The organism is Pseudomonas sp. NPDC078416 (assembly GCF_050268485.1).
In the GTDB taxonomy this organism is placed as follows: domain Bacteria; phylum Pseudomonadota; class Gammaproteobacteria; order Pseudomonadales; family Pseudomonadaceae; genus Aquipseudomonas.
Window position 1 is genome coordinate 57,672 of the sequence record NZ_JBNNGV010000014.1, and the last position, 55,663, is coordinate 113,334.

Annotated in this window: 57 protein-coding genes (2 of these 57 only partly in view); 30 read left to right on the forward strand and 27 right to left on the reverse strand. The window is 59.0% G+C overall.

Annotated elements, in window-relative coordinates; all coding sequences use genetic code 11:
* Positions 1 to 353, reverse strand: partial view of a catalase HPII gene (gene katE / locus ACQKEN_RS14420; protein ID WP_427686414.1) — the 5' portion only. 1,807 nt of this gene lie to the left of the window's left edge; the window shows 353 of its 2,160 coding nt (coding positions 1–353); the start codon lies at positions 351 to 353; its stop codon lies beyond the left edge, outside the window.
* A 381-nt stretch (positions 354 to 734) separates the two neighbouring features.
* Here katE and ACQKEN_RS14425 point away from each other — a divergent pair, with 381 nt between their 5' ends.
* From ACQKEN_RS14425 to ACQKEN_RS14435, 3 genes are all read left to right on the forward strand, one after another.
* Complete coding sequence (locus ACQKEN_RS14425; protein ID WP_427686416.1) at positions 735 to 1,742, forward strand: methionine ABC transporter ATP-binding protein; 1,008 nt, start codon at positions 735 to 737, stop codon at positions 1,740 to 1,742.
* A complete protein-coding gene (locus ACQKEN_RS14430) occupies positions 1,742 to 2,416 on the forward strand; it encodes a methionine ABC transporter permease (protein ID WP_427686418.1) in 675 nt (224 codons plus the stop codon). The genes ACQKEN_RS14425 and ACQKEN_RS14430 overlap by 1 nt, the downstream gene beginning before the upstream one ends.
* Positions 2,417 to 2,481: 65 nt before the next feature.
* Complete coding sequence (locus ACQKEN_RS14435) at positions 2,482 to 3,255, forward strand: MetQ/NlpA family ABC transporter substrate-binding protein (RefSeq protein ID WP_265387794.1); 774 nt, start codon at positions 2,482 to 2,484, stop codon at positions 3,253 to 3,255.
* A 46-nt stretch (positions 3,256 to 3,301) separates the two neighbouring features.
* Here ACQKEN_RS14435 and ACQKEN_RS14440 read toward each other — a convergent pair whose 3' ends face one another.
* Positions 3,302 to 3,934, reverse strand: coding sequence for an SCO family protein (locus ACQKEN_RS14440; protein WP_427686419.1), 633 nt, complete (start codon positions 3,932 to 3,934; stop codon positions 3,302 to 3,304).
* A gap of 151 nt (positions 3,935 to 4,085) precedes the next feature.
* On the opposite strand from ACQKEN_RS14440, the gene ACQKEN_RS14445 reads away from it, so the two are divergent.
* Entirely contained in the window at positions 4,086 to 4,736 is a 651-nt protein-coding gene (locus ACQKEN_RS14445; RefSeq protein WP_427686421.1) for a hypothetical protein, read from the forward strand.
* Positions 4,737 to 4,761: 25 nt separating this feature from the next.
* Here ACQKEN_RS14445 and ACQKEN_RS14450 read toward each other — a convergent pair whose 3' ends face one another.
* The 3 genes from ACQKEN_RS14450 to ACQKEN_RS14460 form a co-directional block, all read right to left on the reverse strand.
* Positions 4,762 to 6,291, reverse strand: a complete 1,530-nt coding sequence (locus ACQKEN_RS14450; protein WP_427686423.1) for a SulP family inorganic anion transporter — start codon at positions 6,289 to 6,291, stop codon at positions 4,762 to 4,764.
* Positions 6,292 to 6,422: 131 nt separating this feature from the next.
* Positions 6,423 to 7,088 (reverse strand): carbonic anhydrase, encoded by a 666-nt coding sequence (locus ACQKEN_RS14455; RefSeq protein ID WP_427686506.1) that lies wholly within the window; start codon positions 7,086 to 7,088, stop codon positions 6,423 to 6,425.
* 290 nt (positions 7,089 to 7,378) lie between these two features.
* Complete coding sequence (locus tag ACQKEN_RS14460) at positions 7,379 to 8,437, reverse strand: PA0069 family radical SAM protein (RefSeq protein ID WP_427686425.1); 1,059 nt, start codon at positions 8,435 to 8,437, stop codon at positions 7,379 to 7,381.
* Between the two features lie 193 nt (positions 8,438 to 8,630).
* On the opposite strand from ACQKEN_RS14460, the gene ACQKEN_RS14465 reads away from it, so the two are divergent.
* Positions 8,631 to 9,308 carry a dual specificity protein phosphatase family protein gene (locus tag ACQKEN_RS14465; protein ID WP_427686427.1) on the forward strand — a complete coding sequence of 226 codons (678 nt, stop codon included), beginning with the start codon at positions 8,631 to 8,633 and terminating at the stop codon, positions 9,306 to 9,308.
* 127 nt (positions 9,309 to 9,435) lie between these two features.
* On the opposite strand, the gene ACQKEN_RS14470 is transcribed toward ACQKEN_RS14465, so the two are convergent.
* Together ACQKEN_RS14470 and prlC are read right to left on the reverse strand one after the other, a co-directional pair.
* Entirely contained in the window at positions 9,436 to 9,723 is a 288-nt protein-coding gene (locus tag ACQKEN_RS14470) for a YheV family putative zinc ribbon protein (protein ID WP_427686429.1), read from the reverse strand.
* Positions 9,720 to 11,771, reverse strand: coding sequence for an oligopeptidase A (gene prlC, locus ACQKEN_RS14475; RefSeq protein ID WP_427686430.1), 2,052 nt, complete (start codon positions 11,769 to 11,771; stop codon positions 9,720 to 9,722). Before prlC ends, ACQKEN_RS14470 begins: the two co-directional genes overlap by 4 nt.
* 90 nt (positions 11,772 to 11,861) lie before the next feature.
* Between prlC and ACQKEN_RS14480 the strand changes: the two genes are divergently transcribed.
* The gene (locus ACQKEN_RS14480; protein WP_427686432.1) at positions 11,862 to 12,410 is read left to right on the forward strand and encodes a gamma carbonic anhydrase family protein; all 549 of its coding nucleotides are present in this window, start codon (positions 11,862 to 11,864) and stop codon (positions 12,408 to 12,410) included.
* An 8-nt stretch (positions 12,411 to 12,418) separates the two neighbouring features.
* Positions 12,419 to 13,069, forward strand: a complete 651-nt coding sequence (locus tag ACQKEN_RS14485; RefSeq protein WP_427686434.1) for an HAD family hydrolase — start codon at positions 12,419 to 12,421, stop codon at positions 13,067 to 13,069.
* Positions 13,070 to 13,203: 134 nt separating this feature from the next.
* On the opposite strand, the gene ACQKEN_RS14490 is transcribed toward ACQKEN_RS14485, so the two are convergent.
* Positions 13,204 to 14,277 (reverse strand): aminopeptidase, encoded by a 1,074-nt coding sequence (locus ACQKEN_RS14490; RefSeq protein WP_427686435.1) that lies wholly within the window; start codon positions 14,275 to 14,277, stop codon positions 13,204 to 13,206.
* 108 nt (positions 14,278 to 14,385) lie between these two features.
* Between ACQKEN_RS14490 and ACQKEN_RS14495 the strand changes: the two genes are divergently transcribed.
* Positions 14,386 to 14,802: a hypothetical protein gene (locus tag ACQKEN_RS14495; protein ID WP_427686437.1), complete on the forward strand. Its 417-nt coding sequence runs from the start codon at positions 14,386 to 14,388 to the stop codon at positions 14,800 to 14,802.
* Between the two features lie 75 nt (positions 14,803 to 14,877).
* Here ACQKEN_RS14495 and ACQKEN_RS14500 read toward each other — a convergent pair whose 3' ends face one another.
* Complete coding sequence (locus ACQKEN_RS14500; protein WP_427686439.1) at positions 14,878 to 15,111, reverse strand: DUF1161 domain-containing protein; 234 nt, start codon at positions 15,109 to 15,111, stop codon at positions 14,878 to 14,880.
* A gap of 131 nt (positions 15,112 to 15,242) precedes the next feature.
* Positions 15,243 to 15,674: an OsmC family protein gene (locus ACQKEN_RS14505; protein WP_037017022.1), complete on the reverse strand. Its 432-nt coding sequence runs from the start codon at positions 15,672 to 15,674 to the stop codon at positions 15,243 to 15,245.
* Between the two features lie 283 nt (positions 15,675 to 15,957).
* Here ACQKEN_RS14505 and ACQKEN_RS14510 point away from each other — a divergent pair, with 283 nt between their 5' ends.
* Positions 15,958 to 16,959: an LLM class flavin-dependent oxidoreductase gene (locus ACQKEN_RS14510; protein ID WP_427686441.1), complete on the forward strand. Its 1,002-nt coding sequence runs from the start codon at positions 15,958 to 15,960 to the stop codon at positions 16,957 to 16,959.
* 86 nt (positions 16,960 to 17,045) lie between these two features.
* Here ACQKEN_RS14510 and ACQKEN_RS14515 read toward each other — a convergent pair whose 3' ends face one another.
* Together ACQKEN_RS14515 and ACQKEN_RS14520 are read right to left on the reverse strand one after the other, a co-directional pair.
* Entirely contained in the window at positions 17,046 to 17,270 is a 225-nt protein-coding gene (locus ACQKEN_RS14515; protein WP_122623653.1) for a DUF1161 domain-containing protein, read from the reverse strand.
* 161 nt (positions 17,271 to 17,431) lie between these two features.
* Entirely contained in the window at positions 17,432 to 17,647 is a 216-nt protein-coding gene (locus ACQKEN_RS14520) for a dodecin (protein WP_074886200.1), read from the reverse strand.
* A 182-nt stretch (positions 17,648 to 17,829) separates the two neighbouring features.
* Between ACQKEN_RS14520 and ACQKEN_RS14525 the strand changes: the two genes are divergently transcribed.
* On the forward strand, positions 17,830 to 18,153 hold the full coding sequence (locus ACQKEN_RS14525; protein ID WP_037017008.1) for a DUF883 family protein: 324 nt from the start codon (positions 17,830 to 17,832) through the stop codon (positions 18,151 to 18,153).
* Here ACQKEN_RS14525 and ACQKEN_RS14530 read toward each other — a convergent pair whose 3' ends face one another.
* Positions 18,154 to 19,053, reverse strand: coding sequence for a LysR family transcriptional regulator (locus ACQKEN_RS14530; protein ID WP_427686444.1), 900 nt, complete (start codon positions 19,051 to 19,053; stop codon positions 18,154 to 18,156).
* Between the two features lie 120 nt (positions 19,054 to 19,173).
* Here ACQKEN_RS14530 and trpB point away from each other — a divergent pair, with 120 nt between their 5' ends.
* The 3 genes from trpB to ACQKEN_RS14545 all read left to right on the forward strand — a co-directional run bounded on the left by trpB (position 19,174) and on the right by ACQKEN_RS14545 (position 21,852).
* Positions 19,174 to 20,406 (forward strand): tryptophan synthase subunit beta, encoded by a 1,233-nt coding sequence (gene trpB / locus ACQKEN_RS14535; RefSeq protein ID WP_122534289.1) that lies wholly within the window; start codon positions 19,174 to 19,176, stop codon positions 20,404 to 20,406.
* Complete coding sequence (trpA, locus tag ACQKEN_RS14540; protein WP_427686446.1) at positions 20,406 to 21,266, forward strand: tryptophan synthase subunit alpha; 861 nt, start codon at positions 20,406 to 20,408, stop codon at positions 21,264 to 21,266. The genes trpB and trpA overlap by 1 nt, the downstream gene beginning before the upstream one ends.
* Before the next feature lie 76 nt (positions 21,267 to 21,342).
* Positions 21,343 to 21,852 carry an anti-virulence regulator CigR family protein gene (locus ACQKEN_RS14545; RefSeq protein WP_427686448.1) on the forward strand — a complete coding sequence of 170 codons (510 nt, stop codon included), beginning with the start codon at positions 21,343 to 21,345 and terminating at the stop codon, positions 21,850 to 21,852.
* 157 nt (positions 21,853 to 22,009) lie between these two features.
* Here ACQKEN_RS14545 and ACQKEN_RS14550 read toward each other — a convergent pair whose 3' ends face one another.
* Both ACQKEN_RS14550 and ACQKEN_RS14555 read right to left on the reverse strand, forming a co-directional pair.
* The gene (locus tag ACQKEN_RS14550; RefSeq protein WP_427686450.1) at positions 22,010 to 22,933 is read right to left on the reverse strand and encodes a hypothetical protein; all 924 of its coding nucleotides are present in this window, start codon (positions 22,931 to 22,933) and stop codon (positions 22,010 to 22,012) included.
* Between the two features lie 437 nt (positions 22,934 to 23,370).
* Positions 23,371 to 24,321 carry a choline sulfate utilization transcriptional regulator gene (locus ACQKEN_RS14555; RefSeq protein WP_427686452.1) on the reverse strand — a complete coding sequence of 317 codons (951 nt, stop codon included), beginning with the start codon at positions 24,319 to 24,321 and terminating at the stop codon, positions 23,371 to 23,373.
* A gap of 114 nt (positions 24,322 to 24,435) precedes the next feature.
* On the opposite strand from ACQKEN_RS14555, the gene betC reads away from it, so the two are divergent.
* Both betC and choX read left to right on the forward strand, forming a co-directional pair.
* Entirely contained in the window at positions 24,436 to 25,941 is a 1,506-nt protein-coding gene (gene betC / locus ACQKEN_RS14560; RefSeq protein WP_427686454.1) for a choline-sulfatase, read from the forward strand.
* 40 nt (positions 25,942 to 25,981) lie between these two features.
* Positions 25,982 to 26,908 (forward strand): choline ABC transporter substrate-binding protein, encoded by a 927-nt coding sequence (choX, locus tag ACQKEN_RS14565; protein WP_427686456.1) that lies wholly within the window; start codon positions 25,982 to 25,984, stop codon positions 26,906 to 26,908.
* 124 nt (positions 26,909 to 27,032) lie between these two features.
* On the opposite strand, the gene aroE is transcribed toward choX, so the two are convergent.
* A complete protein-coding gene (gene aroE, locus ACQKEN_RS14570) occupies positions 27,033 to 27,860 on the reverse strand; it encodes a shikimate dehydrogenase (protein ID WP_427686457.1) in 828 nt (275 codons plus the stop codon).
* Positions 27,860 to 28,780, reverse strand: coding sequence for an oxygen-dependent coproporphyrinogen oxidase (gene hemF, locus ACQKEN_RS14575; protein WP_427686459.1), 921 nt, complete (start codon positions 28,778 to 28,780; stop codon positions 27,860 to 27,862). The genes aroE and hemF overlap by 1 nt, the downstream gene beginning before the upstream one ends.
* A 225-nt stretch (positions 28,781 to 29,005) precedes the next feature.
* Between hemF and ACQKEN_RS14580 the strand changes: the two genes are divergently transcribed.
* The gene (locus tag ACQKEN_RS14580) at positions 29,006 to 29,983 is read left to right on the forward strand and encodes an NADPH:quinone reductase (RefSeq protein WP_427686461.1); all 978 of its coding nucleotides are present in this window, start codon (positions 29,006 to 29,008) and stop codon (positions 29,981 to 29,983) included.
* Between the two features lie 138 nt (positions 29,984 to 30,121).
* Here the strand turns inward: ACQKEN_RS14580 and ACQKEN_RS14585 are convergent, their stop codons facing one another.
* The 3 genes from ACQKEN_RS14585 to ACQKEN_RS14595 form a co-directional block, all read right to left on the reverse strand.
* A complete protein-coding gene (locus ACQKEN_RS14585) occupies positions 30,122 to 30,679 on the reverse strand; it encodes an L-threonylcarbamoyladenylate synthase (RefSeq protein ID WP_133774050.1) in 558 nt (185 codons plus the stop codon).
* A gap of 39 nt (positions 30,680 to 30,718) precedes the next feature.
* Complete coding sequence (dprA, locus tag ACQKEN_RS14590) at positions 30,719 to 31,831, reverse strand: DNA-processing protein DprA (RefSeq protein WP_427686463.1); 1,113 nt, start codon at positions 31,829 to 31,831, stop codon at positions 30,719 to 30,721.
* A gap of 125 nt (positions 31,832 to 31,956) precedes the next feature.
* Entirely contained in the window at positions 31,957 to 32,982 is a 1,026-nt protein-coding gene (locus ACQKEN_RS14595) for a LysM peptidoglycan-binding domain-containing protein (RefSeq protein WP_427686465.1), read from the reverse strand.
* Between the two features lie 141 nt (positions 32,983 to 33,123).
* Here ACQKEN_RS14595 and def point away from each other — a divergent pair, with 141 nt between their 5' ends.
* From def to trkA, 4 genes are all read left to right on the forward strand, one after another.
* Positions 33,124 to 33,630, forward strand: coding sequence for a peptide deformylase (gene def / locus ACQKEN_RS14600; protein ID WP_074886160.1), 507 nt, complete (start codon positions 33,124 to 33,126; stop codon positions 33,628 to 33,630).
* A gap of 132 nt (positions 33,631 to 33,762) precedes the next feature.
* Positions 33,763 to 34,722: a methionyl-tRNA formyltransferase gene (fmt, locus tag ACQKEN_RS14605; protein WP_427686468.1), complete on the forward strand. Its 960-nt coding sequence runs from the start codon at positions 33,763 to 33,765 to the stop codon at positions 34,720 to 34,722.
* Entirely contained in the window at positions 34,719 to 36,041 is a 1,323-nt protein-coding gene (gene rsmB / locus ACQKEN_RS14610; RefSeq protein ID WP_427686470.1) for a 16S rRNA (cytosine(967)-C(5))-methyltransferase RsmB, read from the forward strand. Before fmt ends, rsmB begins: the two co-directional genes overlap by 4 nt.
* Before the next feature lie 166 nt (positions 36,042 to 36,207).
* Positions 36,208 to 37,581, forward strand: coding sequence for a Trk system potassium transporter TrkA (trkA, locus tag ACQKEN_RS14615; RefSeq protein WP_427686472.1), 1,374 nt, complete (start codon positions 36,208 to 36,210; stop codon positions 37,579 to 37,581).
* 146 nt (positions 37,582 to 37,727) lie between these two features.
* Here the strand turns inward: trkA and ACQKEN_RS14620 are convergent, their stop codons facing one another.
* Positions 37,728 to 38,615: a lysophospholipid acyltransferase gene (locus ACQKEN_RS14620; protein ID WP_427686474.1), complete on the reverse strand. Its 888-nt coding sequence runs from the start codon at positions 38,613 to 38,615 to the stop codon at positions 37,728 to 37,730.
* 39 nt (positions 38,616 to 38,654) lie between these two features.
* Complete coding sequence (locus tag ACQKEN_RS14625) at positions 38,655 to 39,227, reverse strand: DNA-3-methyladenine glycosylase I (protein WP_427686475.1); 573 nt, start codon at positions 39,225 to 39,227, stop codon at positions 38,655 to 38,657.
* Positions 39,228 to 39,309: 82 nt separating this feature from the next.
* Between ACQKEN_RS14625 and glyQ the strand changes: the two genes are divergently transcribed.
* The 4 genes from glyQ to ACQKEN_RS14645 are packed head-to-tail and all read left to right on the forward strand — an operon-like array spanning position 39,310 to position 43,706.
* Complete coding sequence (glyQ, locus tag ACQKEN_RS14630) at positions 39,310 to 40,257, forward strand: glycine--tRNA ligase subunit alpha (RefSeq protein ID WP_065988033.1); 948 nt, start codon at positions 39,310 to 39,312, stop codon at positions 40,255 to 40,257.
* The gene (gene glyS, locus ACQKEN_RS14635) at positions 40,254 to 42,308 is read left to right on the forward strand and encodes a glycine--tRNA ligase subunit beta (protein WP_427686477.1); all 2,055 of its coding nucleotides are present in this window, start codon (positions 40,254 to 40,256) and stop codon (positions 42,306 to 42,308) included. The genes glyQ and glyS overlap by 4 nt, the downstream gene beginning before the upstream one ends.
* Positions 42,309 to 42,319: 11 nt before the next feature.
* Positions 42,320 to 42,877, forward strand: coding sequence for a D-glycero-beta-D-manno-heptose 1,7-bisphosphate 7-phosphatase (gene gmhB / locus ACQKEN_RS14640; protein WP_427686479.1), 558 nt, complete (start codon positions 42,320 to 42,322; stop codon positions 42,875 to 42,877).
* Between the two features lie 58 nt (positions 42,878 to 42,935).
* Complete coding sequence (locus ACQKEN_RS14645) at positions 42,936 to 43,706, forward strand: lysophospholipid acyltransferase family protein (protein ID WP_427686481.1); 771 nt, start codon at positions 42,936 to 42,938, stop codon at positions 43,704 to 43,706.
* Between the two features lie 183 nt (positions 43,707 to 43,889).
* Here the strand turns inward: ACQKEN_RS14645 and ACQKEN_RS14650 are convergent, their stop codons facing one another.
* Positions 43,890 to 45,077: an MFS transporter gene (locus ACQKEN_RS14650; protein WP_427686483.1), complete on the reverse strand. Its 1,188-nt coding sequence runs from the start codon at positions 45,075 to 45,077 to the stop codon at positions 43,890 to 43,892.
* Between the two features lie 311 nt (positions 45,078 to 45,388).
* Between ACQKEN_RS14650 and ACQKEN_RS14655 the strand changes: the two genes are divergently transcribed.
* On the forward strand, positions 45,389 to 46,531 hold the full coding sequence (locus ACQKEN_RS14655; RefSeq protein WP_427686485.1) for an acyltransferase family protein: 1,143 nt from the start codon (positions 45,389 to 45,391) through the stop codon (positions 46,529 to 46,531).
* 61 nt (positions 46,532 to 46,592) lie between these two features.
* Positions 46,593 to 47,741: an acyltransferase family protein gene (locus tag ACQKEN_RS14660; RefSeq protein ID WP_427686487.1), complete on the forward strand. Its 1,149-nt coding sequence runs from the start codon at positions 46,593 to 46,595 to the stop codon at positions 47,739 to 47,741.
* A 66-nt stretch (positions 47,742 to 47,807) separates the two neighbouring features.
* Here ACQKEN_RS14660 and gyrB read toward each other — a convergent pair whose 3' ends face one another.
* From gyrB to dnaA, 4 genes are read right to left on the reverse strand one after another with little or no spacing between them, the layout of a single operon-like run.
* Positions 47,808 to 50,225, reverse strand: coding sequence for a DNA topoisomerase (ATP-hydrolyzing) subunit B (gene gyrB, locus ACQKEN_RS14665; RefSeq protein ID WP_282365446.1), 2,418 nt, complete (start codon positions 50,223 to 50,225; stop codon positions 47,808 to 47,810).
* A 4-nt stretch (positions 50,226 to 50,229) separates the two neighbouring features.
* Complete coding sequence (gene recF, locus ACQKEN_RS14670; RefSeq protein ID WP_427686489.1) at positions 50,230 to 51,333, reverse strand: DNA replication/repair protein RecF; 1,104 nt, start codon at positions 51,331 to 51,333, stop codon at positions 50,230 to 50,232.
* 13 nt (positions 51,334 to 51,346) lie between these two features.
* Positions 51,347 to 52,450: a DNA polymerase III subunit beta gene (gene dnaN, locus ACQKEN_RS14675; RefSeq protein WP_065988045.1), complete on the reverse strand. Its 1,104-nt coding sequence runs from the start codon at positions 52,448 to 52,450 to the stop codon at positions 51,347 to 51,349.
* Positions 52,451 to 52,485: 35 nt separating this feature from the next.
* A complete protein-coding gene (dnaA, locus tag ACQKEN_RS14680; RefSeq protein ID WP_427686492.1) occupies positions 52,486 to 54,021 on the reverse strand; it encodes a chromosomal replication initiator protein DnaA in 1,536 nt (511 codons plus the stop codon).
* Between the two features lie 584 nt (positions 54,022 to 54,605).
* Here dnaA and rpmH point away from each other — a divergent pair.
* The 4 genes in view from rpmH to yidC are tightly spaced (at most 16 nt apart) and all read left to right on the forward strand, a layout consistent with a single transcriptional unit that may run on beyond the window.
* On the forward strand, positions 54,606 to 54,740 hold the full coding sequence (gene rpmH / locus ACQKEN_RS14685) for a 50S ribosomal protein L34 (RefSeq protein ID WP_002551315.1): 135 nt from the start codon (positions 54,606 to 54,608) through the stop codon (positions 54,738 to 54,740).
* Positions 54,741 to 54,756: 16 nt separating this feature from the next.
* Positions 54,757 to 55,158, forward strand: coding sequence for a ribonuclease P protein component (rnpA, locus tag ACQKEN_RS14690; protein ID WP_122534378.1), 402 nt, complete (start codon positions 54,757 to 54,759; stop codon positions 55,156 to 55,158).
* Positions 55,151 to 55,396 carry a membrane protein insertion efficiency factor YidD gene (gene yidD, locus ACQKEN_RS14695; protein WP_074886126.1) on the forward strand — a complete coding sequence of 82 codons (246 nt, stop codon included), beginning with the start codon at positions 55,151 to 55,153 and terminating at the stop codon, positions 55,394 to 55,396. The genes rnpA and yidD overlap by 8 nt, the downstream gene beginning before the upstream one ends.
* 2 nt (positions 55,397 to 55,398) lie before the next feature.
* Positions 55,399 to 55,663: the 5' end (the start) of a membrane protein insertase YidC gene (gene yidC / locus ACQKEN_RS14700; protein WP_427686495.1), read on the forward strand. It continues 1,415 nt past the right edge of the window; 265 of the gene's 1,680 nt are visible here — the first part of the coding sequence; the start codon lies at positions 55,399 to 55,401; its stop codon lies off the right edge, out of view.

A 55,663-nucleotide genomic window follows, 5' to 3' on the forward strand; every position in this document is an offset into this window, starting at 1 on the left:
TCGGCTTTTGACAGCGCCGAATGGTTCTCGTAGGTCTGGAAGTAACCATGAGCCGCGGTACCGCGCGCATGGACGATGCGCTCCGGGATGCGTTCATGGTCAAAGTGGGTGATCTTCTCGCGCATGATGAAGTCTTCGAGCAGCGACGGGCCGCGCGATCCGACTTTCAGCGTGTTCTGGTTGTCGGAGATCTTTACGCCCTGATTGGTGCGCAAAGCCTCGCCGGTGGCGTCGGAGCGGAACGTTTCAAGGCTTTCAACCTTGGCGTTTGTGTTGCCACGGTCCAGCGTGTCAGTGCCCGCCAGTTCGCTCTTGGCGTTGGCGCTCACAGGCGGGTTTGTGTTCTTACTCATCAGGCAAAACTCCTCAGTTCGGACGGCTCCTTTTTTCGCCTCCAACAACATGAAGGCAGTAGAAGCTCGTAGGCGGAAATGCCTGACATGAAGCCAGGCAATATTCAGGCGCTAAGTAAATGACTGACGAGGAAAACAGCCGTTCCGTTTGTTTTTCCGATTCTTCGATTTCCATCGCCGGACTGACAGCCGGCCATTCATATGACCGTTCGGCAGGTTCAGTGCGAAATAAATGCTAAGAAGGCTGGGCCCAACCTGGATTCGACAGGCTAAAATGCGCGCCCGGTTTACCCAGCCGAAGCCGAAATGGCATCGCTCAGCAGCGTGATGAAGGCATGAGCCCCACGCTGATTTTTCAACGCGCCCCACAAGGTTCGCTCCGTGATCGAGTTCCAAAACGTCCACAAAACCTATCGGGTTGCCGACCGGGAAATTCCCGCGCTGCACCCCACCAGCCTGCGCATCGAAAACGGCCAGGTGTTTGGTCTGATCGGCCATTCCGGCGCCGGCAAGAGCACCATGCTGCGCCTGATCAACCGCCTCGAAGCGCCAAGCGGCGGCAAGATCCTGGTCGATGACGTCGATGTCACTGCACTGGACGCCGATGGTCTGCGCGGCTTCCGCCGTCAGGTCGGCATGATTTTCCAGCACTTCAATCTGCTGTCGTCAAAGACGGTGGCCGACAACGTCGCCATGCCGCTGACGCTCGCCGGGGACATGTCCCGCGCGCAGATTGATCAGCGCGTGGCAGAGCTGCTCGCCCGCGTGGGTCTTTCGGACCACGCCAGGAAATACCCGGCGCAATTGTCAGGCGGTCAGAAGCAACGCGTCGGCATCGCCCGCGCGCTGGCGACCAAGCCGAAGATTCTGCTGTGCGACGAGGCCACCAGCGCCCTCGACCCGCAAACCACGGCATCGGTGTTGCAGCTGCTGGCCGAGATCAATCGCGAACTGAAGCTGACCATCGTGCTGATCACCCACGAGATGGACGTGATCCGTCGCGTGTGCGATCAAGTGGCGGTCATGGATGCGGGCGTGATCGTCGAACAGGGCGCTGTGGCGGATGTGTTTCTGCACCCCAAACACCCGACGACTCGCCGCTTTGTGCAGGAAGACGAAGAGGTCGACGAAAACCAGGTGAACAGCGATTTCGCCCATGTTCAAGGTCGCATCGTGCGCCTGACATTCCAGGGAGAAGCGACCTACGCGCCATTGCTGGGTACAGTCGCACGGGAAACCGGCGTGGACTACAGCATTCTGGCCGGCCGTATCGACCGCATAAAAGACACGCCCTACGGGCAACTGACGCTGGCCATCACCGGTGGTGACATGGACGCCGCGTTTGCCCGCTTCACCGCAGCCGACGTTCACATGGAGGTCCTGCGCTGATGGACGCCTTTCTCAACCTGTTTTCAAACGTCGACTGGTACGAAATCTGGCTGGCAACCGGCGACACTCTGATCATGCTCGGTGTGTCGCTAGCGTTCACGGTCCTGCTGGGCTTGCCGCTCGGCGTGTTGATGTTCCTGACCTCGCCGCGTCAGTTGCTTGAGAACAAGCCGGTTTACACCACCGTGGGCTTGATCGTGAACATGCTCCGGGCGCTGCCGTTCATCATCTTGCTGATCGTGATGATGCCGCTGACGGAAATCATCACCGGCACCTCGCTGGGCATCCTTGGCACGCTGCCACCGTTGATTGCAGGCGCTACGCCGTTCTTCGCGCGTCTGGTGGAAACCGCGCTGCGGGAAGTGGATCGCGGGATCATCGAGGCCACTCAGGCGATGGGCGCCACGACCCGGCAGATCGTGCTCAAAGCACTGTTGCCTGAAGCACGCCCGGGCATCCTCGCAGCAATCACCGTGACCGCGATCGCGCTGGTGTCGTTCACGGCCATGGCTGGTGCGGTCGGCGCCGGGGGCCTGGGCGATCTGGCGATTCGCTACGGTTACCAACGCTTCCAGAACGATGTGATGTTTGTAACGGTCGTATTGCTGCTGGTGCTGGTGCAGATCCTGCAAACCGTTGGCGACAGACTGGTCGCGCACTTTTCACACCGTTAACCGAATTCGCCGGTCACTGACCGGCAGATGCATGCGACTGCGCGTGCGTCCCAGGAGTAGTAGAAATGAAAAAGTTGTTGGCTGTATTCGCTGCTGTGGCAGCCCTGTCTGCCCATGCCGATGAGACCCTGACCGTCGCGGCCTCCGCTGTGCCCCACGCCGAGATTCTCGAATTCGTGAAGCCGATGCTGGCGAAGGAAGGCGTGACGCTGAACGTGAAGGTGTTCAACGATTACATTCAGCCGAACGTGCAGGTGGACCAGAACCGCATGGACGCCAATTTCTTCCAGCACCAGCCGTATCTGGATGAGTTCAACAAGGGCAAGGGCACCCATCTGGTGAGTGTGGCCAAGGTTCACATCGAACCGTTTGGCGCCTACTCGGACAAGCTCAAAAGCCTGGCCGAGCTGCCGGACGGCGCCAACGTGGCCATCCCGAATGACGCCACCAACGAGGGCCGCGCGCTGTTGCTGCTGGTCAAGGCCGGTCTGATTACCCTGAAGGATCCGACCAGCATCACCGCCAAGCCAAGCGACGTGCAGCAGAACCCGAAGAACCTGAAATTCCGCGAGCTGGAAGCGGCGACTCTGCCACGGGTACTGACGCAGGTGGACCTGGCGCTGATCAACACCAACTACGCCCTGACCGCCAAGCTTGATCCGACCAAGGATGCGCTGATCATCGAAGGGTCGGAGTCGCCTTACGCGAACATCCTGGTGACCCGCGAAGACAACAAGGATGCCCCGGCCATCCAGAAACTGGTCGCCGCGCTGCACAGCCCGGAAACCAAGGCGTTCATCGTCGAGAAGTACAAAGGCGCCGTGGTTCCGGCGTTCTGATCGCAACACTCCAATGATCTCGGCGCAACGCCGAGATCATCAGTCCTTACTTCCTCTCAACCAGCCCCGGCAACTGCGCCACCAGCTTCTGGCTGTTCAGCGGCGCGCGGATGAAGCCGCGCTGGGTGCCGTCGGGGCCGAGGAGGGCGAGGTTGCCGCTGTGGTCGACCTTATAGCCCGGCTTGCTGGTGTCCGCAGGGATGTAAGGGATGCTCACGGCATTCGCCAGCTTCTGCAGCGTATCCACCGGCGCCCTCAAGCCGAGGAACTGCTTGTCGAAGTAACCCAGGTATTGCTTGAGCTGTTCCGGGGTGTCGCGATCGGGATCAACGCTGACCAGCACGATGCGCAGTTTGCCGACGGCTTCACTGGGCAGCTCGCTTTTGATCTGACGCAGCTGGGCGAGGGTGGTCGGGCAGATGTCCGGGCAGAAGGTGTAGCCGAAGAACAGCACCGTCCATTTGCCCTTCAATTGGCTCAATGAAAGGGGTTGGCCGTCCTGATCGGTGAGCGAGAGATCAGGCACAGTGCGGCTCTGCGGGAGAAGGATAATGCCTGCGTCGACGAGCGCGGTCTGGTCGCCCTGGTCCGTTCCGGACAACGTACGGTAGACGGTCAGGCCAAGCACCAACGCCACGATGGCCACAAGGATGAAGACGGTTTTCTGGGTTCGGTTCATGAGTTCAGCACAGTGAGTGATCCACGATCGCGCGATTATGCACATAACCATGAAACTGTTATGACAATTACGTCTTAGCGTCATTTGTGGGCAGGCTAAGGTATGGACTTCCCTATAATGACTGCCTGGTTTCACTGCCTATGGAGCATTCATGAACACCGCCGCATTGCGCGAGCAGATCACCCGAGCTCAGGAACACGAAAACCAATCCGGTCAGCTATCGCGCCAGTTGGAGTCGCAACTTCCTCATCTGCACCCCTCCATTCACTTGCCTGACGTAGACCCGCGAGGCGTACTGACGCGTTTCGTCATTGCATACATCGGTCAGGTCCCGGACTTGCTGGACGCCGCCCATGACGTCGCGTTGCAGGCGGGCATTGAAAGCCAGATCAAGCCGGTCCTGAAAATCGCCGAGCAATTCTTCACCGCGCCGCCCGCCATCATGGCAGGCCACGAAGGGCTGGATGGGTTGCTGGATGAGGCGTATCTGGCCCACCGTCTGGTGGAAGAGGTGAATGATCTGTACATCAAGCATTTCGGCCAGCCGCTGATACCAATGAACACCACCGTGGCCAGCGTCATCGCCCATCAGCTGATCGGCGAATCGTTCGCCAATCAGCTCGACGAAGTGGTGCATCACGCCATTGATGAAATGCTGAACGACGAGAGCTTCTCGCTGGAGTCGGTGGAGGCCTATCGCGAGCGCCTCGCCAGCCCGGACACCGACGCGGCCTGGAAGCGCTGGCCCAGCCTGTCACGTCAGCTGGGCGTGGGGCTGGAGCTGGAGTGCGGGAAAGACTGATCCCGCACGTCCCTTGACACTGGCTTCAATGAAGCGCCGCCCCTCCGATCGACGTACGGATACGTCCCTCTACGCGACGCTTGAGCAGTCGTTGCTCCAGCAGCAAACGCGAGCCCTGCGCTGCATTGGCCCGACCCCATTCTTCCAGCAGCTCCAGGCAGGAGTGGTCGATGTAGGTCAGGTTGCCCAACGGCACATGCAGCGTGGTGCCAGGCGGCACGGTTTCCAGCGTCTGCGTCAGGGCCGGCACTTTGAGGAAGGTCGCCGAACCGTTGAGGCGCAGCTCCATTTCGCCTTCGGCCGGCAGGTCCACCAGATTGATCTTCAAGCGCGATGCATTCAGCGCCAGCTTCACCAGAGTCAGGCCAAAGCCGACCAACACGCCCGTCAGCAGATCGGTCAGGACAATCGCGCTGGCCGTCGCGCCATAGATGAACATCGGCATGCGGCCATAGCGTCCCAGCCCTTTGAGCGCCTGAACATTCACCAGCTTCACGCCGGTGTAGACCAGTACGCCGGCCAGGCTCGCCACAGGAATGCTCTGCAGCACACTGGACAGCAACAACACGAACGCCAGCAGCCACAGACCATGGAACATCGCCGACAGCCGAGTCTTCGCACCCGCCTGAACGTTGGCCGAACTGCGCACGATCACGCCGGTCATGGGCAGAGCGCCGACCAGACCGCACAGCATGTTACCCACGCCCTGGGCGCTGAGCTCTTTGTCGAAGTCCGAACGCTGTCCGTCGTGCATCCGGTCCACCGCCGCCGCCGACAGCAACGTTTCGGCACTGGCAATGAAGGCCACGGCGATCGCCGCGATCAGGATGGCAGGATCGGCCAGGTTCAGCAGGTCTGCGGGGCGCAGCCAGTCGATGGCCTCAGCAAGGTTGGCCGGAACCTCGACGCGCTTGACCTGCAAGCTCATCACCAGACTCACCACCGTGGCGATGCCGACGCCGAGCAGCGCGCCCGGCACGAATCGCAGCGCATGGGGGCGACGCTTTTCCCACAGCCACATGACCGCGATGGTGCCCAGCCCGAGGAGACCGGCCTGCATGGCGCTGCCCATCCCCATCGCACCCATAACGGTCTGCGGGAATGCCACAAGATTATCGAGCCCGGAAGGCTTGGGCCCGCTGTCGAACATGACGTGGACTTGGGAAAGCACGATCAGCACGCCGATGCCCGCCAGCATGCCGTACACCACCGCCGGCGCCGTCACGCGAAACCAGCAGCCGAGCTTCAAGCGTCCAGCCAGCAATTGCAGCGCGCCGGCGAGCAGCAGAATCGGACCGAGCATGGCCATGCCATGTTCACGGACCAGCTCGAACACCAGCACCGCCAGACCTGCCGCCGGGCCGCTGACCTGCAGCGGCGAACCGGCCAGCCAGCCCACCACCAGACCGCCGATGATGCCGGTGATCAAACCTTTTGAGGGCGGCATGCCGGAAGCGATGGCGATCCCCATGCACAGCGGCAGGGCCACCAGAAAAACCACCACGGAAGCCAGCAGCTCCCGTGGTAACAACGCTTTCAGATCAGTAGTAGCCATGACGACTCTCCGTAATTCAGACGTGACAACGCCCGGCGGCACGCGCTGAACGCGGCCGCTACGAGCTTGTATGAGGGTGGAAGCGTCAGGGCCGACGCCGCTGCGCTCAGGCGCAGCGGGTCAGCCGGCGATCAATATCGACCGCGGGGGATCGACGCCATCGGCACCGGATGGTCGCCATCCAGCGGCAGGAAGCAGTCCTGCTCAGCATCGTAGGCGCGGATCTCGCTGGTTTCGATGTCGTAGACCCAGCCATGGATGAACAGTTGACCGCTGGCCAGCTTGGACGCCACGGAGGGGTGCGTGCGCAGGTGTTGCAGCTGCGCAATGACGTTTTCTTCGGTGAGCACGTGCATGGTTTCGTGCTCGCCGGTGCAATTGCAGTTGTCCTGCACAACGGTCTTGGCAACCTCGGCGTGGCGCAGCCAGGCTTTGACCGTCGGCATTTTTTCCAGGGTGTCTGGGTTGAGAACGGCGCGCATGGCCCCGCAATCGGAGTGGCCACACACGATGATGTGCTGCACGCCCAAGGCCAGGACGGCGTATTCAATCGCGGTTGAAACGCCGCCATTCATTGGGCCATAAGGCGGAACGACGTTGCCCACGTTACGGGTAACGAACAGGTCGCCTGGCGAGCTTTGGGTGATGAGTTCCGGGACGATGCGCGAGTCGGCGCAGGTGATGAACATGGCCCGGGGATGTTGGGCGGTGGCGAGTTTCTTGAACAATTCTTCCTGCTGAGGGAAGACGTCATGGCGGAAATGCTTGAAGCCATCAACGATGTGCTTGAGCGCCATTTCGGCGGTTTCCACCTGGGGCGTTACGCCTGTCGTTGCAGCCTGAGGCTGCTTATCCTGGTCACTCATGTTTCATCCTCTCTGACGGATTAAAGTGAATTTTCCGGCGAATCCCGTGGATGACCCACTTTGTTTGGTCTTCGTGCGACTCTTTCCTACAAGACCAATCGGTCACTTCCGACTCACCTTAGCGACGCAAACTTAATTGAAACTGAATGCGTGGCTCTAGATCGCGGGTCTTGCGTTAGAAAATCTAAATCGCAAGCTCGCGCTGTAAGACGCCACCCGAGTCACAACAGCGACATCTGACCGCCGGGCGGGCAAAAGGCGCTGCAGTCCAGCTGAAAACTTTCCCGCCGGTTCAAGCCGTGCTTCTTGATGGCGAGGCTGTAACGCTGCGCCAGCAGTTCAGCGAACACCCCCTCACCGCGCATCCGCGAGCCAAAGCGGCTGTCGTACACCTCACCGCCGCGGCTCTGTCGTACCAGGCTCATCACGTGCTCGGCCCTTTGCGGATAATGCGCCTGGAGCCACTCTTCGAACAACGGGGCAACCTCCAGCGGCAGGCGCAGCATCACGTAGCTGGCACTCAAGGCGCCGGCGGCCTTGGCCTCGGCCATCAGCTTCTCCAGCTCCATGTCATTGATCATCGGAATCATCGGCGCCAGCAAAACGCCCACCGGCACGCCGGCATCGCGCAACACCCGTATCGCCCGCAGCCTGGCCTTGGGTGCCGCAGCCCGGGGTTCAAGGATGCGCTTGAGCTCGTCGTCCAGCGTCGTGAGGCTGATGAACACCGACACCAGCCGCAGCTTTGCCAGCTCGGCCAGCAGATCCAGATCCCGGAGAATCAGCGAGCCCTTGGTGATGATCGTCACCGGATGGCGATAGCGCAGCAGCACTTCCAGCGTCGCCCGGCTCAATGCGTATTCGCGCTCGATGGGCTGATACGGATCAGTGTTCGCGCCCAGGGTGATTGGCGCAACGCTGTAGCCTGGCTTGGATAGCTGCTGCTCGAGCAGAGCGGCAGCATTGGTTTTGGCGATCAATTTGGTCTCGAAGTCCAGCCCCGGCGACATGTCCCAATAGGCGTGGCTCGGTCTGGCGTAGCAATAAATACAACCGTGCTCGCATCCCCGGTAGGGATTGATCGAGCGGTCGAAAGGGATATCGGGCGACGAGTTGCGCGCAATGATGCTCTTGGCGGTTTCCAGCGTGACGGTGGTGCCTTGGGTCAGCGGTACTTCCTGATACCAGCCGTCGTCTTCGGCCACGGATCGGTTGGGCGCAAAGCGGTTATGCGGGTTGGTCGCGGTGCCGCGCCCGCGTGGAGGCAAGTGGATGGACATGACGGCTTCTCGCTAACTGGTTATGCATACAGTATCGCGAAACGCTCAAGCCCTTCACGCGCAGACCCGCAAAAACATCCCGGCACCGATCAACGGCTTTCACCAACTTTTGACATGCGCCTCACAGCGCCTTGACCCTGGGCAGCGAAAACTTGGCCCGTCGAAAATAGCTGGTCTCCACGGTACGTCTTCCATGCGCCTTCGCCCGCTCGCTGCTCAACTCATCCTGCTGCTGGCCGTGTCATCTGCTCCTCTCGCTCACGCCGAGGATGTGTCACCGGCACAATCGTCACGCCCGGCGCAATGGGCGCAACTTGTCGACCCGCACTACAACCTTTACCAGATCACGCCGACGCTTTACCGCAGTCATCAGCCGGACGCTGCAGCGCAACCGCTTCTGCAGCAGCTTGGCGTGCACACAGTGATCAACTTCCTTAAGGAAAGTGACAGCAAATGGCTGTCCGACGCCTCCGTTGTGCAAGTGCAGATTCCCCTGCAGGTGGTGCACATCGACGACGCCGATGTGATCGAAAGCCTACGCGCCATCCAGGCCGCTCAGCAAAACGGGCCGGTGCTGATTCATTGCAAGCACGGCCTGGACCGGACCGGTCTGGTGGCAGCGATGTACCGCATAGTCGCCCAGGGCTGGAGCAAACAGGCAGCACTGGATGAGATGGAGCACGGCGGTTATGGCGACGAAGACAGTCTCAAGCGCGGGATTGCCTACATCAATAATGTCGATGTGGCGGCGCTGAAGTCGGCGATGGACAGCGGTGCGTGCAGCACCAGCGTATTTGCCCGGTGCTCGGTCAAGGGTTGGTTTGAGAAAACCGATGTGATGGGGGTGCAGACAATCTTGTGGCGGTTGTGAAGTCGGACAGTGCGCACATTGTGGGACCGGCTTTAGCCGGGAAGACGTCAGCCCTGACACCACAAAAATGAGGTGCTCGCACTGGCCTCTTCCCGGCTAAAGCCGGTCCCACTGGGATGCAGCGATATCAGCTTGGATCAACCGGCTTCTTAAGCTTCGGATTCGGGAAAAACTGCACGCCCTGCACCTTGGGATCGGCCGGCTTCACCACAGGCTTGTTCACCCGCGTGCCGAGTTCTTTCGGGATCGATTGCCCCTGCGCATTGAGGGTGTCGGAATATCCGCAGTGCACGCAATGACGGTGCGGCACGTCGTCTTCGCTCCACATCATCAACTTGTCAGGCTCGCTGCACGCCGGGCAGACCGCCCCGGCGATGAAGCGCTTCTTGGTAATCACCTGCGGTGTTTCGGTCATGCTGCCGCTTCCTCACTCAAGCCTGAATGGCGCAAGAGTGCGTCAATCGACGGTTCGCGTCCGCGGAAGTCGACGAACAGCACCATCGGCGCCTGGGACCCGCCCCGCGCCAGAATGGCCTCACGGAACGCACGGCCGGTCTGCTCGTTGAATACGCCCTCTTCCTCGAACTTCGAGAACGCATCGGCAGACAGGACTTCGGCCCACTTGTAACTGTAGTAGCCAGCCGCATAACCGCCGGCAAAGATGTGCGCGAAGCTGTTCGGGAACCGGTTGTACGCAGGTGGACGCATCACCGACACCTCGTCACGCACGCCCTCGAGCACTTGCAGCGTGGTGCGGCCGTCGCCATGGGTGGCGTGCAATTCGAAGTCGAACAGAGAGAATTCCAGTTGGCGGACCATCATCAGCCCCGACTGGAAATTCTTGGCGGCCAGCATTTTCTCAAGCAGGTCCTGAGGCAGCGGCTCGCCGGTTTCGTAATGACCTGAGATCAGCGCCAGGCCTTCCGGCTCCCAGCACCAGTTTTCCATGAACTGGCTTGGCAGCTCGACCGCATCCCACGCCACACCATTGATGCCCGACGCGCCCGCGTGTTCGACGCGGGTCAGCAGGTGGTGCAGGCCATGGCCAAACTCGTGGAACAGGGTGGTGACTTCATCGTGGGTAAGCAGCGCAGGCTTGCCGCTGACCGCCGGGGTAAAGTTACAGACCAGATTGGCCACCGGGCTTTGCAGCGTGCCTTCAGCGGTGCGACGACGATCGCGGGCGCCGTCCATCCACGCACCGCCACGCTTGTTGGCGCGGGCGTAGAGATCAAAGAAGAAGCGGCCGACGTGCTGGCCGTTTTCCTTGATTTCGAACAGGCGAACGTCCGGGTGCCAGGTATCGAAGCCTTTCTGTTCGGCGATTTCGATGCCGTACAGTTTTTGTACGATCGCGAACAGGCCGGTCAGCACTTTGTCGACGGGGAAGTAGGCGCGCAGGGCTTCCTGGGAAACGCTGTAGCGCTGTTCGCGCAGCTTCTCGCCATAGAAACCGCTGTCCCAGCTTTGCAGGTCCGGGCAGCCCTGTTCGGCGGCATAGGCTTTCAATTGCTGCAGGTCCTGAACAGCAAACGGCTTGCTGCGCTTGGCCAGATCACGGAGGAAGCTGAGAACGTGATCGCTGGACTCGGCCATTTTGGTGGCCAGGCTCAACTCGGAGAAGCTAGCGAAACCCAGCAGTTTGGCCAGTTCCTGACGCAGATCGAGAATCTGTTCCATGATCGGGCCGTTATCGTTTTTGCCAGCGTTCGGACCCTGGTCAGACGCGCGGGTGCAATACGCCGCGTAGACTTCCTCACGCAGCGCACGGTCTTCGGCGTAGGTCATGACAGCGTAATAGCTCGGGAACTCGAGCGTGATCAGGTAGCCTTCCAGGTCTTTCGCCTGGGCAGCGGCCGCCATTTGCGCCTTGGCCGAATCGGTCAGGCCGGCGAGGGCCGCTTCGTCCGTGACGTGCTTGCTCCAGGCCTGAGTCGCATCGAGCAACTGGTTAGAGAACTGGCTGCCCAGCTCGGACAGCTTGCTCTGCACTTCGGCGTAGCGTTTTTGCTGTTCCGGCGGCAGGTCGATGCCCGACAAACGGAAGTCGCGCAGCGATTGTTCGAGAATAGTCTTCTGTGCGACGTCGAAATTCGCGGCTTCCGGGCTGTTGGCCAAGGCTTCGAAGGCCTGGAACAGCGCGCGGTTCTGGCCCATTTCGGTCGAGTAAGCGCTCAGGGCTGGCAGGCAAGACTCGTAGGCTTCGCGCAGTTCCGGGCTGTTGCACACGGCGTTCAGGTGACTGACCGGGCTCCAGGCGGCGCCCAGGCGATCATTGAGTTCGTCCATCGCCAGCACCAGGCCAGCCCACGTAGGCTGCGAACCTTGCTTGGCGAGGATGTCGGCAATCGCGGCGCGGTTGTCGGCGAGAATCTGTTCGATGGCAGGTTTTACATGCTCGGCGCGAATCGCCGAGAAAGGTGGCAGGTCGTAGGATTGCAACAGAGGGTTGTTCGCGCTCACGGTTTGGCACCTTGGCTAAAAGAAACACCCACGCATCTTAATTAGAATCGGCGCCGACCGCAGCTATCGGCGCCAGAGAAGGAGCCTATCGTGGCCATTCGCACGTTCCAGAACCACACCCCGGCCCTTGGCGAGCGGGCGTTTGTCGATCATTCGGCAGTAGTGATCGGCGATGTCGAAATCGGCGCCGACAGTTCGGTCTGGCCGCTGACGGTCATTCGAGGCGACATGCATCGCATCCGCATCGGCGCGCGCACCAGCGTGCAGGACGGCAGTGTGCTGCACATCACCCACGCCGGCCCTTTCAACCCGGACGGTTTCCCGCTGTTGATCGGCGATGAGGTGACCATCGGCCACATGGTCATGCTGCACGGCTGTACCGTCGGCAATCGCATTCTGATCGGCATGGGCACCACGATCATGGATGGCGCGGTGGTGGAGGACGAGGTGATCATCGGCGCGGGCAGTCTGGTGCCGCCCGGCAAGCGCCTGGAGAGCGGGTTTCTCTACGTAGGGCGTCCGGTGAAGCAGATGCGCCCGCTGACCGAAAAAGAGATCGCGTTCTTCCCCTACAGCGCGACCAATTACGTGAAGTTGAAAGACCAGCACCTGGCCGAAGGCTTCGACAAACCCTGCTGAGAGCACACATGCATTACCAGAATATTCTGTTCGACCTGGACGGCACCCTGACCGATCCGCGCGAAGGCATCACCCGGTCCATCCAGTTTGCCTTGAGCAAACTGGGCATCGACGAACCCGACATCACCCGGCTCGAGCACTTCATCGGGCCACCGCTGTTGCAGCAATTCATGGGCGCCTACGACTTCGACGAAGCGAAGGCCTGGGAAGCGGTGGGCTTTTACCGCGAGCGCTTCAAGGTCACGGGCCTTTACGAAAATCTGGTGTTCGACGGCATTTTCGAACTGCTGGACACGCTCTCGGATCAGGGCCGCACGCTGTTCATCGCGACATCCAAGCCCTGGGTGTTCGCCCATGAAATCGCCAGGCATTTCGATTTCGCGCGCCATTTCAAGCTGATCTACGGCAGCGAGCTGGACGGCACCCGCACTGACAAGGTCGAGCTGATTCGGCACTTGCTGGACGAGGAGCAGCTCGACCCGAAACAGACGCTGATGATCGGGGACCGTAAACACGATCTGATTGGCGGCAAGCGCAACGGGTTGGACGTGGCGGCGGTGGGGTACGGGTTCGGCAGTCGCGAGGAACTGGAGGCCGAGGCGCCGACGTATCATTTTGATTCGGTGAGCGCGCTGCACCGGGCGTTTCTCAAAAGCTGAGAGCACTCAATCTGTAGGAGCGCGCTGATCGTTCCCACGCTCTGCGTGGTAATGAAACCCGGGACGCTCCGCGTCACCTCAGGGCTGGACGCGGAGCGTCTAGGGCGGCATTCCCACGCGGAGCGGGGGAACGATCATTCCGCTGAAGTTTTCTGGCCGAGCCGCTCCAACGCCGTTTTGCGATCATCCTTAGGCAACTTGCCCAGCTTTTCCACCGCCGAATAGAATGCAGACCAATCGCCGTTGGCCTGCCTGAACAACGCTTCAAACGCCGGTACCCACTGATCGTAGAGACCAATGGGCAGCAGGCGTGCGTTGTTCATCGGTGCATACACCCAGCCGTCGAAGCGCTTGTCGCCACCCCACTGGCTGTCACGCAACTGTCGATACTCGCTGCGCAGACGCTCGAACTCAGCGGCCTTGCGCTCACGCATCACCTGCGGACTCAGCGGCTCCGCATACAGCGCTTTCAGCCGAGTTCGGGTGTCGAGGGCCAGTTGGGTGAGCTGGTCGCGTCGCTGCGCTTCCGATGACCCACCTTCGGCAGGCAAACCACGCGCCGCGCGCCACTGACGTGTGCCTTCCTGCTCCACAAAGCTGGCATAGGACTCGTTGAATTCGCTGTCGTCCTTCACGTAAAACCGCTGGTGCGCCAGCTCATGGAAGATCAGCGTGGCAAGTCGCTCATCGCCCCAGTTCATCATCGAGCTGATGATCGGGTCATCGAACCAGCCAAGTGTCGAGTACGCCTCCACGCCGCTCACATATACGTCTTTGCCCTCGAGCTTCTGCACAGCCGCATCCCCGCGCGCCGCGCCCTGGGCGTAATAGCCGCGATAGGCCACGCACCCGGCGACGGGGAAGCAATGAGTGACAGGATCGAGGGAGAATTCGCCCGTCGCGAACACGTTCCAGACGACAAACGAGCGATGGATGTCGGCGTAAAGGCGGTAGCTGCGGTTGTCCGGCAGATGCAGATGCTCGGTCGCAAACGCACGGGCCTGCTGTGATTTGCGCAGATGATCGCGCAGCTTAGGGTCGCGATTCGGGTCTGCGATGACGTCGGTAACCGGCTCCCGCGCGCGCAACAGGGCCATTTGGCCGCTGGCCAACTGTGAGTAATAGGAAAGACTGGAACAGCCGCCGAGGAGTAAAGTCGCCAGCATCGGCAAGCCACGTTGCAGCCAGACTTTTTTCGATCGAATCATGCAGCAGCCTTAACGTCGATATTCATGAAGTGCAAACATCAGCGTTATGCCGGACAGCCCGCCTCTGACGCAACCATCATAGCCATTTGCCCTACTGCGGAGTTCATCATGCGCTTGCCTCTGTCCCTCGTTGCCCTGAGTCTTCTGGCCGGATGCGCGGGACCGCTGCCTGCGGTTGATCCCCAGCAGGCGTGGGTCGACCTGCATACGTTCACCGGCAAAACCCTGATGGCCGACAAGCTCGACGGCGTGCGCACCTACGACGGTCGCTTCTTTCAGGTGACGCCGGGCAAACACAAGCTCGAAGTGCGGTATGACTACGATTACGCGCCCGGCGCGATGGGCTTGTCGATGGACATTTACAACGAGCGGACCTGCTACGTCACGATCAACTACGACCGCTTCGAGGCCGGCCGCCGCTATCGTCTGGATGTGCGCAATATCACCAACAGCATCGACGCGCAGTTGCGGGACGAGCAACGCAACGTGCTCGCGGAGGAGGGTGACATCTTCTGTATCCCGTGACGCATTATCTCGGCCTCGCCGCGCACACGAGATGGCTTACACACAGCCTACGAAATACTTCAGCTCACGCCCGGATTAACGACCGTTATTCTGGTAGATGATTTTTTTCGTGTCGTTTTCGCAAGTACCGACGACCATGCTCTGGTCGGTGACGTCTTTATTGGCCACGATCTCCAACGTATATGAGCTGACGCTCTGAGCCTGAATCTTCGTTTCGATTTCAGCTTTCAGCTCTTCACATGGCTTGGGTGCAGCGAAAGCGCTGGTGCTCAGCGCTCCGAGAATCAGGATTGCGGCGATACGTTTCATGATCGACTCCTTCGACACCGTGCGATACGCATCGGCCTTGCATGTGACCGTGGGGGCGCACGCCGGTTCTGGCGCGTCCATAACGAAGATGGCCCGCAATTGCGGGCCATCGAGTGCAACAGTAACGCGAATCAGCTCACGAGCGTGGCATCGAGCGTGATCTTGGCGTTCAGCACTTTCGAAACCGGGCAGCCTTCCTTCGCATCGTTGGTCAGCTTCTCGAACTGTTCCTGGGTTGCGCCAGGGATCTTGGCTTTCAGTGTCAGGTGCACTGCGGTGATCGCGAAACCGCCATCGACTTGATCCAGGGTGACGTCAGCGGTGGTGTCGATGCTGTCGGCTTTCAGGTTTGCATTGCCGAGGATCATCGACAGTGCCATCGAGAAGCAGCCAGCGTGGGCTGCGCCGATCAGTTCTTCCGGGTTAGTCCCCTTGCCGCCTTCGAAACGGGCCTTGAAGCCGTACGGCGCCTCACGGAGGACGCCGGTTTCAGTAGAGATGCTGCCGATACCCGACTTCAGGTCACCTTCCCAGTGGGCGGATGCTTTCTTGACGATGCTCATGGTGTCTCCTCATGAAAAAGTGCGATTTCGCTCGCACGCGGACCAAAGTTCTGAGGAGTGTAGGCGGGAGTTAGTTCAACGCTTATGCCGCGTGTGCTTTTTTGCAGACGGCGCAACGTTAAATCCGACCAAATTAGTAGGAAATTTCGCATTGCCCATTGCAACTCTCAAATCCGCCCTTATCCTATGGCTTAACGCAAATATTTAGTCTTAATGCCGGTTTGCTCGCGTGATGTCCCCGACGGATGCGCCGATTCAAGCCCAAGAGGATCAACAACGGCCTATGAAACGATTAGCTGATGTGAAGATTTCCACGCTCGATCTGGTGCCCGTCCGCGAAGACAAAGGCCCGGCGGAATCACTGCGTAATGCGCTGGATCTGGCGCAACACGTCGAGAAATGGGGCTACAACCGTTTCTGGGTGGCCGAGCACCACAATATGGACGGCATCGCCAGTTCAGCAACGTCTGTTCTGCTTGCCTATCTGGCCGGTGGCACCTCGACCATTCGCGTCGGATCGGGCGGGATCATGCTGCCCAACCACGCGCCACTGGTGATTGCCGAGCAGTTCGGCACGCTGGAAAGCTTGTTCCCCGGGCGTATCGACCTGGGCCTCGGCCGCGCGCCGGGTTCTGATCAGATGACCGCCCGCGCCCTGCGCCGCGAGCGCTCCGGCAGTTCCGATGATTTCCCCGATGATGTGACTGAGCTGGCCAACTACCTGGGGCCGCGTCAGCCCCATCAGCGCGTTCTCGCTGTGCCCGGCACCAATACCAACGTGCCAATCTGGCTGCTGGGTTCGAGCCTGTTCAGTGCACAGCTGGCCGGTGAGCGGGGCCTGCCGTATGCATTCGCGTCGCACTTTGCGCCGCGTTTCATGCACGAAGCGATTCGCGTCTACCGCAGCCACTTCAAGCCTTCCGAGGTGCTCGACAAGCCCTACGTGATGCTCGGCGTCCCGCTGGCCGCCGCAGAGACCGACGAGCAAGCCGAGTACCTGGTGACGTCGGTGTACCAACGCATCCTGAGTCTGATGCGTGGGCAGAGTCTGATGCAGAAGCCGCCCGTCGAGAGCATGAATGGCCTGTGGCTGCCCCATGAGCGCGACGCGGTGATGGATTTCCTGGGGCTGGCAGTCGTCGGTGGCCCGGAGAAAATTCGCGCGAAGCTGGACGTGCTCCTTGAACAGACCGACGCAGACGAGCTGATCTTCACCTGCGACATGTACGAACACGCTGACCGCCTGCGCTCCTACGAGATCCTGGCGCAGGCAGCAAGGGGCTGATTCAGGGCCACGCGCTGAAACCGGTCCGCCATAAACAAAAAAACCGACGCCAGATGCGTCGGTTTTTTTGTATCAGCGCGCCGGTATCAGCCGCGCTTGTAAACGATTTCCATGCTGCCGCCTTCGCAGGTGCCGACGACTTTGCCGTCCGCCGAGCTGCCTTTTTCAACAGCTTCCAGCGTGTAGGAAGAAACGCCTTTGGCTTTGATCTTCGCGTCGATATCGGCCTTCACGTCATCGCACGATTTGCCAGCAGCCATCGTAGTGCCCGCAATGCTCAACAAGCCTATGGCCAACAGAACTTTTTTCATCGGTACATCCCCTCGTCAGGCGCAATTTTAGGATCAACAAGGCCGCTCCAATCGGGCGGCCTGACTACATGAACCTGCGTCATGAACCTTGGTGGGAGTCACGACTGCGCGGTATGTATAGCGAAGGTTGTGGCACTCGGCCACTTCAAAAGTTCAGCGACTCAGCTGTTGTCGATACGGAAACCGACCTTGATGGTCACCTGGAAGTGGCCGACTTTGCCGTCTTCGATGTGGCCGCGGGTTTCCAGCACTTCGAACCATTCCATGAGTTTCACGGACTTGGCAGCTTGTGCAATAGCGTTCTGGATCGCGTCGTCGGTGCCCACGGTCGATGACCCGACCAGCTCCAGCATTTTGTAGGTGTGATGATCAGACATGGCAGTTCTCCTGAAAGGTGTTGCGCGGTGGCAGCGCCGCAGTGATTGTGTTCACTATCTCTGTGCCGAAATGCGGCCTAAAAGTTCAGAAGAAACGGTACTTCGCATCACGCACTGCACTTTCTCGAAACCCTGTAGTCGGAAACAACACACGCCACTCATCACAGCAGGAGAGTTAAATCATGGCATTCACGTCATCCCGTAAAGCGTCGTTGCAAAGCATGGAAGCCGAGATCGAAAGTCTGCTCAAGTCGCTGGAAGGCTTGAAGTCAGATGCTTCCGACGAGTCGCGCAAGACCCTGAAAAACCTGAAAGCCAACGCTGAGAGCGCGCTGAGCCATTCGCGCAGCCTGTTGAGCGATGTCTATGAAGACGTCAAAGTCAAAACCCGCGAAACCAGCGTTGCGACCCGTGACTACGCCCAAGAGCACCCTTGGACCACCGCAGGCGTCGCTGTTGGCGCAATCGGCCTGCTGGCCGCTTACCTGCTGTGCAAGCGCGGCTGATCAAGCCCGCCCCGATCGCTCGAGTTCCTGCTTGAGCCATCGAGCCAGGTGCTGAGCGCGTCCATCTGCGGCGCGCTTTGGTACCCATACCGCCAGCTGCGCAGGGGTTTCGCTGAAACCCCATGGCGCAGCCAGGCGTCCGGCTTTCAAGTCGTCAGCGACCAACGGCTCCGGTGCGATCGCCACTCCCAAGCCAGCGACGGCCGCTTCCAGTAAATAATACAAATGCTCGAAACCCTGTCCGTAGCTCAGTGCGTCGGGCTCGATGCCGTTTTGCATCGCCCATGCCGGCCAGGCTTGCAGCCGCGATGTGGTCTGCAGCAACGGCTCGCCTACAAGGGCCTGTGCGGGTGCGTGCCGCAGTTCTTCAAACCTCGCGAATCGTGGACTCAGCACCGGCCCGATGCGCTCGCTGGCAAGCTCGAAGACCTGCATGTCCGAAGGCCACGGCGGTTCAGCGAAAATCAGCAGCGCGTCCAGGCCCGGGCGTCGTGGGTCAAGATCGCCTTCTCCTGCCGAGAGGTGGAGGCGCAGGTCGGGAAGATCCGCGTTAAGGCGCCCCAGCCTTGGAATGAACCAGCGTGCCAAAAGGCTTCCAGAACAGCCCAATACGAACGGCGCATCTGCGCTGCCCTGGCTAAGCTCGGCACAGACACCGCGCAGACGATCAAATGCTTCGGCACTCGCATCCCGCAACCGAATGCCTGCATCTGTGAGTTTCAAGCCACGTCCATCTTTGCTGAACAGGCTCACACCCAAGTGTTCCTCCAGCACTTTCAGCTGGCGGCTCACGGCACCGTGAGTCACGTGCAATTGCTCAGCCGCCTGGCTGACACTGTTCAGCCGGGCGGTGGCTTCAAAGGCACGCAATGCGTTGAGAGGCGGGAGGTCTCGGCTCATGAGATATGTGAGTTTTCCTGACAGGTTGTGCCGATCTTATCGGTTTTCATCGTCGCTGGCGCTGGTTAGAGTGTGATCACTGCCTGACGGCTCATCTTATTCGCATCCCCGGAGGTCCACATGACCCAGACTCAGACGCAGAATGCCTACAGCAGCGGCCCGGACGACCGCGGCATGTTCGGCGGGTTCGGCGGCCGTTACGTCGCTGAAACGCTGATGCCGCTGATTCTTGATCTGAACCGCGAGTACGAGATCGCGAAGACAGATCCATCATTCCTGAACGATATCGCCTACTTTCAACGCGATTATGTGGGCCGTCCAAACCCGCTTTATTTTGCCGAGCGCCTGACCGAGTACTGTGGCGGCGCGAAGATTTACCTGAAGCGCGAAGAGCTCAACCACACCGGCGCGCACAAGATCAACAACTGCATCGGCCAGATCCTGCTGGCGCGGCGCATGGGCAAAAAACGCATCATCGCCGAGACCGGCGCCGGCATGCACGGCGTTGCCACCGCTACCGTGGCGGCACGCTTTGGCTTGGAGTGCGTCATCTACATGGGCACCACTGACATCGAACGTCAGCAAGCCAACGTGTTTCGCATGAAGCTGCTGGGCGCCACGATCATTCCGGTGGTCTCCGGTACCGGCACGCTGAAAGACGCCATGAATGAGGCGCTGCGTGACTGGGTCACCAATGTCGACAGCACCTTCTATCTGATCGGCACCGTCGCCGGCCCGCATCCTTACCCGGCGATGGTCCGCGATTTCCAGGCCGTCATCGGCAAGGAAACCCGCGTGCAGATGCAGGAGCACGAAGGTCGTCTGCCGGACAGTCTGGTGGCGTGCATCGGCGGTGGCTCCAATGCCATGGGCCTGTTTTACCCGTTCCTCGACGATACGAGTGTGCGCATCATTGGGGTGGAAGCCGCGGGTCACGGCATCGAGACCGGCAAACATGCCGCCAGCCTGAACGGCGGTGTTCCGGGCGTGCTGCATGGCAACCGTACCTTCCTGCTGCAGGACGACGATGGCCAGATCACCGACGCCCACTCGATTTCAGCCGGCCTCGACTATCCAGGCATTGGTCCTGAGCACGCTTGGTTGCACGACGTTGGCCGGGTCGAATACACCTCCGTCACCGATGATGAGGCGCTGGATGCATTCCACCGCTGCTGCCGTCTCGAAGGCATCATCCCGGCGCTGGAAACCGCTCACGCTCTGGCTGAAGTGTTCAAACGAGCGCCAAATCTGCCGAAGGATCACCTGATGGTGGTCAACCTGTCCGGTCGTGGCGACAAGGACATGCAAACCGTGATGCACCACCTGGATCTGTCCCAGCAGGAGAAACACTGATGAGCCGCCTGCAAACGCGTTTTGCCGAACTGAAAGAACAAAATCGCGCAGCCCTGGTGACCTTCATCACGGCAGGCGATCCGGGCTACGACACCTCGCTGGCGATCCTCAAGGGGCTGCCTGAGGCAGGTGCCGATGTCATCGAACTGGGTATGCCGTTCACTGACCCGATGGCCGACGGCCCGGCGATTCAACTGGCCAACATCCGCGCTCTTAATGCCAAGCAAAACCTGGCAAAAACCCTGCAGATGGTTCGCGAATTCCGTGAAGGAGACAGCACAACACCGCTGGTGCTGATGGGTTATTACAACCCGATCCACAATTACGGCATTGACCGCTTTGTTTCTGAAGCGCATTCATCGGGTGTGGACGGCCTGATCGTGGTGGACCTGCCGCCAGAGCACAACGTCGAGCTGTGCGACCCTGCGCAGGACGCCGGTCTGGACTTCATCCGTCTGACGACGCCGACCACCGACGACGTTCGCTTGCCTACAGTGCTCAATGGCAGTTCCGGCTTCGTTTACTACGTGTCGGTAGCAGGCGTGACGGGTGCAGGCTCCGCAACGATTGATCACGTTAAAGATGCCGTGCAACGCCTGCGCCGCCATACCGATCTGCCGATCAGTGTCGGCTTCGGGATTCGTACGGCTGACCAGGCCGCAGCCATCGCGCGTGTGGCCGACGGCGTTGTCGTCGGCTCGGCATTGATCGACCAGATCGCCAGCGCGTCTTCGCCTGAGCAAGCGGTCAGTGGTGTACTCGGACTGTGCTCGCAGCTTTCGGAAGGTGTGCGTAAAGCCCGCGTAGCCGAAGGTAAAGTTTCTGATACAGAGGAATCTCGGTCTCTGGCAACACACTAAGCGGTACAGCGAAGGGGTTCAGGACCACGTCCTGAACCCCTTTTTGCTGCCCGTATTTTGCTCAGGAGCGCGCTACATGAAAGTCTCGAATCGTTTGATCGCCGGGTTGGGCGTGTTGATGCTCAGCGCCAGCGCGCTGGTTCAGGCTGCACCACCCGATCAACGCGGCGGCGATGACAACGGCCCGGGTCAGCATCAGGACCATGGCCCGCAAGGTGGGCCGCAGGGCGATCGCGGCAATGGCAACGGGAATAACAACGGCAACGACCATCGCAACGACCCGCGCGCCGATAACCGTGGCAACAATCAGCGTGGCGGCCATCCTCCAGCTGATTTCGGCGACGTGCGCCGGACCATTACCGAGCACCGGGAAATCATCGGTCGCGGTCAGCCGCTGCCCCCTGGCGTGCATATCGTCAAAGGCCACCCGCTGCCACGCGGTTATGGCCGTCGACTGGACCAACGCTCGCTGCAATACCTGCCGCAATACGATGGCTACGAATGGCGCCGCCTGGGCCCGGACATTGTGCTGATCGCAATCGGTAGCGGGATCGTCTATGAAATCCTGGATGGCGTGCTGAACTAAGGCCCCTCTGTATCGCGTCCGCCCATGCACGTGAGATGGACGCAAATCTGTAGGAGCGCGCTTGCCCGCGAATGCGTTGTGTCAGCAGTGCAAATCGCGATGACTCACCGCCTTTCGTGATCAAGCGCGCTCAAATAAGGATCAGTAGTTAGTCATATCACTCTAGCCAGAAAACTGGCCCACGCCCCCCTCCACCGGTTTGCTCATATCCACTCCCGGGATGGCCCCTATGGGTCGTCGGCGGGGGAAGGCGTGGCCGCCTGCGAGGCTTACGTACCGGTTGGACTGGTACTCGCGGAGGCGCAGGTATTGGGGGCGGGGGCGTAGTAGCGGCATTTGGCACGGGTAGTGGAGTTGCTGCGGGTGCGGGTGTCCAGGTCGGTATGACCGTACCGGCTGGAACGGGCCCCAAAATGCTATTGGTAATATCGTTAAACAGATTTCCGATTCGATCAGCGATCATACCGGTCGCACCGTTTCCAACAGCTGCAATTGTTGACGCTGCATCCACTCGCGATCGCCAGTTCTCCGCAACAGCCTTCATATCCGGATTGCCGATGACTGAAGCAGTTGCCATAAAGGTCTCCGTCTTGATCATAATCAAAGCTTCTGCGACCGGGTCACCTGCAGACTTAAGAATTTCAGTCCAATATCGCTCCCTGACTTCATCGTTCGCCATGACCATGAAAACTGAATTCAGCGTCCAGGCATCCGTGGACAATCCGGAAGCTGTAAATACCTTGTTGTGAAAGTCCCATGCCTCCCGATGGTTTATATCTCTATTGACCACTCCTTGGCCGTTGTACTGGGCGTATAGCGCATCCAGATAGCCTTGAGCCATGCGGTCGTAGACGTCGCGGACCATATGGTCCGGAAGTGGCCTACCCTCACGCTGCGCAGTAAGCCTTAGAAAATTAACTGCCGCTGATCCTGATGGAGAACTTTTATCCATCATGCCTCGTGCCAGAGCTGAATAGTTGTATCCCAACTGCTCTAGTGCGTCATACATGACACCGGAGGATTCGTAGCGAAGCAAAATTTTTAATGCGTCCAGCGTGGACTTTGTTAAAGGTGTCGGCATTTTATACTCCAATATGTTAAGTGTCTGCTGATTAAACAAACCATCTAAAGCTGTAATATCCGAACAGGAAAATCACAAGGTATAAGATTAAAAGCACCCTGCATACGTTAAGGCAGAAGAAAATAAACCTTCTGTTCAAACGCTCTCCAAGCCATCGCCAAGTCGCTATCACCTTTGCATTTAATAGAATCTTTGTAAGGCGGATCCGCATGGTGAAACTCCTACATGGCAATTAGCTTTGGGAAAATTCGATGCAGTAATCTCGATTGCCATACCCAAGTTTTATGTAGGAAATAATCTTAAGTGACTGCAGTTGTAAACTTCACCGAGTCCGACAAGTCTGTAGGAATCTTCTGGAATGAAATTAATTTTGGAACGCCAACGGCGCCGCATTGATCCGCCACCAGACCGGTGCCGATATATTTCTGATAAAGCCTTTAAACCGCAATCGACGGCAGCGCCTTGCCCTTCAACAAATCGCCGCTCAACGCCTGTTCACTTCTTAACCAGTCTACGAACCGCTGCACGATCTGCACCCGGCGCTTGCGTTGCGGCAGGACGATGTAATAGCCGTATCCGGAGACGGCGCTGGCTTCGATCGGGCGGCACAACAAACCCTGCTCCAGCAAATCATCCACCAGGTGTCGCCAGCCGATGGCCACACCCTGGCCGCCGATCGCCGCCTGAATCAGCAACGTGTAGTTATCGAATCTCAGCTGCCCCGGCGCGGGTGCCTGGGGAATATTCAGGGCGCGGAACACGCCACCCCAATCAAACCAGTTGTTGCCGCCTTCGCCACGAAGGTGCAGGAGCGCGAAGTCTTTCAGCGCATCGGTGGGCAAGGGCAGGTCGCGCCCCTTCAGCAATTGTGGACTGCAGACCGGGAACACTTCCTCACTGAATAACCAGTGGCTTTCTCCCTGCTTGAATCGACCGTCGCCGAACAACACGGCCACATCGATATCCGCCCGCAGCATGCTGTGACTGCGTTCGCTGGTGACCAGGCTGACGTCGACGTCGGGGTTGTCCTGGTGGAAACGGTAAAGGCGCGGCATCAGCCAATAGGCAGCGAAGGCGAAGTCGGTCGCCACTTGCAGCACCTCATGCTGATGCTGCTCGGTGATTGCAGTGAGGCCGGCGTCCATCGACTCCAGCCCGGTCTGGACGTGATCGAAGAGAATCAGCCCGGCGTCCGTCAGCTCGATGCCGCGATAAATGCGATCAAAAAGCCGCGTCGCCAGTTGCTCTTCCAGTCGCTTGATTTGCTGGCTGATGGCAGGCTGAGTAGTGCCAAGCTCGATGGCGGCAGCGGTAAAACTGCGCAACCGTGCGGCAGCCTCGAAGCCGCGAAGCAAATCCAGGGACATGACACCAAGGGCTTCAAACATAAGCTGCACTTATCCTAGGCATTGCCTCTCATGGGCTTTACCTCAGATGGCATGGGTACCATCCTCGGTCGGAGCACTTTCGCATAAATAATGACTATGGGATGCCGCCAAGACATGAAGCGCAAGAACATTCTTTTCATCATGGCCGATCAGATGGCCGCGCCCATGTTGCCGATCTATGCCTCTTCTCCCATCAAGATGCCCCACTTGAGTCGCCTCGCCTCTGAAGGTGTGGTGTTTGATGCTGCCTATTGCAACAGTCCGCTGTGCGCACCGTCGCGTTTCACGCTGGTCAGCGGGCAGCTGCCGAGCAAGATCGGCGCCTACGACAACGCTGCCGACTTCCCGGCTGATGTGCCGACCTACGCCCACTACCTGCGTCGTCTCGGCTATCGCACGGCGCTGTCCGGCAAGATGCATTTCTGCGGCCCCGACCAATTGCACGGCTACGAAGAGCGCCTGACCAGCGACATCTATCCGGCTGACTACGGTTGGGCGGTGAACTGGGACGAACCGGACGTGCGCCCGACCTGGTACCACAACATGTCATCGGTGCTGCAAGCCGGGCCTTGCGTGCGCACCAATCAGCTCGATTTCGACGAAGAAGTGGTGTTCAAGGCGCAGCAGTATCTGTTCGATCATGTGCGCGAAGACGGCGATCAGCCGTTTTGCCTGACGGTGTCGATGACCCATCCCCACGATCCGTACACCATTCCCAAGTCTTATTGGAATCTGTACAGCGACGAAGAAATCCCGATGCCCCACGCGCCGTTGGCCCAGTCCGAACTGGACCCGCATTCCCAGCGCCTGCTGAAGGTCTATGACCTGTGGGACAAGCCGCTGCCCGAGCACAAGATTCGCGATGCGCGCCGCGCCTATTTCGGTGCCTGCAGCTACATTGATGACAACGTCGGGAAACTGCTGAAAACCCTGGAGGAAACCGGCCTGGCTGACGACACCATCATCGTGTTCTCCGGCGACCATGGCGACATGCTGGGTGAACGGGGGCTCTGGTACAAGATGCACTGGTTCGAGATGTCTGCGCGGGTGCCATTGCTGGTGTACGCTCCGGGGCAGTTCAAGGCAGGTCGTGTGCAGGCCGCAGTCTCGACAGCTGACTTGTTGCCGACGTTTGTGGCGTTGGCTGACGGTCACCTGGACCCCGGCTTACCGCTCGATGGCCGCTCACTGTTGCCGCACCTTCAAGGCGAGGGCGGTCACGACGAGGTCTTTGGCGAGTACATGGCCGAGGGCACCAACAGTCCGCTGATGATGATTCGTCGCGGCGCGTACAAATTCATTTATTCGGAACGGGACCCCTGTCTGCTGTATGACGTGGGCAACGATCCGAAGGAGCAGGAAGAGCTGAGTCGATCCGAGGCTCATCGCGACCTGTTCGCTGCGTTCCTGGCCGAAGCAAAGGCCAAGTGGGACATTCCGGCGATACACCACCAGGTGCTCGCCAGTCAGCGGCGCCGGCGTTTCGTCGCCGAGTCGCTGGCCATCGGCAAGCTGAAGAGTTGGGATCACCAGCCGCTGGTCGACGCCAGTCAGCAGTACATGCGCAACCATATCGATCTCGACGACCTGGAGCGCAAGGCCCGTTATCCGCAACCTTGAACCCTGCCAACACTTAGAAAACCAAAAAAAGGGGCACACCATGAATAAGCTGTTCACCACACTGGCGGTTGGGGTCTTGAGCTTGAGCAGCGTCGTGGCCTATGCCGCCGACGCCAGCTGCAGCACCGTGCGGATGGCCGATCCAGGCTGGAGCGATATCGCCGCGACCAACGCCACTGCAGGCTTTTTGCTTGATGGCATGGGCTACAAAACCAAGATCGACACCCTGGCGGTACCGATCGCCTACGGCGGTCTGAAGGACGGACAACTCGACGTCTTTCTGGGCAACTGGATGCCGGCCCAGCAGGGCTTCTACGACAAATTCATCGCCACGGGTGACGTGACGCAATACGCGAAGAATCTGGAAGGCACCGAGTTCACCCTCGCCGTCCCTGATTACGTGTATGACGCAGGCGTCCACAACTTTAGCGACCTGAACAAATTCGCCGACAAATTTCACAAGAAGATTTACGGCATCGGCTCAGGCGCTCCGGCCAACGCGTCGATTCAGGAGATCATCAAAAAGAACGAGTTCGAACTGGGTGACTGGAAGTTGGTGGAATCCAGCGAACAGGCGATGCTGGCCGAAGTGCAGCGCAACGTGAAGAAGAAAGAGTTCGTGGTGTTCCTCGGCTGGACGCCGCACCCGATGAACGTGCAGATCAAGGGCATGCACTACCTCAAAGGCGGCGAGAAATACTTCGGTGATACCGGCAGCGTCTACACCGTAACCCGCAAAGGTTACGCCGACGCCTGCCCGAACGTCGCCAAGCTGCTTTCCAACCTGATGTTCACCCAGGACATGGAGAACTCGATCATGCAGACCGTGGTGGACAAGAAGGTCAGCAACACCGAGGCGGTGAAAGCATGGTTGAAAGCCAATCCGGCGGTGCTGGACAAATGGCTCGACGGCGTGAAAACCGTTGACGACAAGGATGCGCTGCCAGCGGTGAAGGCCAAGTTGTAAGCAGCACTTTGTAGTAGCGCGCTTGCCCGCGAAATGCAGTGAGTCATTGCCAGGTGCATCGACTGACACAATGTCTTCGCGGGCAAGCGCGCTCCTACGGTACATCGCCAGCCATATCAGCCGGTCAGGTCTGCGCCATCAACCGCCGCAGTTCCGCCAGCACCGGCGCTGATTCCGGTCGCACGCCGCGCCACAGGTAAAACGCCTCGGCGGCCTGCTCAACCAACATCCCCAAACCATCCACTGCTTGCCCGGCATGGTGTTCCGTGGCCCAGCGGCAGAATGCGGTCGGTTCTTTGGCGTACATCATGTCGTAGCAGAAGGTCACGCCCGGCTGAATCAGGCTGGGCGCAATGGGCGGTACTTCGCCCGACAGACTGGCCGACGTGGCGTTGATGATGATGTCGACCGGTTCCTCCAGCCAGTCATAGCCTGCGGGCAGCACCGGGCCGATGTCGGCGAATTCCTGGGCCAGTTGTTCTGCCTTTTCTACCGTGCGATTGGCAACCACCAGCACGTAGGGATCTTCCGCCAGCAAGGGTTCCAGCGCGCCACGCACTGCGCCGCCAGCTCCGAGCACAAGGATGCGTTTGTCCTTGAGGGTGACGCCATGATTGACCTTCAGGTCCCGAACAAGGCCTGCGCCGTCCGTGTTGTCGCCCAGCAGGCTGCCATCCGCTCGAAGCGCCAGCGTATTGACCGCCCCGGCACGACGACCGCGCTCGGTCAGCTGATCGGCCATCCGGTACGCTTCTTCCTTAAACGGCACGGTGACATTGGCGCCCCGGCCTGTCTCGAAAAACGCTTTGGCGTAGGCGGTGAAACCGTCCACCGGCGCCAGTGAGGTCTGGTAATCGAGCACCTGACCCGTTTGCTCGGCGAACAGGCGATGAATCAGCGGCGACTTGCTGTGGGCGATGGGGTTGCCGAAGACAACATACTGGTCTGTCATCAGTGTGCCGCCTCAGCCAGCCAGTCGCGATCCTGCAGAAAATACTCCGTCAGACGTGCTTCCTCGCTGCCCGGCTCGGCTTTCCAGTCATAGCCCCAGCGCACTTGCGGCGGCAGCGACATGAGGATCGATTCAGTCCGGCCACCCGATTGCAGCCCGAACAGGGTGCCGCGGTCGTACACCAGATTGAATTCAACGTAACGCCCGCGGCGGAATTCCTGAAATTCACGTTGCTGCGGCGTGTATGGGGTGTCTTTGCGGCGTTGAACGATGGGCAGATACGCCTCGACGAATGCATCACCGATGGCGCGAATGAACGCGAAACTGGTGTCGAAATCCCACTCATTGAGGTCGTCGAAAAACAGTCCGCCGACGCCGCGGGGCTCATTGCGGTGCTTGATATGGAAGTAGCGATCGCACCACGCCTTGTAGCGGGGATAAACGTCGGCGCCGAAAGGCGCGCAAGCCTGTTCGGCGACGCGGTGCCAATGAACGCAGTCTTCCTCGACGCCGTAATAGGGCGTCAGGTCAAAGCCGCCGCCGAACCACCACACCGGTTCTTCGCCTTCTTTTTCTGCGATAAAAAACCGCACATTGGCGTGGGCAGTCGGCACGTGAGGGTTGTGCGGGTGCATCACCAGCGACACGCCGAGGGCTTCGAAACCACGTCCTGCCAGCTCCGGTCGATGAGCGCTGGCCGAGGGGGGGAGGCCGGCGCCGAAGACGTGGGAAAAATTGACACCGCCCTTTTCGAGGATATGGCCGTTCTCGATCACGCGGGTGCGTCCGCCACCGCCAGCAGGCCGTTCCCAGGCGTCTTCGACGAAACGGGCGCTGCCATCTTCGGTTTCCAGCGCGGCGCAAATGCGATCCTGAAGGTCGAGCAAATAGGCTTTGACGGCATCGGTGCGAAAGGACATGGCGGTACCTGCATTAACTGAAACGTGCGTCGGGAGCGGGATTCGACCAGTCTTGGCGTTGATGGCACGCCTCACTGGGCAAATCCCTTCGGCGAAATTCGGCCCGTAGCATATCACCGGCTCGGCGGATGCCGCAGTTGACGAAGCGACGACGAAGGAGTCCGATAGAGCCCTTTCGCATCGACAGTCATCCCCTGCAAGTCCGATCCATGACGGAGAAAGCAAATGGCAAAACGTATCCAGTTCAAGGCTTATGGCGGTCCGGAAGTGCTTGAGTACGTGGACTTCGAACCTCCAGCGCCAGGCCCGAAAGACGTGCTCGTGCGTAACAAGGCGATTGGCGTCAACTTCATCGAGACCTACTTTCGCAGCGGCCTGTACCCGGCCCCTTCGTTCCCGTCGGGGTTGGGCAACGAAGGCGCAGGACTGGTTGAAGCGGTCGGCAGCGAAGTCACTCATGTCAAAGTCGGCGACCGGGTGGTGTACGGCACAGGCCCGCTGGGTGCATACGGGGACGTTCACATAACGCCGGCCGCGAACATTGCCAAGCTGCCTGACGGCATCAGCTTCGAGCAGGGCGCAGCCGTCATGCTCAAGGGCCTGACCGTGCAGTACCTGTTTCGTCAGACCTACGAAATCCGCCCTGAAGAAACCATCCTGTTCCATGCCGCTGCCGGCGGCGTGGGATCCATCGCCTGCCAGTGGGCCAACGCCCTGGGCGTCAAGCTTATCGGCACGGTCAGCTCGGCAGAGAAGGCTGCGCACGCCAAGGCGCTGGGCGCGTGGGAAGTGATCGATTACAGCAAGGAAGACGTCGTTCAGCGTGTACTGGAATTGACCGACGGCAAGAAGGTCCCGGTGGTCTATGACGGCGTGGGTAAGGACACGTGGGAAACGTCGCTGAATTGTCTGGAATTGAGAGGCCTGCTGGTCAGCTTCGGCAATGCATCAGGCGCAGTGACCGGCGTGAACCTGGGCGTTCTCGCTCAGAAAGGCTCGCTCTACGTCACGCGCCCGACATTGGGCTCCTACGCAAACACCCCGGAAGCCTTGCAGGCGATGGCGGATGAAGTGTTTGAAATGGTTGCCACCGGCAAAGTGAAGGTCGACGACATCCAGAAGTTCGCCCTCAAGGATGCCGCAAAGGCGCACACCGAACTGTCCGGCCGCAGAACGGTGGGATCGATCATTCTGGTGCCTTGATCCCGCATTTGACGTTGTAGGAGCGCGCTTGCCCGCGAAAGCGTCCTTTCAGCCGCTGAATGCGTAGCAGACATATCGCATTCGCGGGCAAGCGAACTCCTACAGGCTGTGCGCGTCAGCGCTAGGTCCGGGCGGGCATTACCCCGCCCTTACCACCTCAGCCGTCACCAGATCCCGGATCACACTCGGATTGCGGCGCCCGCCAAGACTGCCACTCAACACCATGTCCAGCTGCTCGTGGAAATACTGCTCCACTCGCAATCGCGAGCGGGCGGCGGGGCGGCCGGTCGGGTTGGCGGAGGTCGACACCAGCGGACCGGTCAAGGCGCACAGCTCGCGTACGGTCGGGTGATCGCTGACCCGGAGAGCGACGGTGTCGTGCTTTCCGGTGATCCAGTCCGGCAACAGGCCTTGATGGGGCACCAGCCAGGTGTTCGGTCCCGGCCAGGTGCTGGCCATGCGATCGATCCACAGCTCAGGGAAGTCCTCGAAGAGGAAATCAAACTGACGGATGTTGTCTGCGATCAGGATCAAGCCCTTATCAACAGGCCGCGCCTTGATTGCCAGCAGGCGATACACCGCCTCCGCATCCCAAGGGTCACAGCCCAACCCCCACACCGCTTCGGTTGGATAGGCAATCACCGCCCCGGCCCGAATTTCTCGTGCGGCTTGCTGCACTCGCCAACTGCTGACCATCGTCCGTTCTCCCAAATTACGCAGGCGGGCAGTTTAACCTCAGCGTGCCCGGGCAAACCATCGCCCGGCCTCACAGGCCACGCTGCTGTCGAGTTCAAGCTCAGTCAGCGCCGCCAGGACCTTTGGCAACGGCCAACCACTGTTATGGGCCAGCGCCTCGCCGGTTTGAGGCGCTGCATGCAAAAGAACCAGGAGCGGGTGCAACGGGGTTGACGGCTTATCAACGACGTCCGTACTCGGCGCGACGTTTTTCCAGCCCTGCAGCGCCTCAAGAATATGGTCGATGGTTTCCACCAGCACCGCCCCTTCACGGATCAACTGATGACACCCCCTGGCGCCCGGATGATGGATCGAGCCGGGAATGGCGTAGACCTCACGGCCCTGCTCGGCGGCAAGACGTGCCGTAATCAGCGATCCGCTGGCGACGCTGGCCTCGACCACCAGCACGCCCAGGGACAAACCGCTGATGATTCGATTGCGCCGGGGAAAGTTGCTGGCGTGGGGTCCGGCGTCCAGTGGCAGCTCGGAAATCACTGCGCCTCCATCGGCCACCATCCGCGCTGCAAGTTGCCGATGCCGCTGTGGATAAAGTTTTTCGATGCCTGTGCCCAGCACGCCAATCGTCCCGCCTTTTACGTCCAGCGCACCCTGATGAGCGGCGCCGTCGATACCCAGCGCCAACCCGCTGGTGATGACAAAACCGGCACCTGCCAGGCTCCGCGCGAATGCCGCAGCGGTGTCGAGCCCGGGCTTGGAAGCGCGTCGACTGCCCACCATTCCCAACTGCGGACGATCGAGCAGGGCGCGGTTTCCGGCGATGAAAAGCAGGGGCGGTGGATCAGGGATTTCCGCCAGCAGTGCGGGGTAGTCCGGATCGTCCCACATCAGCAAATGCTGGCCCGGGCGCTCTAGCCAAGCCAGTGCAGCGCTCGCGCCGTCGCGGACTTCAGCACTGCGACGGGCTTCGGCACTGGCCGCCGGAAGCCGTAAAGATCGCCATGCCGAGGTCGGCGCACTCAACGCGGCAGAGGCGCTGCCGAACGCATCGATGAGGGTATGAAAACGTTTCGGGCCGACTTCCGGCAGCCGATGCAAACGCAAACGGGCTTCCAGCTCGGCCGGCGACTGACCGGCTTTTTCGAACAACGGCATGTGATCTTCCTTGATCCGTGGTCCACCTGAAATCTGTGAACCAAACTGTGGATAAGTCTGTTAACAACAATTTGATAAGTGAAGCATGCCGGTGGAGAAAAGTGATTTACAGCTGATACATAGCATTACGGATTGCGGACTTTGTCCTGCACCGCCAGAGATCGGGTTGCGTGCAGCACCATGCCGTAGCTCAGTCGCTCGTACGTACGAAAGACCATCAGCAGCCCTGAACGCTCGTCGGGAATTTTGACTTGATCACCGTTGACCCGGTCGCGCACCGTCTCGCCGGTCTTGTAGATCGCCAACACGTTGCCTTCGGCCAAACCGTCGAGCCGGCCACGGTCGATGGTCACCACGTCGAACTCGCCGATCTGGGTCACGCCCCGAGGCACGTCGATGATGTTTCCGTCGACCGGCTGCTGGGGTTCGCTAGGGACAAAAGTAGAATTGATTCGGCGCTCTTCGCTGACAAACAGCCGGTCGCCAAGGCGCACTTCCTGGGTCGAGCGCTGCATTTGCAACGTCGCCACATCGCCTTCCGTGGCGACGATTTCGCCGCTGCCGATGTCATCGGCATTGATGCCCAATACCACGCCGGTGACCGGATCGACGTAGGTCTTGCCCTTGCGATAGATGCCGTAAGAGACATGGCTCGGTTCGAACTGCCCACGAGCATAAATGCGATCACCCGCGCCACTGAGCACCCGCTCACCGGGGCCGGCCACGACATGAGGCGCGGCTTCAAACTGGCTGGCGTTATCGATGATTCGGTTATTCAGCAGAAACGCATTGATTGCACCCAGCGGGATGGTCGGAATCGCCTCGGCAATCGGCGTGCTGCGCACACGCGGGGACAGTTTGATGGTGCCCCGGGACTCGCCGCGATTGACCACGATGCGTGGCTGACCATCGACGTAAATCAGGTTGAGCGTGTCGCCGGGGTAGATCAGATCAGGGTCGTGAACCTGTGGATTGGCGCGCCAGAGCTGCGGCCACTTCCAGGGCTGGTTAAGAAATTTTCCGGAAATGTCCCAAAGTGTGTCACCGGCGACGACGGTGTAACTCTGTGGATGGCCATCCCTGAGCTGTACTTGCGCCTGGACAAGGCCGGTCGCGGCCAACAGCAGCAGGGCGAGTAGTGATTTCCTCATGCGGTGAATCCCTTTATCATGTTGGCTTCGCGTGAAACGCTGAGTCTTGCGAGACTTCCGGTTTTACTAGGGCTGCAGCTTGTGACGTCCCAAGCCTAGCAGCCGATTTTGACTTTACCCTACAGTGCATCCCTTACGCATATGGCCATTCTAAACATCCTCGAATTTCCCGATTCGCGCCTGCGCACCATCGCCAAACCGGTGGCTGAAGTGGACGACAGCATTCGCCAGTTGGTCGACGACATGTTTGAAACCATGTACGAAGCACCTGGCATCGGTCTTGCCGCGTCGCAGGTTAACGTACACAAGCGCGTGGTGGTGATGGATCTCTCTGAAGATCGCAGCGAGCCGCGGGTGTTCATCAACCCCGAGATCGAGCCTTTGACCGACGAGATGGACCAGTACCAGGAAGGCTGCCTGTCTGTTCCAGGTTTCTACGAGAATGTGGATCGCCCGCAGCGGGTCAAGGTCAAGGCGCTGGACCGTGACGGCCAGCCCTATGAGTTCATCGCCGAGGGTCTGCTCGCCGTGTGCATCCAGCACGAATGCGACCACCTGAACGGCAAGCTCTTCGTTGATTACCTGTCCAATCTCAAGCGTGACCGTATCAAGAAGAAGCTGGAAAAACTCCACAAGCAAAACGCCTGATCCCGCCATCCTCCTTTCTACCGTAGGAGCCCGCTTGCCCGCGATAGCGACCTGTCCCCTGCCGCATTTGTCGGCTGACACCACGCCATCGCGGGCAAGCACGTTTCTACAGTCTTACTTCAAGAGAAGCCCATGACTGAGCCACTGCGCATCGTGTTTGCCGGCACCCCGGAATTCGCCGCCGAGCATTTGAAAGCCCTGCTCGACAGTCCCCACGACGTCATTGCGGTGTACACCCAGCCAGATCGCCCGGCCGGTCGTGGTCAGAAGCTGATGCCCAGCCCGGTCAAGCAGCTTGCCCTCCAGCACAATATTCCTGTCATGCAGCCACCGACCTTGCGCGCACCCGAAGCCCAGGCCGAGCTGGCTGGGTTAAAGCCGGACCTGCTGGTCGTAGTCGCCTATGGCTTGATCCTGCCGCAGACCGTGCTGGATATCCCGCGTCTGGGCTGCATCAACAGTCACGCCTCGTTGCTGCCACGCTGGCGCGGTGCTGCGCCGATTCAGCGCGCGGTGCAGGCGGGCGATGCCGAAAGCGGCGTGACGGTCATGCGCATGGAAGCGGGCCTGGACACCGGCCCGATGCTGCTCAAAGTGACGACCCCGATTACGGCCGACGACACCGGGGGCACGCTGCATGATCGTCTCGCTGAGCTCGGCCCGACTGCGGTGATTCAAGCCATCGCCGGGCTGGCTGACGGCACACTGGTAAGCGAGGTGCAAGACGACAGTCTCGCCACTTACGCGCACAAGCTGAATAAAGACGAAGCGCGCATCGACTGGACCCGTCCGGCGGTTGAGCTGGAGCGACTGGTACGCGCCTTCAATCCATGGCCGATCTGCCACACCACGCTCAACGGCGAAGCGCTGAAAGTGCTGGCCGCGCAGGTCGCCGACGAGGAGGGCACGCCCGGCAGCATCATCGACGCGAGCAAAGACGGCCTACTGGTCGCGTGCGGTGAAGGCGCGCTTCGCCTGACCCGTCTGCAACTCCCGGGCGGCAAACCCCTGGGCTTCGCTGACCTGTTCAACAGTCGCCGCGAGAAGTTCGCCGTCGGCACCGTCCTTGGCCAAGCGGTGGATGCGCAATGAACCCGCGTCTGGCTGCTGCCAAGGCTCTGGCTGCCGTACTGAGTGGCAAGGCATCGCTGAACAGCTCCTTGCCCACGCAACTGGACAAGGTTGAAGACCGCGACCGCGGCCTGACCCAGGATTTGGCATTTGGCACCGCGCGCTGGGAGCCGAGGCTGTCCGCGCTGGCGGCCAAGCTGCTGCAGAAACCATTCAAAACCGCTGATAACGACGTGCAGGCTTTACTGCTGGTAGGCCTGTATCAGCTGTTCTATTCGCGGATTCCTGCCCACGCCGCTATCGGCGAAACCGTGGGCTGCGCCGACAAACTGAAAAAACCGTGGGCAAAAGCGTTGCTCAATGCCGTGCTGCGTCGTGCTCAACGGGAAGGCGAGGCATTGCTGACGGAGCTGGAACACGATCCGGTGGTGCGCACCGCTCATCCACGCTGGCTGCAAAAAGCGTTGAAAGCCGCGTGGCCCCAGCATTGGGAAGCGATTTGTGCGGCGAACAACGCCCACCCGCCGATGATTTTGCGGGTCAACCGCCGGCACAAAACCCGCGAGCAGTACCTTCAACTGTTGCTGGACGCAGGCATTGCCGCGACGCCTTGCACGTTCAGCCAAGACGGCATCGTGCTCACCGAACCGGGCGATGTCCGTTCGCTCCCGGGTTTCGCCGAGGGCTGGATCAGCGTTCAGGATGAGGCCGCGCAACTGGCCGCCGACTTGCTGGAGTTGGCGCCGGGTCAACGTGTGCTGGACGCCTGTTGCGCGCCGGGTGGCAAGACTTGCCATCTGCTGGAAGTACAACCGGGCCTGGCGGGCGTGGTCGCAGTGGATCTTGAAGCCAAGCGCATGGTGCGGGTCAAAGAGAACCTCGATCGCCTGGGCCTGAGTGCCGAACTCATCGCCGCCGATGCCCGCGCCACCGATCTATGGTGGGATGGCAAACCGTTCCAGCGCATTCTGCTCGACGCGCCGTGCTCGGCGACCGGCGTGATTCGTCGCCACCCCGACATCAAGCTGACCCGTCAGGCGGATGACATTCCCGCCCTCGCCGCGTTGCAGGGCGAATTGCTCGACGCATTGTGGCCAACGCTGCAGGTCGGCGGCATTTTGCTGTACGCCACGTGCTCGACGCTGCCGACTGAAAACACCGAAGTCATCGCTGCATTTCTGGCGCGTACGTCGGGTGCTCGGGAGCTGGACATTGCCGGGCAGCAAGGCAATCCACCGCCTGGTCTGAAACAGCCCCACGGCCGTCAGTTGCTGGCCCAGGAAGGCGGGCATGACGGCTTTTACTACGCCAAACTGATCAAGATTGCGGCGGCGGTCTGATGCCTGTCTCCTGTGGGAGCCAGCTTGCTGGCGAATGGGTCAGATCAGTCATCTCGCTACTGATTGATCTGGCAGGTTCGCCAGCAAGCCGGCTCCTACGGTCCGAAAACGCCGCAGGTCTTCAGCCCACGCATCTGACCCGATCATCATTTCAAGGAGAGACTGATTGAAGATCATCATTCTCGGCGCGGGGCAGGTCGGCGGTACGCTGGCCGAACACCTGGCCAGCGAAGCCAACGACATCACCGTCGTGGACACCGATCAGGATCGTCTGCGGGCGTTGGGTGATCGGCTCGATATACGCACCGTCCATGGTCGCGGCTCGTTTCCGACCGTGCTGCGTCAGGCCGGCGCCGACGACGCCGACATGCTGGTGGCCGTGACCAGCAGCGACGAGACCAACATGGTCGCCTGCCAGGTCGCGTACACGCTGTTCCAGACCCCGACGAAGATTGCCCGTGTTCGCGAATCGGCGTACCTGACCCGCTCAGGCCTGTTCGCCAACGGCGCCATTCCCGTGGACGTGCTGATCAGCCCTGAGCAAGTAGTCACCCATTACATCAAGCGGCTCATCGAGTATCCCAGCGCCCTGCAAGTCATCGACTTCGCCGGTGGCAAAGTCCAGATGGTGGCCGTCAAGGCTTACTACGGCGGAACTTTGGTGGGTCAGCAACTGCGCCAGTTGCGCACGCACATGCCCAATGTCGACACGCGAGTCGCTGCCATTTTCCGTCGCGACCGTCCGATCATTCCTCAGGGCGATACGGTTATCGAGGCGGACGACGAAGTCTTTTTCATCGCCGCCAAGGCGGATATCCGCGCTGTCATGGGCGAGATGCGTCGCCTGGATGAAAGCTACAAGCGCATCGTGATTGCCGGCGGCGGTCAGATTGGCGAGCGGCTGGCGGAAGCCATCGAGAACCGCTATCAGGTCAAGATCATCGAGATGAACCCCGCCCGCTGCCGTCACCTGTCAGACACGCTGAACAACACCGTGATCCTGCAAGGCAGCTCTTCGGATCGCGACCTGCTCGTGGAAGAGAACATCGATAACGCCGACCTGTTTCTGGCGCTGACCAACGACGACGAGGCAAACATCATGTCGTCGTTGCTGGCCAAACGTCTCGGCGCGAAGAAGGTGATGACGATCATCAACAACCCGGCGTACGTCGATCTGGTGCAAGGCGGGGAGATTGATGTCGCCGTCAGCCCTCAGCTCGCCACCATCGGTACGTTGCTGGCGCACGTGCGGCGCGGCGATATCGTCAGCGTGCATTCGTTGCGTCGGGGCGCGGCGGAAGCCATCGAGATCGTCGCCCATGGCGATGCCAGATCCAGCAAGGTGATTGGCAAAGCCATCATGCATATCAACTTGCCGCCCGGCACGACCATCGGCGCCATCACCCGTGCCGACCAGGTGATCATCGCCCATGACAACACGGTGATCGAATCAGGCGATCACGTGGTCATGTTCCTTGTGGATAAAAAGTACATCCGCGACGTAGAGCGACTGTTTCAGGTGGGATTGAGCTTTTTCTGACTCTGGGCAGACGCCTTTAACGTAGGAGCGCGCTTGCCCGCGAAAAATGGTAGGTCTGACATAGCGCTGTCGGATGCACCTACTTTTTTTTCGCGGGCAAGCGCGCTCCTACAGGTGATCGCTGGCCTGCTGGGCGAAGGGTTTGATCAATACCAGCGCTTCTCGCCCTCGGGGCGTTTCTTGAAGCGCTTCATGGTCCACATGTACTGGCTTGGATAAGCCCGCACGTACTTTTCAACCACCTTGCTCATGGCCGCTGCCGACGTTGCGGTATCAGCGCTGTACATGTCGTCCGGCGCGGCTTCGAGTACGACTTTGTAGCCAGAGCCATCCTCCAGACGCATCGCGTGGAGGAACACTCCAACGGCTTTGCCGCCCGCCAGCATGTTCGGCACGAACTTACTGGTCAGCGCCATTGTCCCGCAGAAGGGCACGAATATCCCTGCCGACTCAGCGGGTTCCGGGTCCGCCGGAATGCCGACAGAGCCGCCTTTTCTCACTTCCTTGATGACGCTGAGAATGCCTTCCTTGGTGGACGCGGCCACGCGGTTACCCAACTGCACACGCTGCTTGCGCAGCAGATCGTCCACGGCCTTGAGCTTGGGTGGTCGGTAGAAAATGATCGGTTTGCACTGGCTGCAATAGAAGTGGTTGAGCACTTCCCAGTTGCCCAGATGGCTGGTGATGCCGACGACGCCCTTCCCCGACGCCAGGGCGTCTTTCAAGACCTGAAGCCCTTCGACTTCGCGAACCAGATTGATCGACTTCTGCGCCGGCCAGATCCACGCGCAGGCGCTTTCGGTCAGGGTCTTGCCGATGTCCATCAGGCTGCGGCCGACCAGTGCTTCGAGTTCTTCAGGGCTCAGTTCGGGGAAGCACTTGGACAAGTTAATGCGCGCGACATCGCGAGACCGGTTATGCAGCTTCCACATCAGCCAGCCAATGCAGGTGCCGACCCATTGCACTGCGCGCCACGGCAGCAGGGCAAACAGGCGCAATGCCCCAACCATCAAGGCCCCTTTGAACTTATCCACAGATCACTCCCGAATACATGAGGCGGTCATTGTAACCATTCATGGGAGCCGATTATCCACATCACCCACCAGTTCGGCGTATCGGTCGCAGTCAATCGTATGGTCCATCACCATTCCGGTGGCCTGCATGTAGGCGTAACAGATGGTCGGACCGACGAAGGTGAAGCCGGCTTTCTTCAACGCTTTGCTCATCGCTTCGGCCTCTGGCGTAATGGCCGGGACTTCGCTGCGGTCCTTGAAGTGATTGACCTTGGGCTTGCCGCCGACGAAGGACCAGACGAATGCAACCGGATCCTCCAGCCTTAACCAGGCCAGGGCGTTCTTGCGCGCGGCATTGAGTTTGAGACGGTTGCGCACAATGCCGGGCTCCTGCATCAGCGCTTCGATTTCAGCATCGGTCATCGCTGCAATGCGCTGGACGTCGAAGCCGAACATCACTTCGCGGTAGCGCTCACGCTTTTTCAGGATGGTGATCCACGACAGTCCAGCCTGGAACCCTTCGAGTAACAGGAACTCGAACAGCATCTGCGCATCGCGCAACGGCACGCCCCACTCTTGATCGTGGTAGTCCATGTAAAGCGGATCTTCGTTGCACCAAAAGCAGCGTGGCATAGGGCTCCCAAGGGTGGAGGCGCGGCCGAATCGGGTATACTCCCGCTCTTTAAATCGCAGCCCCCCAGTACAGGTGAATTTCGTGAGCCAGCCTACGCCAGCCGTGCGTACCTTCCAAGACTTGATCCTCGCCCTCCAGCAATACTGGGCTGAGCAAGGTTGTGTGGTACTTCAGCCCTACGATATGGAAGTGGGCGCCGGCACTTTCCACACCGCTACGTTTCTGCGCGCCATCGGCCCGGAAACCTGGAACGCCGCCTACGTACAACCGAGCCGTCGTCCTACCGATGGCCGTTATGGCGAGAACCCGAATCGCCTGCAGCACTACTACCAATTCCAGGTCGTCCTGAAGCCCAACCCGGACAATTTTCAGGAGCTGTACCTCGGCTCGCTGAAGCACGTGGGTCTTGACCCCCTCGTACACGACGTCCGCTTTGTCGAAGACAACTGGGAGTCACCCACCCTCGGCGCGTGGGGCCTGGGTTGGGAGATCTGGCTGAACGGCATGGAAGTGTCGCAATTCACCTATTTCCAACAAGTCGGCGGTATCGAGTGCTACCCGGTCACGGGCGAAATCACCTATGGCCTCGAACGTCTGGCGATGTACCTGCAAGGCGTCGAGTCGGTCTACGACCTGGTCTGGACTGACGGCCCGTTCGGCAAAGTCACCTACGGCGACGTGTTCCATCAGAACGAGGTGGAGCAATCGACCTACAACTTCGAGCACGCCAACGTCGACAAACTGTTCGAGCTGTTCGATTTCTATGAAAGCGAAGCCGTGCGCCTGATCGAAGTGGAGCTGCCATTGCCGAGCTACGAAATGGTCCTAAAGGCCTCTCACACCTTTAACTTGCTGGATGCCCGTCGTGCAATTTCCGTGACGGCGCGTCAGCAGTACATTCTGCGCGTCCGCACCCTGGCTCGCTCCGTGGCCCAGGCGTACCTGATGGCCCGGGCCAAGCTCGGCTTCCCGATGGCCGCGCCCGATATTCGCGATGAAGTGTTGGCCAAGCTGGAGGCTGCGCAATGAGTGCTCAAGATTTTCTGGTTGAACTGGGCACCGAAGAACTGCCACCCAAAGCATTGAATACCCTGGCCGATGCGTTCATGGCCGGTATCGAAAAAGGCCTGCACGCTGCCGGCCTGACCTACAGTGCCAAGCAGGTTTATGCCGCGCCACGTCGTCTGGCCGTGCTGATTACTCAGCTCGCCACCGAGCAACCGGATCGCAGCGTCAACCTGGATGGCCCGCCACGCCAGGCGGCGTTCGATGCCGAGGGCAATCCGACCCAGGCTGCCTTGGGCTTCGCCAAGAAGTGCGGCGTGGACCTCAGCGAAATCGATCAGAGCGGCCCGAAGCTGCGCTACAGCCAGAGCATCCCTGGCAAGCCAACGTTAAGTCTGCTGCCGACCATCATCGAAGACTCGCTGAACGATCTGCCGATCCCGAAGCGCATGCGCTGGGGTGCTCGCAAGGAAGAGTTCGTGCGTCCGACCCAATGGCTGGTCATGCTGTTTGGCGATCAGGTCGTTGATTGCACCATTCTTGCCCAGACGTCCGGCCGTGAATCCCGGGGCCATCGCTTCCATCACCCGGAAAGCGTGCGCATTTCTTCGCCGGCCAACTACGCCAGCGACCTGCGCGCGGCCCACGTGCTCGCGGATTTCAACGAGCGTCGTCAGTTGATCAGCAAGCGCGTCGAAGAGCTCGCCACACAACACGAAGGCACCGCCATCGTGCCGCCGGCATTGCTCGATGAAGTGACTGCGCTGGTCGAGTGGCCAGTGCCGCTGGTGTGCTCGTTCGAGGAACGTTTCCTTGAAGTGCCGCAGGAAGCCCTCATCACCACGATGCAGGACAACCAGAAGTATTTCTGTCTGCTGGATGCCGAAGGCAAGCTGTTGCCGCGCTTCATTACTGTCGCGAACATCGACAGCAAAGACCCTTCCCAGATCGTCCACGGCAACGAGAAAGTCGTTCGTCCACGTCTGACCGACGCCGAGTTCTTCTTCAAGCAGGACAAGAAGCAGAAGCTGGAGACCTTCAACCAGCGCCTGCAGAACGTGGTGTTCCAGGCGCAGTTGGGCACGGTGTTCGACAAGGCCGAGCGCGTTTCCAAGCTCGCTTCGTTCATCGCACCACGCATTGGCGGCGATGCTCAGCGCGCCGCGCGTGCAGGCTTGCTCTCCAAGTGCGACCTGGCGACCGAGATGGTTGGCGAGTTCCCCGAGATGCAGGGCGTTGCAGGCTACTACTACGCCTTGGCCGACGGCGAACCCGAAGACGTCGCACTGGCGTTGAACGAACAGTACATGCCGCGCGGCGCTGGCGCTGAATTGCCAGGCACGTTGACCGGCGCCGCTGTCGCCATCGCCGACAAGCTCGACACACTCGTGGGCATCTTCGGTATCGGCATGTTGCCGACCGGGAGCAAAGACCCGTACGCATTGCGCCGGGCCGCGCTCGGCATCCTGCGCATCCTGATCGAGAAGAAGCTGGATCTCGACCTGGTCAAAACCGTGCAGTTCGCCGTTGCTCAGTTTGGTGTGAAGATCAAGCCTGCTGGCCTGCCAGAGCAGGTGCTCGAATTCATCTTCGATCGTCTGCGTGCGCGCTATGAAGACGAAGGCGTAGACGTTTCCGTCTATCTCTCGGTGCGCGCCTTGCAGCCCGCTTCGGCTCTGGACTTCGATCAACGTGTTCAGGCGGTCCAGGCCTTCCGCAAATTGCCTGAGGCTGCAGCACTGGCCGCCGTGAACAAGCGGGTTTCCAATCTGCTGAGCAAGGCGGATGGCAACATCGCCCAGACCGTCGAGCCGAAGTACTTCGATAACGCCAACGAGTTCTCGCTGTACTCGGCCATTCAGCAGGCAGATCAGGCCGTAGCGCCGATGTCCGCCAGCCGTCAGTACAACGAAGCACTGACCCGTCTTGCGGCACTTCGCGAGCCGGTGGATGCGTTTTTCGAGGCAGTGATGGTCAACGCGGAAGACGCAAGCGTGCGAGCCAACCGTTATGCCTTGCTTGCCCGTCTGCGCAATCTGTTCCTCGGCGTTGCCGACATCTCTTTGTTGAGCTGACAGCGGAGCGCATGCCAGTGAAGTTGCTGATTCTCGATAGGGACGGGGTGATCAACCAGGACTCCGACGCCTACATCAAGTCGGTGGACGAGTGGGTTCCGATTCCAGGCTCCATCGAGGCCATTGCGCAACTGAGTAAAGCCGGCTGGACGGTGGCAGTGGCCACCAATCAGTCCGGCATCGCTCGCGGTTACTACGATCTCGCGACCCTCGATGCCATGCACGCACGCCTGCGTGAACTCGTGGCGGAGGAGGGCGGCGAGGTCGGACTGGTCGTTTATTGCCCCCATGGCCCGGACGCTGGCTGCGATTGCCGCAAGCCAAGACCGGGCATGCTGAAGACAATTGCCAGCCATTACGCCGTCGATTTGGGCGGCGTGTGGTTTGTGGGCGACAGCAAGGGTGACCTGGAGGCGGCGGTGGCCGTCGACTCACAACCTGTTCTGGTCCTGACCGGCAAAGGTCAGAAGACGCGAAGCGGTGCATTACCCGCAGGCACGTTGGTTTTCGATGATCTGGCGGCGGTTGCCGCAGAACTTATTCACAACAGCGCCCCGTTGAATCGCTAACGGCTATTCAACGGCTCGCTCAATTTCGGGCAATTGCCCCGTAACGGTAAAAGCAGCTATGTCGATTGTGCAGGCCATCAGGATTTTCTTCTTTTACCTGCTGCTGGGCACTACTGCCCTGCTGTGGTGTTCGCTGAGTTTCTTTATTGCACCTTTCCTGCCGTTCCGTCTTCGCTATCGCTTCATCAATGTCTACTGGTGCCGCTGCGCGTTATGGCTGACCCGCGTGTTTCTCAACATCAAGGTCAACATCACCGGCCAGGAAAACATCCCGGAGACACCGTGCGTGATCGTCTCCAATCACCAAAGCACGTGGGAAACGTTTTTTCTATCGGCCCACTTTCAGCCTTTAAGCCAAGTGCTCAAGCGTGAGTTGCTCTACGTGCCGTTCTTTGGATGGGCCATGGCGATGCTGCGTCCCATCGCCATTGATCGCAACAATCCCAAAGCGGCGCTCAAGGTCGTGGCGAAGAAAGGCGATGAGTTGCTCAAAGATCGGGTCTGGGTGCTGATCTTCCCTGAAGGCACGCGCGTACCCTACGGCCAGATCGGAAAGTTCTCGCGCAGCGGTTCGGCGCTGGCCGTTAATGCGGACTTGCCCGTCCTTCCCATTTCCCACAATGCCGGCCGCTACTGGCCAAAAGAGGGCTGGGGTAAAAAACCGGGCACTATCGAAGTCGTGATTGGCAAACCTATGTACGCAGAGGGCACCGGCCCTCGCGCAATTGCTGCATTGAACGATCGCGTCTCGGCATGGAATGAGCAAACCCAGCGTGATTTGGGATCGCCCGCCATGCCTGCGCCAGTACCCGAGAAATCACCGGCGTGAATTGTGGATAACCTGTGCACGAATAAATAAAAAATCGAGAAATTCGCTGCTAACTCTCTAATTTAAATACTTATTTCTTCTGACGCTTACCAAGTCCAAAGCGTGCATAAGTTTTCCCCTAGGGCCTTTCGATGCCCTGAAGAGACCGGTCTTGAGCCTTGGCAGCCAAGACCGAGGCGTGAATCAAGCAGTCCTCCCCGGCGCGGCTATCCATAGATTGCATAGCGCCCCCATACCGACTAATACAATCCCGCCACACGCGGCTGCGACGAATCCCATGGCGGGGGAAACGCTGTCGATGGCGAATCCCACAATGGGCGCCGACAGGGTCTGACCTATCCGGTAAGCCGAATCGTGCAACCCCATCACCTCACCTCTTACGCTGGAAGGCGCCAGCTTGGCAACCGCTTCCGAACCTGCAGCCAGCGTCGGCGTGCATAGCAGATTGGTTGGCAACAGCGCGAGCATCAGCCACCACCAGACGTCATCAAAGAACACTACAGGTAGCAGCAGCAGGCTCATTGCCAAAGCGAGTTTCATCTGTGACCACGACCTGTGGACAACACCGTGGACATACCCGCCCACGATGGACGCAATGGACATGGCGGCGATGACATACCCGGTGAAGGCAAGTTGATCGCTGGCGCGCAGCACGGCGATCAGTGCCAGTTCGGTGCCGTACAGCACGAACAAAGCCCCCGCACTCACACACATGACGGCCAGTAAACGGCCGCTCATCCAGGTGCGGAGTTTGGGCCGTACACGATCCGGATTTGCTGCGACTTCGTCCACATTGCGCGTAGGCCAATTCAACACGTAGAGCACCACATAGGAGAGCGCACGCCAGAGGCCAATGCCCGCCAGAGTGGCAGTCGCCGAATAGGTGGTGATCAACAGGATGCCGCTGGCGGGCCCGATGACGAATGAGAGCTCCATGAGCATCATGTTGAGCGAGTAAGCAGGCCGGCGCTGATCTTCCGGGACGAGGCTGGCGACGAACTGGCGGGCGAGCGATCCTGTCGGCACGGTGAACAGCCCTGCCACAAACGCCAGAAGCACATACAACCAATAGCCCACCATGGGGAGCAGTATCCAGGCGAGCGTCGACAGCGTCCCGCACACCGCCACCACTGGACGCAGGCCGTGACGGTCAATCATTCGGCCGAGCAGGGGAGAGCCCACCGCGAAACCAAGGGCGGTCGCTGTCCCCACCACGCCCGCATCAAAATAACTGCCGCCCATTTCATTGAGCACATGCAAACTCAGCGTGAGCCCCATGATGGTCAGCGGCAGACCGGCGACGAACATGAACAACGTGGCAGGCAGCACTCGAGGGATAGCCAGCACTTTCTGGTATTTGCGAATCGACATATGACTGAGGCTCCTTGATCTTAAACCTGTCCTGATGCAGCGGTTCAATCGGCGGGTATGCACGTTCTTGCCGCTGTCATTGCCCAGATAAGGCGCAGCGGTACAGTCCCTTAACAAAAACTATCGTTCGAGTTTCAGGGCCAAATTATTGGCTGACAGGGCGTGCAGTTAATCCGCGTGGCGATTAGGGATGCCAATTAGACGCGCAGCATCCCCAGTGTATCGTTCAAGCTCAGAACCACTTCCAACCCTCTCGATATCGCGCGTCTCCGACGGCGTGAGCGTCACAGCGGAGAATGGATCGAACCGATATGACCCTGATCTCTCGCGGAGGCAGCATGAATACGTTGGGTGACCTGGCGTCCAGAAGAAGCAACAACTTTAACCTGATCAGAATGCTTGCTGCCACGGCGGTCCTGATTTCCCACAGTTACCCTCTCGCACTTGGCCATGATGCGGTAGAGCCGCTCTCGAAATGGATTGGCCTGTCACTCGGTGAACTGGCGGTCATCACGTTCTTCTGCGTCTCCGGTTTTTTTATCTCCCTTAGCCGCGATCGGGCAGGCAGCACAACGGATTTTTTCACCGCTCGTTTTCTGCGCATTTACCCTGGGCTGACCCTTGTGCTTTTGCTCAGCGTGTTTCTGATCGGGCCCTTTTTTACGACACTGAGTGCGCCGGAATATTTCCGTTCGGGTGAAACATACGGTTATCTAACCCACAACTTGACCCTGTTCAGCATGAAGTTCCAGTTGCCAGGCGTGTTCGAAAATAACCCTTGGCCCGGCATTAACGGGTCGCTGTGGACGCTCTTTTATGAGGTTGCCCTCTACATCCTGGTTGGTGCGCTTGGCGCACTCGCCTTTTACGGTAAAGGGCCTAAATTCGCCGGCTTTCTAGTGTTTTACGCCGGCCTGTACGTTGCCTTCAAAACCTTGATGTTGAACAGCGCTTTGCTCAATGACTTCCACCGCGCCGAGTTTTTCTTCACGTGGAGCTTGCCGTTTGTGCTGGGGATGTCCTTCTACCGATATCGTCAGCACATCAAGCATCGATTTATCGGCTTCCTGCCTTTCGCTGTGCTAGCCGCCTGCACATGGCGCACGCCGTATTTCTTCGAGTGTTTTGTTCTGGCCTGGACGTATCTGATTTTCTATCTGGGGTTCGCAACCCATCCGGTGATCGACCGTTACAACCAGCTGGGCGATTACTCATATGGCGTTTATATCTATGCCTTCCCGATTCAGGAAATCCTGGCCCATTCGTTCAAAGGTATCGGCCCTCTCAGCATGATGCTGATCGCCTTCCCGCTTGTGTTACTGGCAGCCATATTCTCCTGGCACATTATCGAGAAGTCCGCCATGGCCTGGCGCCGCGGGCTTGCCGGGTTTTTAAGCACTCGCCTGGACAACATGAAGATTCGTTGGACCAGAACCGGGAAAGGCACCGTATGATGACTTGCGCACCTGGGGAGGCTCCAAGCGCATCCGGCATGGATTCATCAGGGAGTTCGCGATGAAGAGATTTCAAGTGCTGGACGGCTTCAGGGGTATCTGCGCACTCAGCGTTGCGGTCTATCACATCCATATTTCACAGAGCTTCGGCGAATGGGCATTTTTCAGAAACGCTCATTACCTGGTGAGTTTTTTCTTTGTTCTGAGCGGCTTTGTCATGGTCCACACCTACGGACAGCGCCTGGCCACGACGGACCAGTTCAAGCAGTTCTTCATCACACGCACCTTCCGACTGTACCCCTTGCACGTCTTTGTGCTCCTGTTCGCTATCGCATTGGAGGTTGTGAAGCTGGCCGCGGAGCATGCCGGGATAGCGTTCAATCAGCCGAGCTTCACCGGACAGCGCGCGCCCCAGGAAATCATCCCCAACCTTCTGTTGCTGCAATCCTGGTGGCCGGGATTCAATCCCCAGTCGTTCAACTTTCCGGCATGGAGCATCAGTGTCGAGTACTACATCTACATGATCTTCGCGGGAATACTGTTGTGCACCCCACGTTTGGGCGCGCTGATATTCCTGACGATTTCGTTGGTGGCTACGGCGTGCCTGTTCTTGGGACTCGCCTATCTGATGGAGCCCGCTCTGCAGGGTTTGTCTTGTTTCTTTGCGGGCGTGATGACTTACCATCTCTATCGGGTTATCCACAGCAAGACCATTCCGCGCTGGGTGCACACTGTTTTGGAAACAGTCGGGATCTGCCTCACAGCGATCTTGCTGGTGAGTAACATCGATCACAAGCAGATCATTCTGATGTTGGTCTTCTGCGCGCTCATGTTGATTTTCTCCTTTGAGGGAGGATTGATCTCGATCTTGCTCAAGGCTCGCCCGTTCGAGAAACTGGGCGCGCTGTCCTACTCGATCTACATGACCCATGCGATGGTTCTCTTCGCCGTCACCCTCGCCATGCTTCTTGTAGGGAAAGTCACTGGTTACACAATTGTCACCTACGCTACCGATGCGCCCGGTCCGATGCTGTCCTTCCACAACGCAGTGGCTGACAACGCTCTACTCGTCGCTCTGTTGATCATCATTATCGGTATATCTACGGTCAGCTATCGATTCATTGAGTTGCGCGGTATCGAATGGGGCAAACAGTTAAGCAGGAGAGGGCGGACCACATCGCCGATCAGTCCGATTAAAACAGTGAGCTGAGTGCCTAAACGAAAACAGCCCCAATCGATTTCCATCGTTGGGGCTGTTTTGTAAGCGGGTGGAACCTTAGAAATCCAGGTTCGACACTGCCAGTGCGTTGGCTTCGATGAAGTCGCGGCGCGGTTCTACTGCGTCACCCATCAGGGTGTTGAAGATCTGATCAGCGCCGATGGCGTCTTCGATCGTCACCTTGAGCATGCGTCGCACGCTTGGGTCCATCGTGGTTTCCCACAACTGATCCGGGTTCATCTCGCCGAGACCTTTATAGCGCTGGATGGTGTGACGCTTGGTGCTTTCTGCCATCAACCAGGCCAGTGCTTCCTTGAACTCGGTGACTGCTTTCTTGCGTTCGCCACGTTGAACGTAAGCACCTTCTTCCAGCAGGGTGCTGATCTGAGCACCCAGCGCAGTGACTGTCTTGTAGTCGTTGCTGCCGAAGAAGTCGCGGTTGAACGTTACGTAGTTGGACAGACCATGGGAGATCAGCTCGACCTCTGGCAGCCACACGTTACGCTCGCGGTCTTCACGCAAGCTGGCCTTGTAGACCAATCCGGATTTCTCTCCCACGCGCAGGCGTTCATCGAACTTCGCCAGCCACTCTTGCATGGCCGCATGATCCGACAACTGCTCCATTGGGACAGCCGGCAGGTAGACGAAGTGCTCCGTCAGCTCTTGCGGGTACAGTCGGGACAGACGTTTCAGCGTCTTCATGACCATGCGGAAGTCGTGAACCAGTTTCTCCAGCGCTGCACCGGAGATGCCAGGCGCCGATTCGTTCAGGTGCAGGCTCGCATCTTCAAGGGCCGACTGGGTCATGTACTCTTCCATGGCCTCGTCGTCTTTGATGTACTGCTCTTGCTTGCCTTTCTTAACCTTATACAACGGCGGCTGGGCAATGTAGATGTAGCCACGCTCGACCAGCTCCGGCAACTGACGGAAGAAGAAGGTCAGCAACAGGGTACGGATGTGCGAACCGTCGACGTCAGCATCAGTCATGATGATGATGTTGTGGTAGCGCAGCTTTTCGATGTTGTACTCGTCACGGCCAATACCGCAGCCCAGCGCAGTGATCAACGTGCCCACTTCCTGGGACGAAATCATCTTGTCGAAGCGCGCCTTTTCCACGTTCAAGATCTTGCCCTTGAGTGGCAGGATGGCCTGAGTCTTACGGTTACGCCCCTGCTTGGCAGAGCCGCCAGCAGAGTCACCTTCCACGAGATACAGTTCGGAAAGGGCAGGGTCTTTCTCCTGGCAGTCGGCCAGCTTGCCGGGCAGGCCTGCAATATCCAGCGCACCTTTGCGACGAGTCATCTCGCGTGCTTTACGCGCAGCTTCACGAGCACGCGCTGCATCGATCATCTTGCCGACAACGGCTTTTGCTTCGTTCGGGTTCTCCAGCAGGAAGTCAGAGAAGTACTTGCCCATCTCCTGCTCAACCGCCGTCTTCACTTCTGAAGACACCAGTTTGTCTTTCGTCTGCGAGCTGAACTTCGGATCAGGTACCTTGACGGAGATGATCGCGGTCAGGCCTTCACGCGCATCATCACCGGTGGTGGCGACCTTGTGCTTTTTCGCCAAACCTTCCTGCTCAATGTAGTTGTTCAGGTTACGGGTCAGGGCAGAACGGAAGCCGACGAGGTGGGTGCCACCGTCGCGCTGTGGGATGTTGTTGGTGAAGCACAACAGGTTCTCGTTGAAGCTGTCATTCCACTGCAGGGCGATTTCGACGCCAATACCATCTTCACGCTGGATGTTGAAATGGAAGACCTGATTCACCGGCGTCTTGTTGGTGTTGAGGTATTCAACAAATGCGCGCAGACCGCCCTCATATTTGAACAGCTCTTCCTTGCCGCTGCGCTCGTCCTTGAGAACGATACCCACACCGGAGTTAAGGAACGACAGCTCACGAATACGCTTGGCGAGGATGTCCCAGCTGAAGTGAATGTTCTTGAAGGTTTCGGAGGAGGGCTTGAAGTGGATCTCTGTGCCCGTGGTATCACTTTCACCAACGATTTGCATCGGCTCTTGTGGAACACCATGGACGTAGGTCTGCTCCCATACTTTTCCACTGCGGCGAACAGTGAGGTTCAGAACCTCGGACAGTGCGTTGACGACTGAAACGCCCACACCGTGCAGACCGCCGGATACTTTGTAGGAGTTATCGTCGAACTTACCGCCGGCGTGTAGCACCGTCATGATGACCTCGGCGGCGGACACGCCTTCTTCTTTGTGCACATCAACCGGAATGCCGCGACCGTTGTCGCGCACAGTGATCGATTCATCCGGGTGAATGATGATGCTGATGTCGTCACAGTGACCAGCCAACGCCTCGTCGATCGAGTTGTCCACAACCTCAAACACCATATGGTGGAGGCCGCTGCCATCGTCTGTGTCGCCGATATACATACCAGGACGCTTGCGTACGGCATCGAGCCCTTTCAGCACTTTGATGCTGGTCGAGTCGTACGTTTGGTTTTCGCTCATGCCTTCACTCCCGGTGGTCGTGGGTCTGGGTGATATTGCCGTGTTCCACGTGGAACAAAGCAACTGGCGTTTCCGTCTGCCAGCCTTCCCTCAACAATTCATGATCTACGCAGGTGATAAATACCTGGCAGCGTAATTCTTCCAGCAGGCGACAAAGCGCACCGCGGTGATTCTCATCGAGCTCCGATGGCAGATCGTCGACGAGGTAAATACATTGGCCACGACGGGCCGTGCTGACTAAGTGTCCCTGAGCAATCCGGAGGGCGCAGACTACGAGTTTCTGTTGCCCGCGGGAGAGGATATCCGCCGCGTTGTGTCCGCCGAGTCGCAGGCGTAAATCTGCACGTTGGGGCCCCGCTTGCGTATGACCCATCTGCTGATCGCGATAGAGCGAGGATGCCAGTACATCGCTCAGGTTTTTTTCCTTGTCCCATCCTCGATAGTAACTAAGCGTCAATCCATCGATCTGAACAAGCTCACTCAGCGTTTGCTCAAACACAGGTTTCAGCGCCTTGATATAAGCGCGCCGAAACTCGTCAATTTCATCGCTGGCCAGACACAACTCACGGTCCCATGCGGCCTGCGAAGCGGCGTCAAGTGTACCATGCCGAAGCCACGAGTTCCGCTGCCTCAGGGCCTTCTGGAGCCGCTGCCAGGTCGACATGAAGCGAGGTTCCACGTGGAACACTCCCCAATCCAGAAACTGACGACGGATCTTGGGGGCACCCTCAAGGAGTCGAAAGCTGTCGGGATTGATCAGCTGCAGCGGCAACGTCTCGGCGAGTTGCGCGGCGCTTTTCGCATTCTGGCCATCTATACGAATCTGAAAATCGCCCTGACGGTTGCGTGAAATGCCAAGGCTACTGTGGCCTCCTTCAGCGAGTTCTACCTGGCCAAAAACCGTGCACGCAGGCTGCTCGTATTGAATAACCGGCTGGAGCCGCACGCTGCGGAATGAGCGCGCCAAGCCGAGGAGGTAGATGGCTTCAAGAACACTGGTTTTACCACTGCCGTTGGCGCCGTACAGGATGTTAATGCGGGGAGAAGGAGAGAAGGTCACCGGGTGCAGATTGCGCACCCCGGTGACCGAGACACGGCTAAGAGACATTGATCAACTGCTGTTACAGACGCATCGGCATAACGACATAGGCCGAGTCGTCATTGCCGGATTCCTGCACCAACGCACTGCTGTTGGAATCCGAGAGAATCAGACGGACTTGCTCCGTAGTCATGACACCCAATACGTCGAGCAGATAGCTCACGTTGAATCCGATCTCGAGTGAGCTGCCGTTGTAGTCGACGCTGATCTCCTCTTCGGCTTCCTCTTGCTCCGGGTTATTCGCCTGAATCTTCAACTGGCCGTTGGCCAACTGAAGGCGGATACCGCGATACTTCTCATTCGAGAGGATCGCCGTGCGGCTGAACGCTTCACGCAGTGCCTGACGATCACCCACCACCAACTTGTCGCCGCCCTTAGGCAGCACTCGCTCATAGTCAGGGAATTTCCCGTCGACCAGTTTGGATGTGAACGTGAACTCACCCGTGGTCGCACGAATGTGATGCTGCCCAAGCACGATGCTGACCAGACCATCTTGTTCGGTCAGTAGTCGAGCGAGCTCCAGAATGCCCTTACGCGGCACGATCACCTGGTGACGGTCAGCCTGCTCGATCTCTGCAGCCATGGAACACATCGCAAGACGGTGACCATCGGTCGCAACTGCGCGCAGAATGCCCGACTGCACCTCAAGCAGCATGCCGTTAAGGTAGTAGCGAACGTCCTGCTGTGCCATGGCAAAGCTAGTGCGCTCGATCAGCCGGCGCAGCTTGCTTTGAACAAGGCTAAACGTGAGCGAACCCGGGCCTTCTTCGACAGTGGGGAAGTCGTTGGCAGGCAGGGTAGAAAGAGTGAAACGGCTGCGACCCGCTTTGACGATCAGCTTTTGCTCGTCCAGCTTGATGTCGATGAGCGCATCGTTGGGAATGCTTTTGCAGATGTCCATCAGCTTGCGCGCGGGGACGGTGATCTCACCCGGCTCTGCAGGCTCTTCCAGCTGCACACGGCCGACCAGCTCTACTTCCAGGTCTGTACCGGTCAGAGACAACTGCTGGCCCTCAACGACCAGGAGCACGTTCGAGAGAACCGGCAAGGTCTGACGGCGTTCGACAACGCCCGCGACCAGTTGCAGGGGTTTCAACAGGGCTTCGCGTTGAATGGTGAAATGCATGGTCTAGTCCCTTGCCTTGATAAGCTGCGTCGGCATCACGTTGTCAAAGTCCGCAGCAGGTTCTTGTAGTCCTCGCGGATGTCCGCATCGGATTCTTTCAATTCGTTGATCTTCCGGCACGCGTGCAACACGGTGGTGTGATCGCGGCCGCCAAACACGTCGCCGATTTCGGGAAGGCTGTGATTGGTCAGTTCTTTCGACAGTGCCATCGCTACTTGCCGCGGTCGCGCGACGGACCTTGAACGGCGTTTGGACAGCAGGTCGGAGATTTTTATCTTGTAGTACTCAGCCACGGTCCGCTGGATGTTATCCACACTCACCAGTTTGTCCTGCAACGCTAGCAAGTCCTTCAAGGATTCACGGATCAGCTCGATCGTGATGTCCCGGCCCATGAAGTGCGAGTGAGCGATGACGCGCTTCAGCGCACCCTCAAGCTCACGCACATTGGAACGAATCCGCTGCGCGATAAAAAATGCGGCGTCGTGAGGGAGATCGACTTTCGCCTGATCTGCCTTCTTCATCAAAATCGCCACCCGTGTTTCCAGCTCCGGGGGTTCGACGGCGACGGTCAGGCCCCAGCCGAAACGTGACTTCAGGCGCTCTTCAAGCCCTTCGATTTCCTTAGGGTAGCGGTCACTCGTGAGAATAACCTGCTGACCTCCTTCGAGAAGAGCGTTGAATGTATGGAAAAACTCTTCCTGAGAACGCTCCTTGCGCGCAAAAAATTGAATGTCGTCAATCAGCAGTGCGTCTACGGAGCGATAGAACCGTTTGAACTCATTGATGGCATTGAGCTGCAGCGCCTTGACCATATCCGCCACAAATCGCTCGGAGTGCAAATACACAACCTTGGCGTTCGGGTTCTTCTTGAGCAGGTGGTTACCCACAGCATGCATCAAGTGAGTTTTACCCAGACCCACACCCCCATAAAGGAAGAGCGGGTTGTAGCCGTGCTTGGGATTGTCGGCTACCTGCCAAGCGGCCGCGCGCGCCAGTTGGTTGGATTTACCTTCGACAAAATTTTCGAACGTGAAGGTCCTGTTCAGGTAGCTGGTGTGCTTCAGCGCACCCTCGACCTGAACATTACGCTGCTCGGCGCGCGCAGGCGCTTGCTGAGAACTGGCGCCAGCCATTGGATCGAAGCTCGCCCGGGAAGGCTCGTCCTCGACATTCAATGAAGTCTGAATCATCGGAGCAGGCGTCGCTACGGACTGTGGCGCGCGGGCTGCGACCGGCGCTTCACTGGTGGCAGCCATCTCGGCAGCCTGAGATGCGGCCGCCGCAGCAGCGAGCGGTGCATTCGGGGCCGCACGTGGGGCCGAGCTACGCTTGCTACCTATTAATAAGGACAGCGCCGGCGCCATTCCCTGACCATGCTCGCCCAGCAACTCGAGCAATCGACCCAGGTACTTCTCATTGACCCAGTCCAGCACGAATCGGTTGGGTGCATATACGCGCAATTCGTCGCCTTCGGCTTCAACCTGTAACGGACGGATCCAGGTGTTGAATTGCTGGGCAGGCAGCTCATCGCGCAAAAGCTCAACGCATTGCTGCCAAAGTTCCACTGACACAAATATCCCCTAGATTCTGAAGCCGGCGCGGCAAAAACAAGCGGCCATTGTAACCACCCGTAGCTGACTTATCCACATGAAGGTGGGGCGCTAACACGCGAAACCCTGCGCAAAACACCTAAAAAGACGACAACCAGTGGATAGTTAAGCTCTGTGGATAACCGCGCATTAGCTCTCTGCATAACACGGGCCTGAAACCTGTGGATAAATCGTCTGTGGATAAGAGACGTTTTTATACACAGCTTGTCGTCAGCTGCAACACAGCCGCAGCACCGCTTGTGGACAGACTTTCATTCCTCTGTACATCACGCATTACGAGGTCTACAGCGTTTTATCCACAGAAATCTTCTCCTTAAGCTTTTATAAGCTTTACAAAGAAGCTTTAAATACCTTCCTTCTTTATTTCTATATCTACGTCCCAAGAATGCACCGACGGATGGATCGCTGTCGATGAAGTCCACTCAGGAACTAAATGCAAGAAACGTTGGTTGGAAATTGACCTGCGAGCCCGCTTTCTCTAGAATCCCCGGTCTCTTAAAACGGGGGCCATTCCGGCCCGTTGTGGACGAACCAGGTAACACGCCATGAAACGTACTTTCCAACCCAGCACTATCAAGCGCGCTCGCACCCACGGTTTCCGTGCTCGTATGGCCACTAAAAACGGTCGCGCAGTTCTTTCGCGTCGTCGCGCCAAAGGCCGTAAGCGTCTGGCAGTTTGATTAATCGGCACAGGTGGTGAGTCAGGACTTCAGTCGGGAAAAGCGTTTGCTGACACCCCGGCATTTCAAGGCAGTCTTTGACTCCCCCACCGGCAAGGTTCCGGGAAAAAATCTCCTGCTCCTTGTGCGCAACAACGACCTTGATCATCCCCGTCTAGGGCTGGTGATCGGGAAGAAGAGCGTGAAGCTCTCTGTCGAGCGCAACCGTTTGAAACGCCTGATGCGTGAGTCGTTTCGCCTTCACCAGGACAACCTGGTCGGATGGGATATCGTCGTCGTCGCACGCAAAGGCTTGGGTGACATTGAAAACCCCGAATTGATTCAGCATTTCGGCAAGCTCTGGAAACGTCTGGCGCGCAGCCGGCCCGATCCCGAACTTAAAACCGAAACTGCGGGGGTAGACAGTCCTGATGCGTAAACTGGCGCTCGTTCCGATCCAGTTTTACCGCTATGCCATCAGTCCTCTGATGGCCAGTCACTGTCGTTTCTACCCCAGTTGCTCCTGCTACGCGTACGAGGCCATTGAAAATTATGGTCTGGTGCGCGGTGGCTGGCTGACCTTACGTCGCTTAGGTCGGTGTCATCCGTGGAATCCCGGTGGTTATGACCCGGTTCCACCTGCTCCCACCTCCCGTTCCTCTTCGATGGCCGAGTAATCATGGATATTAAACGCACGATCCTGATCGTCGCCCTGGCAATCGTGACCTATGTCGGTGTCCTGAAATGGAACCAGGACTATGGTCAGGCTGCCTTGCCGACTCAGAATGTTGCTGCCAACACCAATACATCCGCTATTCCTGATGCTCCGCAAGGTTCAGCGACTGCCAATGCAGACGTTCCCAGCGCTACCGGCGAAGTAGCTGCGCCTGCGGAAATGCCGGTGGCCACCAGCAAAGATCTGATCCAGGTGAAGACAGACGTCC

Bases quoted from the DNA above. Each gene is read 5' to 3' on its own strand.
- ACQKEN_RS14530 (WP_427686444.1), bottom strand. From the start codon at position 19,053: ATGAGCCGAGACCTCCCGCCTCTCAACGCATTGCGTGCCTTTGAAGCC.
- ACQKEN_RS14505 (WP_037017022.1), bottom strand. From the start codon at position 15,674: ATGAGCATCGTCAAGAAAGCATCCGCCCACTGGGAAGGTGACCTGAAG.
- ACQKEN_RS14550 (WP_427686450.1), bottom strand. From the start codon at position 22,933: ATGCCGACACCTTTAACAAAGTCCACGCTGGACGCATTAAAAATTTTG.
- ACQKEN_RS14520 (WP_074886200.1), bottom strand. From the start codon at position 17,647: ATGTCTGATCATCACACCTACAAAATGCTGGAGCTGGTCGGGTCATCG.
- ACQKEN_RS14655 (WP_427686485.1), top strand. From the start codon at position 45,389: ATGACCCTGATCTCTCGCGGAGGCAGCATGAATACGTTGGGTGACCTG.
- ACQKEN_RS14485 (WP_427686434.1), top strand. From the start codon at position 12,419: ATGCATTACCAGAATATTCTGTTCGACCTGGACGGCACCCTGACCGAT.
- trpB (WP_122534289.1), top strand. From the start codon at position 19,174: ATGACCCAGACTCAGACGCAGAATGCCTACAGCAGCGGCCCGGACGAC.
- ACQKEN_RS14495 (WP_427686437.1), top strand. From the start codon at position 14,386: ATGCGCTTGCCTCTGTCCCTCGTTGCCCTGAGTCTTCTGGCCGGATGC.
- ACQKEN_RS14500 (WP_427686439.1), bottom strand. From the start codon at position 15,111: ATGAAACGTATCGCCGCAATCCTGATTCTCGGAGCGCTGAGCACCAGC.
- ACQKEN_RS14585 (WP_133774050.1), bottom strand. From the start codon at position 30,679: ATGGTCAGCAGTTGGCGAGTGCAGCAAGCCGCACGAGAAATTCGGGCC.
- ACQKEN_RS14660 (WP_427686487.1), top strand. From the start codon at position 46,593: ATGAAGAGATTTCAAGTGCTGGACGGCTTCAGGGGTATCTGCGCACTC.
- dprA (WP_427686463.1), bottom strand. From the start codon at position 31,831: ATGCCGTTGTTCGAAAAAGCCGGTCAGTCGCCGGCCGAGCTGGAAGCC.
- fmt (WP_427686468.1), top strand. From the start codon at position 33,763: ATGACTGAGCCACTGCGCATCGTGTTTGCCGGCACCCCGGAATTCGCC.
- ACQKEN_RS14510 (WP_427686441.1), top strand. From the start codon at position 15,958: ATGAAACGATTAGCTGATGTGAAGATTTCCACGCTCGATCTGGTGCCC.
- yidD (WP_074886126.1), top strand. From the start codon at position 55,151: ATGCGTAAACTGGCGCTCGTTCCGATCCAGTTTTACCGCTATGCCATC.
- def (WP_074886160.1), top strand. From the start codon at position 33,124: ATGGCCATTCTAAACATCCTCGAATTTCCCGATTCGCGCCTGCGCACC.
- ACQKEN_RS14460 (WP_427686425.1), bottom strand. From the start codon at position 8,437: ATGTCCATCCACTTGCCTCCACGCGGGCGCGGCACCGCGACCAACCCG.
- ACQKEN_RS14430 (WP_427686418.1), top strand. From the start codon at position 1,742: ATGGACGCCTTTCTCAACCTGTTTTCAAACGTCGACTGGTACGAAATC.
- ACQKEN_RS14455 (WP_427686506.1), bottom strand. From the start codon at position 7,088: ATGGCGCTCAAGCACATCGTTGATGGCTTCAAGCATTTCCGCCATGAC.
- ACQKEN_RS14580 (WP_427686461.1), top strand. From the start codon at position 29,006: ATGGCAAAACGTATCCAGTTCAAGGCTTATGGCGGTCCGGAAGTGCTT.
- recF (WP_427686489.1), bottom strand. From the start codon at position 51,333: ATGTCTCTTAGCCGTGTCTCGGTCACCGGGGTGCGCAATCTGCACCCG.
- hemF (WP_427686459.1), bottom strand. From the start codon at position 28,780: ATGTCCTTTCGCACCGATGCCGTCAAAGCCTATTTGCTCGACCTTCAG.
- ACQKEN_RS14555 (WP_427686452.1), bottom strand. From the start codon at position 24,321: ATGTTTGAAGCCCTTGGTGTCATGTCCCTGGATTTGCTTCGCGGCTTC.
- gmhB (WP_427686479.1), top strand. From the start codon at position 42,320: ATGCCAGTGAAGTTGCTGATTCTCGATAGGGACGGGGTGATCAACCAG.
- dnaN (WP_065988045.1), bottom strand. From the start codon at position 52,450: ATGCATTTCACCATTCAACGCGAAGCCCTGTTGAAACCCCTGCAACTG.
- ACQKEN_RS14465 (WP_427686427.1), top strand. From the start codon at position 8,631: ATGCGCCTTCGCCCGCTCGCTGCTCAACTCATCCTGCTGCTGGCCGTG.
- ACQKEN_RS14650 (WP_427686483.1), bottom strand. From the start codon at position 45,077: ATGTCGATTCGCAAATACCAGAAAGTGCTGGCTATCCCTCGAGTGCTG.
- rpmH (WP_002551315.1), top strand. From the start codon at position 54,606: ATGAAACGTACTTTCCAACCCAGCACTATCAAGCGCGCTCGCACCCAC.
- ACQKEN_RS14595 (WP_427686465.1), bottom strand. From the start codon at position 32,982: ATGAGGAAATCACTACTCGCCCTGCTGCTGTTGGCCGCGACCGGCCTT.
- gyrB (WP_282365446.1), bottom strand. From the start codon at position 50,225: ATGAGCGAAAACCAAACGTACGACTCGACCAGCATCAAAGTGCTGAAA.
- ACQKEN_RS14645 (WP_427686481.1), top strand. From the start codon at position 42,936: ATGTCGATTGTGCAGGCCATCAGGATTTTCTTCTTTTACCTGCTGCTG.
- aroE (WP_427686457.1), bottom strand. From the start codon at position 27,860: ATGACAGACCAGTATGTTGTCTTCGGCAACCCCATCGCCCACAGCAAG.
- ACQKEN_RS14625 (WP_427686475.1), bottom strand. From the start codon at position 39,227: ATGCCACGCTGCTTTTGGTGCAACGAAGATCCGCTTTACATGGACTAC.
- ACQKEN_RS14450 (WP_427686423.1), bottom strand. From the start codon at position 6,291: ATGGCTACTACTGATCTGAAAGCGTTGTTACCACGGGAGCTGCTGGCT.
- ACQKEN_RS14490 (WP_427686435.1), bottom strand. From the start codon at position 14,277: ATGATTCGATCGAAAAAAGTCTGGCTGCAACGTGGCTTGCCGATGCTG.
- betC (WP_427686454.1), top strand. From the start codon at position 24,436: ATGAAGCGCAAGAACATTCTTTTCATCATGGCCGATCAGATGGCCGCG.
- ACQKEN_RS14525 (WP_037017008.1), top strand. From the start codon at position 17,830: ATGGCATTCACGTCATCCCGTAAAGCGTCGTTGCAAAGCATGGAAGCC.
- trpA (WP_427686446.1), top strand. From the start codon at position 20,406: ATGAGCCGCCTGCAAACGCGTTTTGCCGAACTGAAAGAACAAAATCGC.
- ACQKEN_RS14445 (WP_427686421.1), top strand. From the start codon at position 4,086: ATGAACACCGCCGCATTGCGCGAGCAGATCACCCGAGCTCAGGAACAC.
- glyS (WP_427686477.1), top strand. From the start codon at position 40,254: ATGAGTGCTCAAGATTTTCTGGTTGAACTGGGCACCGAAGAACTGCCA.
- ACQKEN_RS14435 (WP_265387794.1), top strand. From the start codon at position 2,482: ATGAAAAAGTTGTTGGCTGTATTCGCTGCTGTGGCAGCCCTGTCTGCC.
- ACQKEN_RS14440 (WP_427686419.1), bottom strand. From the start codon at position 3,934: ATGAACCGAACCCAGAAAACCGTCTTCATCCTTGTGGCCATCGTGGCG.
- choX (WP_427686456.1), top strand. From the start codon at position 25,982: ATGAATAAGCTGTTCACCACACTGGCGGTTGGGGTCTTGAGCTTGAGC.
- ACQKEN_RS14470 (WP_427686429.1), bottom strand. From the start codon at position 9,723: ATGACCGAAACACCGCAGGTGATTACCAAGAAGCGCTTCATCGCCGGG.
- ACQKEN_RS14545 (WP_427686448.1), top strand. From the start codon at position 21,343: ATGAAAGTCTCGAATCGTTTGATCGCCGGGTTGGGCGTGTTGATGCTC.
- rsmB (WP_427686470.1), top strand. From the start codon at position 34,719: ATGAACCCGCGTCTGGCTGCTGCCAAGGCTCTGGCTGCCGTACTGAGT.
- ACQKEN_RS14515 (WP_122623653.1), bottom strand. From the start codon at position 17,270: ATGAAAAAAGTTCTGTTGGCCATAGGCTTGTTGAGCATTGCGGGCACT.